The sequence below is a fragment of the Streptomyces sp. SN-593 genome, assembly GCF_016756395.1.
In the GTDB taxonomy this organism is placed as follows: Bacteria; Actinomycetota; Actinomycetes; order Streptomycetales; family Streptomycetaceae; genus Actinacidiphila; species Actinacidiphila reveromycinica.
In genome coordinates, this window is the sequence record NZ_AP018365.1 from 7,352,373 (window position 1) to 7,410,043 (window position 57,671).

A 57,671-nucleotide genomic window follows, 5' to 3' on the forward strand; every position below is an offset into this window, starting at 1 on the left:
CCCGGGCGCCGGCTCTCCCGCTGACTGGTGCCGGGGGACCGCGGTACCGGGACCGGGCGCGGTGTGGTCAGCGTGCATGACACCGATGACCTGAGCGCACAGGCGCCGCCACGGCGGACGGTACCGGCCGGCACAGGCTCACGGCCTTCCCAGAACGCTCATCTCCTTTTTCGCGGGGGACGGATGGACATGCCAGGCGCCGAAGGACTCCCTGCGCAGGATGACGCGATCGCGGTCATCGGCATGTCCTGCCGCCTGCCCAAGGCACCGGACCTCGACGCCTTCTGGCAGCTCCTCCGCAGCGGCGGCGACGCGATCACGCGGGTGCCGGCGGACCGGGAGCGGCTCGGCCGGCCGCGGGCGGGCGAAGCCCTGCCCGGCACCTCCTTCGGCGGCTACCTGGAGGGCGTCGACCGCTTCGACGCCGAGTTCTTCGGCATCTCCCCCCGAGAAGCCACCGCGATGGATCCCCAGCAGCGGCTGGTGCTCGAACTGAGCTGGGAGGCGTTCGAGGACGCCGGCATCGTGCCGGACACCGTCCGCGGCGACCGGATCGGCGTCTTCGTCGGAGCGAACCGCGACGACTACGCCGCACTGCTGCGCGGACGCGGCACGGACGCGGTCACGGCGCACAGCAACACCGGCCTCCAGCGCGGCATGATCGCCAACCGGGTCTCCTACGTCCTCGGACTGAGCGGTCCGAGCATGACCGTGGACACCGCCCAGTCGTCCTCGCTGGTCGCCGTCCACCTGGCGTGTGAGAGCCTGCGCCGCGGGGAGTGCACCAGCGCGCTGGTCGGCGGGGTCAAGCTCAGCATCAGCCAGGAGACGGCAGCCGAGGAAGCGATGTTCGGCGGCCTCTCGCCGGACGGCCGTTGCTTCACGTTCGACGCGCGCGCCAACGGCTACGCCCGCGGCGAGGGCGGCGGCGTACTCGTCCTCAAGCCGCTGTCGAGCGCGCTGGCCGACGGCGATCCCGTCTCCTGCGTGATCCGCGGCAGCGCCGTCAACAGCGACGGCGCCAGCGACGGTCTGACCGTCCCGAGCAGCGCGGCGCAGGAAGAGGTCATCAGGCGCGCCCACCAGCTCGCAGGACTGGAGCCGGCGGACGTGCAGTACGTCGAGTTGCACGGCACCGGGACCCAGGTCGGCGACCCGGTCGAGGCGGCGGCGCTCGGGGCCGCGCTGGGCCGGGGCCGCCGCGAGCACGGCCCGCTCGCCGTCGGCTCGGTCAAGACGAACATCGGCCACCTGGAGTCCGCGGCGGGGATCGCCGGCTTCCTCAAGGTGGCGTTGGCCATCCGTGGGCGCGAGCTCCCGGCCAGCCTGAACTTCGACGAGCCGAACCCGCGGATCCCGCTCGACGAGCTGAACCTGCGGGTCCAGACCCGGACCACGCCCTGGCCGCGGGCCGACCGGCCGCTCGTCGCAGGGGTCAGTTCCTTCGGGATGGGCGGCACCAATTGCCACGTGGTGGTCGGCGAGGCGCCGGTGAGCGAACGGCCGGCGGTATCTGGGGGCGGAGAGGAGCCGGAGTCTGCCTCGGGGTCGGGGTCGGGGTCGGGGTCGGGGTCGGGGTCTGGGGGTTCGGTGGCGTGGGTGGTGTCGGCGCGGTCGGGTGGGGCGTTGGCTGCGCAGGCGGGTCGGTTGGCGGAGTTTGTGGGGGCTCGGCCGGAGCTCGGGGCCAGGGACGTTGCGTTGTCGTTGGCGGTGACGCGGACGACGGGGTTTGCGCATCGTCTGGCGGTGGTGGGTGAGAGTCGTGACCAACTGTTGGCGGGTCTGGTTGCGGCGGGTCGGGGGGAGGTGGTGCCGGGTGTGGTGTCTGGTGTTGCTGCTTCTGCTTCTGCTTCTGCTTCTGTTGGTTCTGGTGTTGGTGGTGGTCGGGTGGGGGTGGTGTTTTCGGGTCAGGGTTCGCAGCGGGTGGGGATGGGTTTGGGGTTGTGTGGGGTGTTTCCGGTGTTTGCTCGGGCGTTTGATGAGGTGTGTGAGTGTTTTGAGGGTTTGTTGCCGGGGTCGTTGCGTGAGGTGATTGGTGTGGGGGGTGGGGAGTTGGATCGGACGGTGTTTGCGCAGGCGGGGTTGTTTGCGGTGCAGGTGGGGTTGTTTCGGTTGTGGTCGTCGTGGGGTGTGGTGCCGGATTGTGTGGCGGGTCATTCGTTGGGTGAGGTGACGGCGGCTTATGTGGCGGGGGTGTGGGGTTTGGAGGATGCGTGTGCGGTGGTGGCGGCGCGGGGTCGTTTGATGGAGGGGTTGGGTGGGGGTGGGGCGATGGTGGTGTTGGATGCGTCGGGTGTGGAGGCGGAGGGGTTGGTGGCGGGGCGTGTGGGGGTGTCGGTGGCGGCGGTGAATGGTCCTCGGCAGTCGGTGATTTCGGGTGTGGGGTCGGTGGTGGAGGAGTTGGCGGGGGTGTGGCGTGCGGGGGGTGGGCGTGTTAGGCGGTTGCGGGTGGGTCATGGGTTTCATTCGCCGTTGATGGATCCGATGTTGGGTGAGTTTCGGGGGGTGTTGGAGGGGGTGTCGTTTGGTGAGCCGGGGTTGGTGTTGGTGTCGGGGGTGGTGGGGGCGGATGTGCGGGATCCGGGGTATTGGGTGGGGCATGTGCGGGGGACGGTGCGTCATCACGATGTGGTGGAGGCGATGCGGGCGCGGGGGGTGGGTGTGTTTGCGGAGTTGGGTCCGGATGGTGCGTTGTCGGCGATGGATGAGTCGGGGGTGTCGTTGTGGGTTCCGGCGTTGCGTGGGGGTGGGGATGAGGCGGAGTCGGTGGTGCGGGCGGTGGCGGGGTTGTATGCGGCGGGTGTGGACGTGGATTGGGCCGCGGTGGCCACCGCCGCCGGTGGGGGTGGTGGGGGTGCGAGGACGGTTGCTCTGCCGACGTATCCGTTCCAGCGCCGGCACTACTGGCCCAAGGCCGTCACCGCCGTCGATCACGACGGCGACCCGACCGACGGCGCGTTCTGGCGGGCGGTCGAGAGCAACGACCCCGAGGCGCTCGCCGGGGTGCTCGGCCTGATCGCCGGCCGATCGGTCGTCGAACCGCTGCTGCCCGCCCTCTCCGGTCTGCGCCAACGTCAGCGCGTTCGTGCGAAGTTCGACGCGCAGCTTTACCGCGTGGCGTGGGAGCCGGTGACCGCGGACGTGCGGCCGGCGGCCGGCGGCGACTGGCTGGTCCTGGTCCCTCCGGGGTTCCCCGATGAGAGGGTGGCCGCCGAGGTACTGGAGGCACTGTCCGCCGGTGGCGACGCGGTCCACCGTCTTGAGGCCGACCCGTCGCAGGTCGACGCCTTGCTGGCTGCGCGTTGCCCCGAGGCCGTCGGCGTGCTCTCCTTCCTGCCCCCGGGAGAGCCGGTCGTCGACGGCGTCCCGCTGTGGAACGCCACGGTCGAGGCAGTACCTGCCGAGTCGACCGACCGGCCCGGCGACCCGCGGCAGTCCGTGATCTGGGACCGGCCGTCGATGGCGGGCGGCCGCGGCGGCCTCCTCGACCTGCCCCGAACCTGGGACGCCACCACCCGGGACCTGCTGCGTGCCGTGCTCGGCGGCCGGTACGGCGAGGACCGGCTGGCCCTGCGCACGGCGGGCGTGCTCGCCAGGAAAGTGCGCGTCGCTCCCGTCGACGCCGACCCGTCGAGGCCGCCGTGGCAGCCGCAGGGCAGGGTTCTGCTGGCCGGCGCCGACAGCGGACCGCTCGCCGAGGTACTCACCCGATGGCTGACCACCGCGGGCGCCGAGGTCGTCCGGGGAACGGACCTGCCGCAGGACGCCAGCGCGGTCGTCTACCTGCCGGACCACCAGGCCGGGACACGCTCCATCGAGGCGCTGCTCCACCTGCACGACCAGAGCGTCGACCGCGAACTGTCGGCGTTCGTCGTGATCTCCTCTGCCGGCGCCCACCTCGGGGTCGAGCAGGACCCGGACACGCGTGCCTACGGTGCCTTCGCCGATGCCCTGGTGCGCCTGCGCCGGGCGGCAGGCTGCGCGGCCACCTCGGTCGCCTGGCACGGTGCCGGCTCCGGAGCCGTCGACGGCCTGCGCCACACCGACCCGGACGACCTGCCCGACGTACTTGCCTGGACCGTGGGACACGACCACGCGTCCGTCGTCATCGCGGACATCACCGAAGAGCTGCGCTCCACCATCCTGAGCGGATCACGTCATGGGGTGACGCCCGATCAGCACGGCGGCGCCCTGGCCACCGGCTGGTCGGGGGCGGACGGCGAACGCCGGCTCGCCCGTCTGGTCCTGACCCTTGCCGCCGAGGTACTCGGTCACGACGGTCCACAGGACGTCGATGCCGACCGGAGCTTCCGCGAGCAGGGCTTCGACTCCTACAGCGCGGTCGACCTCCGCAACCGGTTGAAGAGCGCCACCGCACTGCAACTGCCCGCCACCGTCCTGTTCGACCATCCGACGCCGACAGCACTGGTGGCCTACCTGCGGCCGCGGCTGACCGGTGAGCGCGAGGTCGTGCGGGAAACGCCTGCCGCGGTTGCGCGGATGCAGGAACCGGTAGTGATCGTCGGTATGGGGTGCCGGTTCCCGGGCGGAGTGGAGGACCCGGAGGGCTTCTGGCGGTTGATCGCCGCGGGGACCGACGCGATGGCGGGCTTCCCGACGAACCGCAACTGGGACCTGGAGCACTTGGACGGCGCCGACTCCGATGCCGCGGGCGCGGCCTTCGCCCGGGTGGGCGGGTTCCTGGAGGGTGCCGGCGGCTTCGATGCGGAGTTCTTCGGGATCAGTCCGCGTGAGGCGTTGGGGATGGATCCGCAGCAGCGGTTGCTGTTGGAGACGTGCTGGGAGGCGCTGGAGGACGCGGGCATCACTCCGGGTTCGCTGAAGGGCACCGACACGGGTGTCTACGCAGGGGTCACCGCGCTGGGGTACCGGGTCGGCGAGCAGGACGGGGCCGGCGGCTTCGGGATCACGGGGACGACGGCGAGTGTGGCGTCGGGCCGGGTGGCGTACGCGCTGGGGTTACAGGGCCCTGCGGTGTCGGTGGACACGGCGTGTTCCTCGTCGTTGACGGCGATTCACCTTGCGGCGCAGGCGCTGCGGTCCGGTGAGTGCGGGGTCGCCCTGGCCGGCGGCGTCACGGTGATGCCCAACCCGGACATGTTCACGGAGTTCGCTCGGCAGCGGGGGTTGGCTGCTGATGGGCGGTGCAAGCCGTTCGCGGAGGCGGCTGACGGGACCGGGTGGGGTGAGGGTGTCGGGGTTCTGGTGTTGGAGCGGTTGTCGGATGCGCGGAAGCGTGGGCACCGGGTGTTGGCGGTGGTCTCCGGTAGTGCGGTGAACCAGGACGGGGCCAGCAATGGTTTGTCGGCGCCGAATGGTCCGTCGCAGCAGCGGGTGATCCGGGCGGCGTTGGCGAGTGCGGGGTTGCAGCCTGCTGATGTCGATGTGGTGGAGGCGCATGGTACGGGTACGGCGTTGGGTGATCCGATTGAGGCGCAGGCGCTGTTGGCGACGTACGGACAGGGTCGGCCGGAGGGTCGGCCGTTGTTGTTGGGTTCGGTGAAGTCGAACATCGGTCACACGCAGGCGGCGGCTGGTGTGGCGGGTGTGATCAAGATGGTGCAGGCGATGCGGCACGGGATGGTGCCGCAGACGTTGCATGTGGATGCTCCGTCGTCGCACGTGGACTGGTCGGCGGGGGCGGTGGAGTTGCTGACGGCGCCGCGGGAGTGGCCGTCTCATTCCGGTCCGCGTCGGGCTGGGGTGTCGGCGTTCGGGATCAGCGGCACCAACGTCCACTTGATTCTTGAGCAGCCCGCGCAGGACGTGTCCGCGGGGGATGTCCCTGTCCTGGATGGGGTGGAGTCTGCCTCGGAGTTGGGGTCTGGGTCTGGGGGTTCGGTGGCGTGGGTGGTGTCGGCGCGGTCGGGTGGGGCGTTGGCTGCGCAGGCGGGTCGGTTGGCGGAGTTCGTGGGGGCTCGGCCGGAGCTCGGGGCCAGGGACGTTGCGTTGTCGTTGGCGGTGTCGCGGACGACGGCCTTCTCGCATCGTGTGGTGGTGGTCGGCGAGGACCGTGAGCGGTTGGTGGCGGGTCTGGCTGCTGTTGCGGATGGTCAGGAGGCGCCGGGTGTCGTTACCGGTGTGGTGAGTGGGAGTGCTGGTTCGGTGTCTGGGCCGGTGTTTGTGTTCGCGGGTCAGGGTGCGCAGTGGGTCGGGATGGGGGTGGAACTGTGGGATGGGGAGCCGGTGTTCGCGGCAGCGATGGAGCGCTGCGCGGTGGCGTTGGAGCCGTTCGTGGAGTGGCGGTTGCGTGATGTGCTGGGTGATGCGGGGTTGTTGGGGCGGGTGGATGTGGTGCAGCCGGCGTCGTGGGCGGTGGCGGTGAGTTTGGCGGAGTTGTGGCGTGCGTATGGTGTGGAGCCCGCCGCGGTGGTGGGTCACAGTCAGGGTGAGATCGCTGCGGCGTGTGTCGCGGGCGGCTTGTCCTTGGAGGATGGCGCGCGGGTGGTTGCCCTGCGTAGTCGGGGGTTGGCGGGGCTTGCTGGCTCGGGTGGGATGGTGTCGGTGCCGGCGGGGTTGGGTGAGGTGGGGGAGTGGATCTCCGCGTGGGGTGATGACTTGTCGGTCGCGGCCGTCAACGGCCCCCGCCAGGTCGTGGTGGCGGGTGCCGCGAGGGCGTGCACGGAGTTCGCGGAGGCGTATGCGGATCGGGGTGCGCGGCGGATCGCGGTGGACTACGCCTCCCACACCGCGCATGTCGAGGCCGTCGAGGAGCGTCTTGCCGGGGATCTGGCGGGGGTGTCTCCGGTTTCTGGTTCGGTGCCGTTCTTCTCCACGCTTGAGGCCCGCGTGCTGGATACGGCTGAGTTGGATGGTGGGTACTGGTTCCGGAATCTGCGTCGGACGGTGCGGTTCGGTGAGGTCGTCGCGATGCTGGCGGCGGAGGGTCATCGGGTGTTTGTGGAGGTGAGTCCGCATCCGGTGTTGGGGTTGGCGGTCGCGCAGGCCGGTGAGGATCTGGTCGCTGCGGGCACGTTGCAGCGCGGCGATGGCGGCCGGAGCCGCTGGCTGACCGCACTGGCCGGTGCGTATGCCGCCGGTGTCGAGGTGGACTGGACCGCGGTGACCACCGCCGCCGGCGCCAGCAAGGTGGCTCTGCCGACGTATCCGTTCCAGCGCGAGCACTACTGGCCGAAGGCTGTGGCCGGTCGTGGGGATGTTTCGTCGGTGGGGCAGGAGCGGGTGGGGCATCCGTTGCTGGCGGCGGCGGTGTGGCTGGCCGAGGGTGACGGGTTGGTGTTGACGGGGCGCCTGTCGTTGGGGGCGATCCCGTGGCTGGCCGACCACGCGGTCCACGGCACCGTCCTGCTGCCCGGCACGGCCTTCGTGGACTTGGCGGTCCACGCGGGGGATCTGGCCGGTTGCGGCGTGCTGGAGGAGTTGACGCTCCAGGAGCCCCTGGTCCTGCCGGGCTCCGGTGGCGTGCAGCTTCAGGTCCACGTCGGCGACAGCGACGATGACAGCGGCCGGCGAACGGTCACGGTCTCCTCCCGCGACGGAGACGGCGAGTGGGTCCGGCATGCCGTGGGCGTAATGGCCGCAACTGATGGTGAGCCCGTTCCGGCCCCGCTGGCCGCTTGGCCGCCAGCCGGCGCGGAGCCGGTTCCCGTCGATGACGCCTACGAGAAGCTCGCCCAGCGCGGTTACGGCTATGGTCCGGCCTTCCAGGGCCTGCGCCAGGTCTGGCGCGCCGGGGACACGGTCTACGCCGAGGTGGAGCTGCCCCAGGCCGCGGAAGCCGATGCGACCGGGTTCGGTCTGCACCCTGCTCTGCTCGACGCCGCGCTGCACGGCCTCCTGGCCGTCGGCGCCGGCAGTGGCAGCGGCGGGACGGAACTGCCGTTCGCCTGGTCCGGGGTGCAACTGCTGGCGAGCGGTGCCCGCCAGTTGCGCGTGGCGTTCGCTTCCGAGCCGGGCGGAGTCTCGGTCGCCGCATTCGACGGTGTGGGTGAACCCGTCTTACGGGCACGGTCGTTGGCGCTGCGTGAGGCTTCCGCTGGTCGGCTGACGATCGCCGGTCGGCAGTCGCAGCAGTCACTGTTCACGGTCGACTGGGTGCCATTGACGGTACATCAGGTCTCTGGCGCTGTGCCGGAGTGGGTGCGGCATGGTGAGCCGGTCGGCTCCGCGCCGGTGGTGGTGGCGGTGGTGCCGGCTGCGGAGCCCGGGGTGTCGGCGCCGCAGGCAGCTCAGGTGGCCGCGGCGACGGTGCTGGGTTGGGTGCAGCAGTGGCTGGCCGATCCCGCGACCGATGGTTCGCGGTTGGTGGTCTGGATCCGGGGCGCGGCCTCCGGCCTGGATCTGGCCGGTGCGGCGGTGGTGGGTCTGGTGCGCTCGGCGCAGTCCGAGCACCCGGGCCGCCTGGTCGTGGTCGATGTCGACCCGTCAGCCGGTCTCGACCCGGACCGTGACGCCGACGTGGACACCGTCCTGGCCCTGGCCATGGACGCCGATGAACCCGAGGTCCGCATATCGCCGGCCAGTGATGGTGGGGGAGTCGCGGCGTTCGGCCGGCGGTTGGTCCGGGCCGGGGCGTCCGGGGAGCTGGTGCTGCCGGGGGGTTCGGGTTGGCGGGTGGAGGTGACGCGGCCGGGTGACCTGGGCAGTACCGCTGTCGTCGATGCTCCCGAGGCGGACGCGGCGCTGCTGGAGGGGCAGGTGCGGGTGGGGCTGCGTGCGGCGGGGGTGAACTTCCGAGACGTGGTCGCCGGCCTGGGGATGGTCTTCGACGGCCGGGTCCTTGGCCTGGAGGCCGCTGGGGTCGTGCTGGAGGCCGGCCCAGGGGTGGAGGGTCTGGCCGTCGGTCAGTCGGTGATGGGTCTGGTGCCGGGCTGGGGCCCGGTCGGGGTTGTCGACAGCCGACTGGTGGCCGCCGTCCCGCGGGATTGGTCGTTCCAGCAGGCCGCGGCGGTGCCGGTGACATTTCTGACGGCGTTCTACGGGTTGCGGGATCTGGCCCAGGTCCGTCCCGGTCAGCGGGTCCTCATCCATGCCGGAACCGGTGGTGTCGGCACGGCCGCGGTGCAACTGGCCAAGGAATGGGGGCTGGAGGTCTTTGCGACGGCGAGTCCGGCCAAGCAGCCCGCGTTGCGGGCCATGGGCGTGGACGACAGCCACATCGCCTCGACCCGTGATCTCGCGTTCTGCGACCAGTTCCTTGCCGTGACTGGTGGCGAGGGCATGGACGTGGTGGTGAACGCGCTGGCCGGGGAGTTCACGGACGCGTCGCTGCGGTTGCTGCCGCGGGGCGGCCGGTTTGTCGAGATGGGCAAGACGGACATCCGCGACCCCGAGCAGGTGGCCCAGACCTACCCGGGGGTGGTCTACCGGGCGTTCGACCTGATGGACGCCGGTGTGCCGAGGGTGGCGGAGATGCTGGCCGAGCTGGGAGTGATGTTCGAGGCGGGGACGCTGGTTCCGCCTCCGGTGACGTGCTTCGAGCTGTCGCAGGCGGTGGCGGCACTGCGCCATCTCCAGGCCGCCCGCCATATCGGCAAGGTCGTGCTGAACGTCCCCGCTCGGTGGGATCCGCAGGGGACGGTGCTGGTCACGGGCGGTACCGGGACCCTTGGCGGGGAGTTGGCCCGGCACCTGGTGGACGTGCGTGGCATGCGGCATCTGCTGCTGTTGTCCCGGCGCGGTCCGGCGGCTCCGGGAGCCGCGCGCCTGGTCGCGGAACTCGCCGGATCCGGTGCGGAGGTGCGGGTGCAGGCTGGCGATGCCGCCGACCGCGATGCCCTCGCCTCGGTCCTGGCCAGGGTTGCGGTCGACCGTCCGTTGACGGCGGTGGTGCATGCCGCCGGGGTGATCGACGACGCGACCGTGGAGTCGTTGACGGCTGAGCGCATGGCGCCGGTCCTGGCGGCGAAGGCGGACGCGGCCTGGAACCTGCACGAGTTGACCAAGGGCGCCGGCCTGGCCGGCTTCGTCCTCTACTCCTCTGCCATGGCCGCCCTGGGCAGCCCGGGCCAGGGCAGCTACGCCGCCGCGAACGCGTTCCTGGACGCACTCGCCGCCCACCGCCGCGACCGGCACCTGGCCGGTCAATCGTTGGCGTGGGGGCTGTGGGCCCAGGCGTCGGGGATGACCGGGCACCTGGATGGTGCTGACCTGTCGCGTCTGCGCCGCGGTGGTGTTCAACCGATGGCGACCGAGCGGGGCCTGGCGCTGTTCGAGGCCGCTACCGCGTTGGGCGCGCCGCTGGCCGTCCCGGCCCGACTGGACCTGGCCGCGTGGTCGCGGGCCGGGGGGCCGGTGCCTCCGCTGCTACGCGGTCTGGTCACCGGTGGTGCCTCCGTGCGCCGGTCCGCGGCTGTGGCCGCCGTCGTGGGTGGTCTGGCGGCCCGGTTGGCCGCGCTTCCGCCCGCCGATCGTGAGCAGGAGGTCCTGCAGATCGTCCGGGCCGCCGCAGCCGTCATCCTGGGCCATGCCGGCCCTGGGGAGATCGACTCGCAGCGGGCGTTCCGGGACATGGGCATCGACTCGCTGACCGGGCTGGAGCTGCGCAACCGGCTGGCGAACGAGACGGGCCTGAGCCTGCCCGCCACCCTCGTCTTCGACTACCCCGCCCCGCTGGAGCTCGCCCGGTATCTGGTCGCAAAGGCGTACGGGACCGACGGCGCGGCCTCCGTACCTGCCGTATCGGCGGTCCGCGTCGGTACGGACGAGCCGGTGGCGATCGTCGGTATGGGGTGTCGGTTCCCAGGCGGGGTGGAGGACCCGGAGGGCTTCTGGCGGTTGATCGCCGCGGGGACCGACGCGATGTCGGGCTTCCCGATGGATCGCGGGTGGGAGACGCCGGGCCTGTCCGAGTCCGGTGACGCGTGGCCGGCCTATGCCCGGGTGGGTGGTTTCCTGGACGGTGCGGGTGAGTTCGATGCGGAGTTCTTCGGGATCAGTCCGCGTGAGGCGTTGGGGATGGATCCGCAGCAGCGGTTGCTCTTGGAGACGTGTTGGGAGGCGCTGGAGGACGCGGGCATCACCCCAGGTTCGCTAAAGGGCACCGACACGGGTGTCTACGCCGGAATCATCACGTCGGAGTACCGGGCCGGTGAGCAGGACGGCGCGAGCGGCTACGGCATCACCGGAACCCACGCGAGCGTGGCCACGGGTCGGGTGGCGTACTCGCTGGGGTTGCAGGGGCCTGCCGTCTCGATCGACACGGCGTGTTCCTCGTCGCTGACGGCAATTCACCTTGCGGCGCAGGCGCTGCGGTCCGGGGAGTGCGGGATCGCGCTGGCCGGCGGCGTCATGGTGATGGCCACCCCTGGGACGTTCACGGAGTTCGCGTTGCAGCGGGGGTTGGCTGCTGATGGGCGGTGCAAGCCGTTTGCGGAGGCGGCTGACGGGACCGGTTGGGGCGAGGGCGTCGGTGTTCTGGTGTTGGAGCGGCTGTCCGTGGCCCGTGAGCGTGGGCACCGGGTGTTGGCGGTGGTGGCGGGCAGTGCGGTGAACCAGGATGGCGCGTCCAACGGGTTGTCGGCGCCGAATGGTCCGTCGCAGCAGCGCGTGATCCGCCAGGCGCTGGCCAGCGCGGGGCTTCAGCCCGCTGACGTTGACGTCGTGGAGGCGCACGGTACCGGCACCGCGTTGGGTGACCCGATCGAGGCGCAGGCGCTGCTGGCCACTTACGGTCAGGGCCGGCCGGAGGGTCGGCCTCTGTTGTTGGGTTCGGTGAAGTCGAACATCGGTCACACGCAGGCGGCTGCGGGTGTGGCGGGTGTGATCAAGATGGTGCAGGCGATGCGGCACGGGGTGCTGCCGCAGACCCTGCACGTGGATGCTCCGTCGTCTCACGTGGACTGGTCGGCCGGAGCGGTGGAACTGCTCAGCACGCCGCGGGAGTGGCCGGTGGGGTCTGGTCCGCGGCGGGCGGGTGTGTCGGCGTTCGGGATCAGTGGCACCAACGTCCACCTGATCCTTGAGCAGCCCGCGCAGGAAGCGGCTGCCGTGGAGATTCCCGTCCTGGAGGGGTCGGGGTCGGGGGGTTCGGTGGCGTGGGTGGTGTCGGCGCGGTCGGCTGGGGCGTTGGCTGCGCAGGCGGGTCGGTTGGCGGAGTTCGTGGGGGCTCGGCCGGAGGTCGGGGTCCAGGACATTGCGTTGTCGTTGGCGGTGTCGCGGACGACGGCCTTCTCGCATCGTGGGGTGGTGGTCGGGGAGGACCGTGAGCGGTTGGTGGCGGGTCTGGCTGCTGTTGCGGAGGGTCAGGAGGCGCCGGGTGTCGTGACCGGTGTGGTGCGTGGGAGTGCTGGTTCGGTGTCTGGGCCGGTGTTCGTGTTCGCGGGTCAGGGTGCGCAGTGGGTCGGGATGGGGTTGGAACTGTGGGATGGGGAGCCGGTGTTCGCGGCGGCGATGGAGCGGTGTGCTGCTGCGTTGGAGCCGTTCGTGGAGTGGCGGTTGCGTGATGTGTTGGGTGATGAGGGGTTGTTGGGGCGGGTGGATGTGGTGCAGCCGGCGTCGTGGGCGGTGGCGGTGAGCTTGGCGGAGTTGTGGCGTGCGTATGGCGTGGAGCCGGCGGTGGTGGTGGGTCACAGTCAGGGTGAGATCGCGGCGGCGTGTGTGGCGGGCGGTCTGTCTTTGGAGGATGGTGCGCGGGTGGTGGCGTTGCGTAGTCGGGCGTTGGCGGGTCTTGCTGGCTCGGGCGGGATGGTGTCGGTGCCGGCGGGGTTGGGTGAGGTGGGGGAGTGGATCTCCGCGTGGGGTGATGACCTGTCGGTCGCGGCCGTGAACGGTCCTCGGCAGGTGGTGGTGGCGGGTGCCGCGAGGGCGTGTGTGGAGTTCGCGGAGGCGTACGGAGATCGGGGTGCGCGGCGGATCGCGGTGGACTACGCCTCGCACACCGCGCATGTCGAGGCCGTTGAGGAGCGTCTGGCGGAGGACCTTGCGGGGGTGTCTCCGGTTTCTGGTTCGGTGCCGTTCTACTCCACGCTCGAAGCTCGCCTGGTGGATACGGCTGAGTTGGATGGTGGGTATTGGTTCCGGAATCTGCGTCGGACGGTGCGGTTCGGTGAGGTCGTCGCGACGTTGGCGGCGGAGGGGCATCGGGTGTTCGTGGAGGTGAGTCCGCATCCGGTGTTGGGGTTGGCGGTCGCGCAGGCCGGTGAGGATCCGGTTGCGGCGGGCACGTTGCAGCGCGGCGATGGTGGCCGGAGCCGCTGGCTGACCGCGCTGGCCGGAGCGTATACGGCTGGCGTGGAGGTGGACTGGGCGGCGGTGACCGCTGATGGCGGCCGGGCGGTGAAGGTGGCTCTGCCGACGTATCCGTTCCAGCGGGAGCGTTACTGGCCGAAGGCTGTGGCCGGTCGTGGGGATGCTTCGTCGGCTGGGCAGGAGCGGGTGGGGCATCCGTTGCTGGCGGCGGCGGTGTGGCTGGCTGAGGGCGACGGGCTGGTGCTGACAGGCCGTCTGTCGCTGGCGGCGATGCCGTGGCTGGCCGACCACACCGTCCACGGCACCATCCTGCTCCCGGGCACGGCCTTCGTGGACTTGGCGGTCCACGCCGGTGATCTGGCCGGGTGCGGCACGTTGGAGGAGTTGACGCTCCAGGAGCCCCTGGTTCTGCCGGGCTCCGGTGGCGTGCAGCTTCAGGTCCGTGTCAGCGACGGCGATAGTGGTCGGCACACGGTCACGGTCTCCTCCCGTGACGGCGACGGCGAGTGGGTGCGACACGCGGTCGGTGTGCTGGCCGCAACTGATGGTGAGCCCGTTCCGGCCCCGCTGGCCGCATGGCCTCCGGCAGGTGCGGAGCCGGTTCCGGTCGACGGCGCTTACGAGAGGTTCGCCGAGCGTGGTTACGGCTATGGTCCGGCGTTCCAGGGTCTGCGTCAGGTCTGGCGCGCCGGGGACACCGTCTGTGCCGAGGTCGAGCTGCCCGAGGTCGTCGACTCCGATGTGGCCGGGTTCGGTCTGCATCCGGCTCTCCTTGATGCCGCCCTGCATGGTCTGTTGGTCGCCAGTGACGGCAGCGGTGGGACGGAGTTGCCGTTCGCCTGGTCGGGCGTGCAACTGCTGGCGAGCGGTGCCCGCCAGTTGCGCGTGGTGTTCGCTTCCGAGCCGGGTGGAGTGTCCGTCACGGCGTTCGACGGTGTGGGTGAGCCCGTTTTGCGGGCACGGTCGTTGGCGCTGCGCGAGGCTTCCGTCGGTCAGTTCAGCAGCTCCGGTCGGCAGGTACGGCAGTCGCTGTTCACCGTGGACTGGGTCCCGCTGACCGCGCAGGCTTCGGCCGCCCCGGTGCCGTGGGTGCGGCATGGCGAGTCGCTCGGCACTGCGTCCGTGGTGGTCGCGGCTGTGCCGGCTTCCGAGCCGGGGGTGTCGGCGCCGCGGGCGGCTCAGGTGGCTGCGGCGACGGTGCTGGGTTGGGTGCAGGAGTGGCTGGCTGATCCCGAGACCGACGGTTCGCGGTTGGTGGTCTGGATCCGGGGCGCGGCCTCCGGCCTGGATCTGGCCGGTGCTGCGGTGGTGGGTCTGGTGCGCTCGGCGCAGTCCGAGCACCCGGGCCGTCTCGTGCTGGTCGACGTCGATCCGTCGGCCGGCCTGGACCCGACTCACGACGCTGATGTGGACGCTGTCCTGGCCGTGGCCCCGGACGCTGATGAGCCTGAGGTCCGCATCCGACCCGAGGACGGAGGAGTTGCGGCGTTCGGTCGGCGGTTGGTCCGGGCCGGGGCGTCCGGGGAGCTGGTGCTGCCGGGTGGTGCGGGTTGGCGGGTGGAGGTTGCTCGGCCGGGTGACCTGGGCAGTGTCGCTGTCGTCGATGCTCCGGAGGCGGATGCGGCGCTGTCGGCGGGTCAGGTGCGGGTGGGGCTGCGTGCGGTGGGTGTGAACTTCCATGACGTCGTGGGTGGGCTGGGGATGGTCGTGGATGGCCGGGTCTTGGGGATGGAGGGTGCTGGGGTTGTCCTGGAGATCGGTCCCGGGGTGGATGGTCTGACGGTCGGTCAGTCGGTGATGGGTCTGGTGCAGGGGTGGGGGCCGGTCGGGGTTGTGGATGCCCGAGTGCTGGCTCCGATCCCGCAGGGTTGGTCGTTCCAGCAGGCCGCGTCGGTGTCGGCGGGGTTCCTGACCGCGTTCTACGCGCTGCGGGATCTGGCCCAGGTCCGTCCCGGTCAGCGCGTTCTCATCCATGCCGGTACGGGTGGTGTCGGTACGGCGGCGGTGCAGTTGGCCCGGGTGTGGGGGCTGGAGGTCTTTGCGACGGCGAGTCCGGCCAAGCAGTCCGCGTTGCGGGCGATGGGTGTGGACGAGAGCCACATCGCCTCCACCCGCGACTTGGTCTTCTGCGAGCGGTTCCTGGCTGTGACCGGTGGCGAGGGCATGGACGTGGTCGTGAACGCGCTGGCCGGGGAGTTCACGGACGCCTCCCTTCGCTTGCTGCCGCGCGGTGGCCGGTTTGTCGAAATGGGCAAGACCGACATCCGTGACCCCGAGCGGGTCGCCGAGGCCCACCCCGGGGTCGTCTACCAGGCGTTCGACCTGATGGACGCGGGCGAGCCGCGGGTGGCGGAGATGCTGGCCGAGCTGGGCGCGATGTTCGAGGCGGGTGAGCTGGTTCCGCCTCCGGTGACGTGCTTCGAGCTGTCCCAGGCGGTGGCGGCACTGCGCCACCTCCAGGCCGCCCGCCACATCGGCAAGGTCGTGCTGAACGTCCCGGCCCAGTGGGACCCCGAGGGGACGGTGCTGGTCACGGGCGGCACCGGGACCCTGGGCGGGGCGCTGGCCCGGCACCTGGTGGACGTGCGTGGCATGCACCATCTGGTGCTGTTGTCCCGGCGGGGTCCGGCGGCGCCGGGTGTGGCGCGCCTGGTCGCGGAACTCGCCGGATCGGGTGCTGAGGTGCGGGTGCAGGCCGGCGATGCCGCCGACCGCGACGCCCTCGCCTCGATCCTGGCCAAGGTCGCGCTCGACCGTCCGTTGACGGCGGTGGTGCATGCCGCCGGTGTGATCGACGACGCGACCGTGGAGTCGTTGACGCCCGAGCGGATGGCGCCGGTGCTGGCCGCGAAGGCGGACGCGGCGTGGAACCTGCACGAGTTGACCGAGGGCGCGGGCCTGGCGGGCTTTGTCCTGTACTCCTCGGCCGCAGCCATTGTGGGCAATCCGGGACAGGCCGGCTACGCCGCCGCGAACGCGTTCCTGGACGCGCTGGCTGCCTACCGCCGCGACCGGCACCTGGCCGGCCAGTCGTTGGCCTGGGGACTGTGGGCCCACGCCTCGGAGATGACCGGGCACCTGGAGGGCACTGGCCTGTCCCGCCTGCGTCGTGGCGGCATCCAGCCGATGTCGACAGGGCAGGGCCTGGCGCTGTTCGAGGCCGCTACCGCGTTGGGTTCCGCCTTGGTGGTCCCGGCCCGACTGGACTTGGCCGCGCCGTCTCGTGCTGGCGGGCCGGTCCCTGCGCTGCTGCGGAGTCTGGCAGTCGGCGCTCCTGTCCGTCCGTCCGCGTCCGCGGCTGCGATCGTGGGCGGTCTGGCGGCGCGGTTGGCCGGGCTCGGCCCCGTCGAGCGTGAGCAGGAGGTTCTGGAGATCGTCCGGGCGGCTGCGGCGGTGGTTCTGGGCCATGCCCGGCCCGAGGACATTGATCCGCAGCGGGCCTTCCGGGACATGGGCATCGATTCCCTGACCGGGCTGGAGCTGCGCAACCGGCTCGCGAACGAGACCGGACTCACCCTGCCCGCCACCCTCGTCTTCGACCAGCCGACACCACTGGAGGTCGCCCGGTTCCTGGTGGCAGAGATGTGCGGGGCCGACGCAGTCGTCGGGGGGACCGCTCTTCCGGTGGTCCGTGTCGGGACGGACGAGCCGGTGGCGATCGTCGGTATGGGGTGCCGGTTCCCGGGCGGGGTCGAGGACCCGGAGGGCTTCTGGCAGCTTGTTGCTACGGGGACCGATGCGATGTCGGGCTTCCCGGTGAACCGCGGCTGGGAGGTAGACGGCCTGACCGTCTCGGATCCGGGTGACGAGGGCGCCGCTTTCGCCCCGGTGGGTGGATTCCTGTATGGCGCTGGTGAGTTCGATGCGGAGTTCTTCGGGATCAGTCCGCGTGAGGCGTTGGGGATGGATCCGCAGCAGCGGTTGCTGTTGGAGACGTGCTGGGAGGCGCTGGAGGACGCGGGGATCGAGCCGGGTTCGCTGAAGGGCACCGACACGGGTGTCTACGCAGGGGTCATCGCGTCGGGTTACCAGCTCGGTGAGCAGGATGGTGCCGGGGGTTTCGGCCTGACCGGGACGACGGCGAGTGTGGCGTCTGGTCGGGTGGCGTACTCGCTGGGGTTGCAGGGTCCCGCCGTCTCGATCGACACGGCGTGTTCCTCGTCGCTGACGGCCATCCACCTCGCGGCGCAGGCGCTCCGCGCGGGTGAGTGCGGGATGGCGCTGGCCGGCGGGGTCATGGTGATGGCCACCCCTGGGACGTACAGGGAGTTCGCGCGGCAGCGGGGGTTGGCTGCTGACGGGCGGTGCAAGCCGTTCGCGGAGGCGGCTGACGGGACCGGGTGGGGTGAGGGCGTCGGGATGGTCGTCCTGGAGCGGCTGTCGGATGCGCGGGAGCGTGGGCACCGGGTGTTGGCGGTCGTGGCGGGCAGCGCGATCAACCAGGACGGTGCGTCCAATGGTTTGTCGGCGCCGAATGGTCCGTCGCAGCAGCGGGTGATCCGGGCGGCGTTGGCGAGTGCGGGGTTGCAGCCTGCTGATGTTGACGTGGTGGAGGCGCATGGCACGGGTACGGCCCTGGGTGACCCGATCGAGGCGCAGGCGCTGTTGGCGACCTACGGGCAGGACCGGCCGGAGGGTCGGCCGCTTCTGCTGGGTTCGGTGAAGTCGAACATCGGTCATACGCAGGCGGCTGCGGGTGTGGCGGGTGTGATCAAGATGGTGCAGGCGATGCGGTACGGGACGCTGCCGCAGACGTTGCACGTGGACGCTCCGTCGTCGCACGTGGACTGGTCGGCCGGAGCGGTGGAGTTGCTCACCCGGGCACGCCCGTGGGAGGCCGGCCCCCGCCCGCGGCGTGCGGGTGTGTCGGCGTTCGGGATCAGCGGCACCAACGTCCACCTGATCCTTGAAGAGCCGGCTCAGGATGCCTCTGTCCATGAGGAGTTGGAGCCGGAGTCTGCCTCGGGATCTGGGTCTGGGGGTTCGGTGGCGTGGGTGGTGTCGGCGCGGTCGGGTGGGGCGTTGGCTGCGCAGGCGGGTCGGTTGGCGGAGTTCGTGGGGGCTCGGCCGGAGATTTCGGTTCGGGATGTGGCGTTGTCGTTGGCGGTGTCGCGGACGACGGGGTTTGCGCATCGTGGGGTGGTGGTTGGTGAGGACCGTGACCAACTGCTGGCGGGTCTGGGGGCGGTCGCGGAGGGCCGGGAGGCGCCGGGTGTGGTGTCCGGGGTTGTTGGTTCGGTGTCGGTGTCTGGGCCGGTGTTCGTGTTCGCGGGTCAGGGTGCGCAGTGGGTCGGGATGGGCCTGGAACTGTGGGATGAGGAGCCGGTGTTCGCGGCGGCGATGGAGCGCTGCGCGGTGGCGTTGGAGCCGTTCGTGGAGTGGCGGCTTCGTGATGCGTTGGGTGATGCGGGGTTGTTGGGGCGGGTGGATGTGGTGCAGCCGGCGTCGTGGGCGGTGGCGGTGAGTTTGGCGGAGTTGTGGCGGGCCTACGGTGTGGAGCCCGCCGCGGTGGTGGGTCACAGTCAGGGTGAGATCGCTGCGGCGTGTGTCGCGGGCGGCTTGTCCTTGGAGGACGGTGCGCGGGTGGTTGCCCTGCGTAGTCGGGCGTTGGCGGGGCTTGCGGGTACCGGTGGGATGGTGTCGGTGCCGGCGGGGCTGGATGAGGTGGGGGAGTGGATCTCCGCGTGGGGTGAGGACTTGTCGGTCGCGGCCGTCAATGGTCCTCGCCAGGTCGTGGTGGCGGGTGCCGCACAGGCCTGCACGGAGTTCGCGGAGGCGTACGGAGATCGGGGTGCGCGGCGGATCGCGGTGGACTACGCCTCCCACACCGCGCATGTCGAGGCCGTCAAGGAGCGTCTGGCCGCGGACCTGGCGGGAGTGTCTCCGGTTTCTGGTTCGGTGCCGTTCTTCTCCACGCTTGAGGCTCGCCCGGTGGATACGGCTGAGTTGGATGGCGGGTATTGGTTCCGGAATCTGCGTCGGACGGTGCGGTTCGGTGAGGTTGTCGCGACGTTGGCGGCGGAGGGGCACCGGGTGTTTGTGGAGGTGAGTCCGCATCCGGTGTTGGGGTTGGCGGTCGCGCAGGCCGGTGAGGATCTGGTTGCGGCGGGCACGTTGCAGCGCGGCGATGGCGGCCGGAGCCGCTGGCTGACCGCACTGGCCGGTGCTTACGCCGCCGGTGTGGAGGTGGACTGGGCGGCGGTGACCGCTGACGGGGGTCGGGCGGTGAAGGTCGCGCTCCCGACGTATCCGTTCCAGCGCGAGCACTACTGGCCCAAGGCTGTAGCCGGTCACGGGGATGCTCCGTCGATTGGTTTGGAGCGGGCTGGACATCCGTTGCTGGCGGCGGCAGTGTGGTTGGCCGAGGGCGACGGGCTGGTGCTGACGGGGCGCCTGTCGCTGGGGGTGATGCCGTGGCTGGCCGACCACGCGGTCCACGGCACGGTGCTGCTGCCCGGCACCGCGTTCGTGGACTTGGCGGTCCACGCGGGGGATCTGGCCGGGTGCGGGGTGTTGGAGGAGTTGACGCTCCAGGAGCCGCTGGTTCTGCCCGCCTTGGGTGGTGTGCAGCTCCAGGTCCATGTCGGTGACAGCGAGGGCGACAGCGGTCGTCGAACGGTCACGGTGTCCTCCCGTGACGGAGACGGCGAGTGGGTGCGGCACGCGGTCGGCGTGCTGACCCCGGTCGGCGGTGAGCCGTCCCCTGCTCCGCTTCCGGTCTGGCCGCCCGCGGGTGCGGAGCCGGTTCCGGTCGACGATGCCTACGAGAAGCTCGCCCAGCGTGGTTACGGCTACGGTCCGGCGTTCCAGGGTCTTGGTCAGGTCTGGCAGGCCGGGGACACCGTCTACGCCGAGGCCGAGTTGCCGCAGGCCGCGGAGGCAGATGCAGCCGGGTTCGGTCTGCACCCCGCTCTCCTTGATGCCGCGCTGCACGGTCTGTTGGTCGCCAGTGACGGCAGTGGTGGGACGGGGCTGCCGTTCGCGTGGTCGGGGGTGCGGCTGCTGGCCGGCGGTGCCCGCCACCTGCGGGTGGTCCTGGCCCGCGAGACGGGCGGCGTCTCGGTGACGGCGTTCGACGCTGTCGGTCAGCCGGTGTTGCAGGCACGGTCGTTGGCGTTGCGTGAGGTCCCGGCTGGTCAGTTCAGCGGCTCGGGGCGGCAGGTGCGGCAGTCGCTGTTCACTGTGGACTGGGTTGCGCTTCCGGCGATCTCGGCCGCCTCGGTGCCGTGGGTGCGGCATGGTGAGTCGGTCGGCTCCGCGCCGGTGGTGGTGGCGGTGGTTCCGGTTGCCGAGCCGGGGGTGTCGGCGCCGCGGGCGGCTCAGGTGGCTGTGGGGACGGTGCTGGGTTGGGTGCAGGAGTGGCTGGCTGATCCCGCGACGGACACCGCGCGGTTGGTGGTCTGGAGCCGGGGCGCGGCTGCCGGTCATGACCTGGCCGCCGCGGCGGTTATGGGCCTGCTCCGCTCGGCCCAGTCGGAGCACCCCGGCCGCCTGGTCCTGGTCGACGTCGATCCGTCAGCCGGCCTCGATCCGACTCACGACGCCGACGTGGACACCGTCCTGGCCGTGGCCCTGGGAACCGACGAGCCCGAGATCCGTATCCGTCCCGCTTCTGACGGCGGGGGAGTTGCGGCGTTCGGCCGGCGGCTGGTCAGGGCGGGCACGGAGGAGCCCGGGGCCGCGCCCGCCGAGTGGGATGCGCAGCGCACGGTGCTGATCACGGGCGGAACGGGGGCGCTGGGCGGGGAGTTGGCCCGACACCTGGTGGACGCCCGTGGCATGCGGCACCTGGTGCTGATGTCGCGGCGCGGCCCGGCCGCGCCGGGGGCGGCCGGCCTGGCCGCCGAGTTGGCGCGGTCGGGAGCAGAGGTGCGGGTCCAGGCCGGCGACGCCGCCGACCGGGACGCTCTCGCCTCGGCGTTGGCCAGGATCTCGACGGATCGTCCGTTGGCGGCGGTGGTGCATGCCGCCGGGGTGATCGACGACGCGACCGTGGAGTCGTTGACGCCCGAGCGGATGGCGCCGGTCCTGGCAGCCAAGGCCGATGCGGCCTGGAACCTGCACGAGCTGACCGAGGGCGCGGGCTTGGCCGGCTTCGTGCTCTACTCCTCGGCAGCTTCCATCCTGGGGAGCCCCGGCCAGGGAAGTTACTCCGCCGCGAACGCCTTCCTGGACGCGCTGGCCACCCAGCGCCGCGACCGGCACCTGGCCGGCCAGTCTCTTGCCTGGGGGCTGTGGGCCCAGGCGTCGGAGATGACCGGGCATCTCGACGGGACCGGTCAGTCCCGCCTGCGTCGGGGCGGCATCCAGCCGATGACGACGGAGCAGGGCCTGGCCCTGTTCGAGACCGCCGCCGTGCTGGGCACCCCCTTGGCGGTCCCGGCCCGACTGGACCTGGCCGCGCTGTCGCGTGCCGGAGGGCCGGTGCCTCCGCTGCTGCGCGGCCTGGTCGCCGGTGTCTCCGCACGTCCGACCGCAGCCGTGGCCGCGGCTGCGGCCGGCTTGGCGGCCAGGTGGGCGGCCCGGTTGGCGGCGCTCGGTCCCGCGGAGCGTGAGCAGGAGGTCCTGCGGATCGTCCGGTCCGCTGTCGCCGTCGTCATGGGCCATGCCAGCCCCGGGGACGTCGATCCGCAGCGTGCCTTCCGCGAGATGGGCATCGACTCCCTGACCGCCCTGGAGCTCCGCAACCGGCTGTCGGCCGAGACGGGCCTGAGCCTGCCCGCCACCCTGGTCTTCGACTACCCGACACCGGGCGCGGTCGCCGAGTACCTGCGGCCGCGAATGGTCGCCGACGGCGAGGCGGGAATGGCGCCGGTGATCGCCGAGCTCAACCAGCTCGAATCCCGTCTCCTGAATCTGGCGGGCACGTGCGAGGAGCCCGACGGAATCACGAATATCCTGCGCGGAATGCTGTCCACATGGATGAACGCACAGGGGGAGGCCCCATCGGCGGCCGAGCCCGATGGCGCTTCCATAGCGTTCGATTCGGCTACTCCTGATGAAGTATTTGATTTCCTTGACAAAGAATTCCGATTGCATGAGTCGGAACCGGATGACTTTGATCGACGAGTCGATGAGGAAGCCCTTTAATGGAGAATCAGGAAAAGCTCTTCGACTACCTGAAGAAGACGTCGGCTGAACTCGTCCAGATGCGCACGCGCCTCCGGCACATGGAAGCGCGTGAGCATGAGCCGGTGGCGATCGTGGGTATGGGGTGCCGGTTCCCGGGCGGGGTCGAGGGCCCGGAGGGCTTCTGGCGGCTGATCGCCGCAGGAATCGACGCGATGTCGGGCTTCCCGGTCGACCGCGACTGGAACCTGGAACGCCTGGACGCCTCCGACCCCGGCGATGCCAGCACCTCCTTCGCCCGGGTGGGCGGGTTCCTGGAGGGTGCCGGCGGCTTCGACGCGGAGTTCTTCGGGATCAGTCCGCGTGAGGCGTTGGGGATGGATCCGCAGCAGCGGTTGCTGCTGGAGACGTGCTGGGAAGCGCTGGAGGACGCGGGGATCGAGCCGGGTTCGCTGCGTGGCTCCGACACGGGTGTCTACGCCGGCATCATCGCCTCGGGCTATCAGGCCGGGGAACAGGCTGGCGCCGACGGTTATGTGATGACCGGGACCGCCGCGAGTGTGGCGTCGGGTCGGGTGGCGTACGCGCTGGGGTTGCAGGGTCCCGCGGTGTCGGTCGACACCGCGTGTTCGTCGTCGCTGACGGCGATTCACCTGGCGGTGCAGGCGCTGCGGTCCGGCGAGTGCGGGATGGCGCTCGCGGGTGGCGTCACGGTGATGGCCACCCCGGAGACCTTCGTGGAGTTCGCGCGGCAGCGGGGGTTGGCTGCTGATGGGCGGTGCAAGCCGTTCGCGGAGGCGGCTGACGGGACCGGGTGGGGTGAGGGTGTCGGGGTCCTGGTGTTGGAGCGGCTGTCCGTGGCCCGTGAGCGTGGGCACCGGGTGTTGGCGGTGGTCTCCGGTAGTGCGGTGAACCAGGACGGTGCGTCCAATGGTTTGTCGGCGCCGAATGGTCCGTCGCAGCAGCGGGTCATCCGCCAGGCGTTGGCCAGTGCGGGGTTGCAGCCTGCTGATGTTGACGTGGTGGAGGCGCATGGCACGGGTACGGCGTTGGGTGATCCGATCGAGGCGCAGGCGTTGCTGGCGACCTACGGGCAGGGCCGGCCGGAGGGTCGGCCGTTGTTGTTGGGTTCGGTGAAGTCGAACATCGGTCACACGCAGGCGGCGGCGGGTGTGGCGGGTGTGATCAAGATGGTGCAGGCGATGCGGTACGGGGTGCTGCCGCAGACGTTGCACGTGGACGCCCCGTCGTCGCATGTGGACTGGTCGGCCGGAGCGGTGGAACTGCTCAGCACGGCGCGGGAGTGGCCGGTGGGGTCTGGTCCGCGGCGTGCGGGTGTGTCGGCGTTCGGGATCAGTGGCACCAACGTCCACCTGATCCTTGAGCAGCCCGCGCAGGATGCGGCTGTCCAGGTTGAGCCGGAGCCGGAGTCTGTCTCGGGGTCGGGGTCGGGGTCGGGGTCTGGGGGTTCGGTGGCGTGGGTGGTGTCGGCGCGGTCGGCTTCGGCGTTGGCTGCGCAGGCGGGTCGGTTGGCGGAGTTTGTGGGGGCTCGGCCGGAGGTGGGGGTTCGGGATGTGGCGTTGTCGTTGGCGGTGACGCGGACGACGGGGTTTGCGCATCGTTTGGCGGTGGTGGGTGAGAGTCGTGACCAACTGTTGGCGGGTTTGGGGGCGGTTGCGGCGGGCCGGGGGGAGGTGGTGCCGGGTGTGGTGTCGGGGGTTGTTGGTGGTGTGTCTGGTGTGGCTGGTGCGGGTTCTGGTGTGGGTTCTGTTGGTTCTGGTGGCGGTGTTGCTGGTGTTGGTGGTGGTCGGGTGGGGGTGGTGTTTTCGGGTCAGGGTTCGCAGCGGGTGGGGATGGGGTTGGGGTTGTGTGGGGTGTTTCCGGTGTTTGCTCGGGCGTTTGATGAGGTGTGTGAGTGTTTTGAGGGTTTGTTGCCGGGGTCGTTGCGTGAGGTGATTGGTGTGGGGGGTGGGGAGTTGGATCGGACGGTGTTTGCGCAGGCGGGGTTGTTTGCGGTGCAGGTGGGGTTGTTTCGGTTGTGGTCGTCGTGGGGTGTGGTGCCGGATTGTGTGGCGGGTCATTCGTTGGGTGAGGTGACGGCGGCTTATGTGGCGGGGGTGTGGGGTTTGGAGGATGCGTGTGCGGTGGTGGCGGCGCGGGGTCGTTTGATGGAGGGGTTGGGTGGGGGTGGGGCGATGGTGGTGTTGGATGCGTCGGGTGTGGAGGCGGAGGGGTTGGTGGCGGGGCGTGTGGGGGTGTCGGTGGCGGCGGTGAATGGTCCTCGGCAGTCGGTGATTTCGGGTGTGGGGTCGGTGGTGGAGGAGTTGGCGGGGGTGTGGCGTGCGGGGGGTGGGCGTGTTAGGCGGTTGCGGGTGGGTCATGGGTTTCATTCGCCGTTGATGGATCCGATGTTGGGTGAGTTTCGGGGGGTGTTGGAGGGGGTGTCGTTTGGTGAGCCGGGGTTGGTGTTGGTGTCGGGGGTGGTGGGGGCGGATGTGCGGGATCCGGGGTATTGGGTGGGGCATGTGCGGGGGACGGTGCGTCATCACGATGTGGTGGAGGCGATGCGGGCGCGGGGGGTGGGTGTGTTTGCGGAGTTGGGTCCGGATGGTGCGTTGTCGGCGATGGATGAGTCGGGGGTGTCGTTGTGGGTGCCGGCGTTGCGTGGGGGTGGGGATGAGGCGGAGTCGGTGGTGCGGGCGGTGGCGGGGTTGTATGCGGCGGGTGTGGACGTGGATTGGGCCGCGGTAGCCACCGCGGCCGGCGGGGGTGGGGGTGCGAGGACGGTTGCTCTGCCGACGTATCCGTTCCAGCGCCGGCACTACTGGCCGAAGGCTGCGGCCGGTCGTGGGGATGTTTCGTCGGTGGGGCAGGAGCGGGTGGGGCATCCGCTGCTGGGTGCGGCGGTGTGGCTGGCCGAGGGCGACGGGCTGGTGTTGACGGGGCGCCTGTCGTTGGGGGCGATGCCGTGGCTGGCCGACCACACCGTCCACGGCACCGTCCTCCTGCCCGGCACCGCGTTCGTGGATCTCGCGGTCCATGCCGGGGATCTGGCCGGGTGCGGCGTGTTGGAGGAGTTGACGCTCCAGGAGCCGCTGGTTCTGCCCGCCTGGGGTGGTGTGCAGCTTCAGGTCCACGTCGGTGACAGCGAAGGCGACAGCGGCCGGCGGACCGTCACGGTCTCCTCCCGTGAGGGGGAGGGCGAGTGGGTGCGGCACGCGGTCGGCGTGCTCACCCCGGTCGGCAGTGAGCCCGTTCCGGCCCCGCTGGCCGCCTGGCCACCGGCCGGCGCGGAGCCGGTTCCGGTCGACGGCGCCTATGAGAGGTTCGCTGAGCGTGGCTACGGCTATGGTCCGGCGTTCCAGGGTCTGCGTCAGGTCTGGCGCGCCGGGGACACCGTCTACGCCGAGGTCGAGCTGCCGGAGGTCGTCGACTCCGATGTGGCCGGGTTCGGTCTGCACCCGGCGCTGCTCGATGCCGCTTTGCACGGTCTGCTGGCCGCCAGTGAAGGTGGTACTGGGACGGGGTTGCCGTTCGCGTGGTCGGGGGTGAAACTGCTGGCCGGCGGTGCCCGCCACCTTCGGGTGGTCCTGGCCCGTGAGTCGGGCGGCGTTTCGGTCACCGCGTTCGACGGTGTGGGTGCGCCGGTCCTGCGGGCGCGGTCGTTGGCGTTGCGTGAGGTCCCGGCTGGTCAGTTCAGCGGCTCGGGTCGGCAGGTGCGGCAGTCGCTGTTCACCGTGGACTGGGTCCCGCTGACCGCGCAGGCTTCGGCCGCCCCGGTGCCGTGGGTGCGGCACGGCGAGTCGGTCGGGTTCGAGGTGGCGCCGGTGGTGGTGGCGGTGGTGCCGCCTGCCGAGCCGGGGGTGTCGGCTCCGCGAGCGGCCCAGTCGGCTGCCGCGACGGTGCTGGGTTGGGTGCAGCAGTGGCTGGCCGATCCCGCCACCGATGATGCGCGGTTGGTGGTCTGGACCCAGGGTGCGGCCGCCGGCCAGGACCTGGCCGCCGCGGCGGTGACGGGTCTGGTGCGCTCGGCCCAGTCCGAGCACCCCGGCCGCCTCGTGCTGGTCGACGTCGACCCGTCGGCCGGCCTGGACCCGGACCTTGACCGTGATGTGGACACCGTCCTGGCCGCGGCACTGGGCACTGACGAGCCTGAGATCTGTGTCCGTCCCGCTACGGACGGCCGGACCGTGGCTGCTTATGGTCGGCGGCTGGTCCGGGGCGGTGCCTCTGGGGAGTTGACACTTCCAAGCGGTGCGGGTTGGCGGGTGGAGGTGGCTCGGCCGGGTGACCTGGGCAGTGCCGCTGTCGTCGATGCTCCCGAGTCGGGCGTGGCGCTGTCGGCGGGCCAGGTGCGGGTGGGCCTGCGCGCGATGGGAGTGAACTTCCGCGACGTGGTGACCGGCCTCGGGATGGTCGCGGACAACCGCGGCCTCGGAGGGGAAGGTGCGGGTACCGTCCTGGAGACCGGTCCCGGGGTGACCGGCCTGACGGTCGGTCAGTCGGTGATGGGCCTGGTTCCGGGCTGGGGCCCGGTCGGGATCGTGGACAGCCGGGTGCTGGCCCCGGTACCGCAGGGTTGGTCGTTCGAACAGGCCGCAGCGGTGCCGGTCGGGTTCCTGACCGCGTTCTACGGATTGCGGGATCTGGGCCAGGTCCAGTCCGGTCAGCGGGTGCTGATTCACGCCGGTACGGGTGGTGTGGGTACGGCGGCGGTGCAGCTTGCCCGGGCGTGGGGGCTGGAGGTGTTCGCGACGGCGAGCCCGGCCAAGCAGTCCGCGTTGCGGGCCATGGGCCTGGACGAGAGCCACATCGCCTCGACCCGTGATCTCGCGTTCTGCGACCAGTTCCTTGCTGTGACCGGTGGCGAGGGTATGGACGTGGTGGTGAACGCCCTGGCCGGGGAGTTCACGGACGCCTCCCTGCGGTTGCTTCCGCGCGGTGGCCGGTTCGTGGAGATGGGCAAGACCGATATCCGCGACTCCGAGCAGGTGGCCCAGACCTATCCGGGCGTGGTGTATCAGGCGTTCGACCTGATGGACGCCGGTGCCCCGCGGGTCGCGGAGATGCTGGCCGAGCTGGGAGTGATGTTCGAGGCGGGCACGCTGGTTCCGCCGCCGGTGACGTGCTTCGAGCTGTCCCAGGCGGTGGCGGCACTGCGCCACCTCCAGGCTGCCCGGCACATCGGCAAGGTCGTCGTGAACGTCCCCGCTGAATGGGACCCCCAGGGCACGGTGCTGGTGACCGGTGGGACCGGAACGTTGGGTGGGGAGTTGGCCCGGCACCTGGTGAAGGTCCGGGACATGCGGCATCTGCTGCTGGTGTCCCGGCGCGGCCCGGCGGCGCCGGGCGTGGCGCGCCTGGTCGCCGAGTTGGCTGAGCTTGGTGCGGAGGTGCGGGTGCAGGCCGGCGACGCCGCCGACCGCGACGCCCTCGCCTCGATCCTGCACCGGGATACAGCACTCCGCCCGTTGACGGCGGTGGTGCACGCCGCCGGGGTGATCGACGACGCCACCGTGGAGTCGCTGACGCCCGAGCGCATGGCGCCGGTCCTGGCGGCGAAGGCGGACGCGGCCTGGAACCTGCACGAATTGACCGAGGGCGCGGGCCTGGCCGGCTTCGTCCTGTACTCCTCGGCCGCGGCGGTCATGGGCAGCCCCGGGCAGGGCAGCTACGCCGCCGCGAACGCGTTCCTCGACGCACTCGCCGCCCACCGCCGCGACCGCCACCTGGCCGGCCAGTCGCTGGCATGGGGATTGTGGGCCCAAGCCTCGGAGATGACCGGCCACCTCGACGGCACGGGTCTGTCCCGTCTGCGCCGTGGCGGCGTCCAGCCGCTGTCGACGGAGCAGGGCATGGCGCTGTTCGAGGCCGCTACCGCGTTGGGCGCGCCGCTGGCCGTCCCGGCCCGACTCGACGTGGCCGCGCTGTCGCGTGCTCGCGGGCCGGTGCCCGCGCTGCTGCGGGAGCTGGCCGCCGGCGGTGTCCCGGCGCGTCCGACGGCGGCCGTTGCTGCGGATACCGATTCGGGTGGGTTGGCGGCCCGCTTGGTCGCGCTCGGTGCGGCTGAACGTGAGCAGGAGGTCCTGCAGATCGTCCGGGCCGCTGCCGCCGTGGTCCTGGGTCACAGTCGCCCTGGCGACATTGATCCCCAGCGGGCGTTCCAGGACATGGGCATCGACTCCCTGACCGGGCTGGAGCTGCGCAACCGGCTGTCCGCCGAGACCTCCCTGAGCCTGCCCGCCACCCTGGTCTTCGACCACCCGACACCAGTCGACCTCGCCCGGCATCTGGTGGCGGAGGCGTGCGGGACCGACGGCGATACCGCTGTCCCTGTCGTCCGCGTCGGCATGGACGAGCCGGTGGCGATCGTGGGCATGGGGTGCCGGTTCCCGGGCGGGGTCGAGGACCCGGAGGGCTTCTGGCAGATGGTCGTCGGCGGGTCCGACGCGATGTCGGGCTTCCCGATGGACCGCGGCTGGGACATGGTGGCCGCCCTGCCTGACCCGGGCTCCGATGACGGGGGCGAGGATTACGCCCGAGTGGGTGGTTTCCTGGACGGCGCTGGTGAGTTCGATGCGGAGTTCTTCGGGATCAGTCCGCGTGAGGCGTTGGGGATGGATCCGCAGCAGCGGTTGCTGCTGGAGACGTGCTGGGAGGCGCTGGAGGACGCGGGCATCACCCCGGCTTCACTGTACGGATCCGATACCGGGGTCTATGCCGGCATCATCGCGTCGGGTTACCAGCTCGGTGAGCAGGACGGGGCCGGCGGCTTCGGGATAACGGGGACGACGGCGAGTGTGGCGTCGGGTCGGGTGGCGTACTCGCTGGGGTTGCAGGGGCCTGCCGTCTCGATCGACACGGCGTGTTCCTCGTCGCTGACGGCCATCCACCTGGCCGCGCAAGCGCTCCGCGCGGGTGAGTGCGGGATCGCGCTGGCGGGTGGCGTCACGGTCATGGCCACTCCGGGTGCGTTCACGGAGTTCGCGCGGCAGCGGGGGTTGGCTGCTGATGGGCGGTGCAAGCCGTTCGCGGAGGCGGCTGACGGGACCGGGTGGGGTGAGGGTGTCGGGGTTCTGGTGTTGGAGCGGTTGTCGGATGCGCGGGAGCGTGGGCACCGGGTGTTGGCGGTGATCTCCGGTAGTGCGGTGAACCAGGACGGAGCCAGCAATGGGTTGTCGGCGCCGAATGGTCCGTCGCAGCAGCGGGTGATTCGGGCGGCGTTGGCGAGTGCGGGGTTGCAGCCTGCTGACGTTGATGTGGTGGAGGCGCATGGCACGGGTACGGCGTTGGGTGATCCGATCGAGGCGCAGGCGCTGTTGGCGACCTACGGTCAGGACCGACCGGAGGGCCGGCCGCTTCTGCTGGGCTCGGTGAAGTCGAACATCGGTCACACGCAGGCGGCGGCGGGTGTGGCGGGTGTGATCAAGATGGTGCAGGCGATGCGGCACGGGATGCTGCCCGAGTCCCTGCATGTGGATGCTCCGTCGTCGCATGTGGACTGGTCGGCGGGGGCGGTGGAGTTGCTGACGGCGCCGCGGGAGTGGCCGTCTCATTCCGGTCCGCGTCGGGCTGGGGTGTCGGCGTTCGGGATCAGCGGCACCAACGTCCACCTGATCCTTGAGCAGCCCGCGCAGGACGTGTCCGCGGTGGATGTCCCTGTCCTGGATGGGGTGGAGTCTGCCTCCGAGTTGGGGTCTGGGTCTGGGGGTTCGGTGGCGTGGGTGGTGTCGGCGCGGTCGGGTGGGGCGTTGGCTGCGCAGGCGGGTCGGTTGGCGGAGTTCGTGGGGGCTCGGCCGGAGGTCCGGGTCCAGGACGTTGCGTTGTCGTTGGCGGTGTCGCGGACGACGACGTTCTCGCATCGTGGGGTGGTGGTTGGTGAGGACCGGGACCAACTGCTGGCGGGTCTGGGGGCGGTCGCGTCGGGCCGGGAGGCGCCGGGCGCTGTGACCGGGGTTGTTGGTTCGGTGTCGGTGTCTGGGCCGGTGTTCGTGTTCGCGGGTCAGGGTGCGCAGTGGGTCGGGATGGGGTTGGAACTGTGGGATGGGGAGCCGGTGTTCGCGGCGGCGATGGAGCGCTGCGCGGTGGCGTTGGAGCCGTTCGTGGAGTGGCGGCTGCGTGATGTGCTCGCGGATGCGGGGTTGTTGGGGCGGGTGGATGTGGTGCAGCCGGCGTCGTGGGCGGTGGCGGTCAGTTTGGCCGAACTGTGGCGTGCCTACGGTGTGGAGCCCGCCGCGGTGGTGGGTCACAGTCAGGGTGAGATCGCGGCGGCGTGTGTCGCGGGCGGTCTGTCTTTGGAGGATGGCGCGCGGGTGGTTGCCCTGCGTAGTCGGGCGTTGGCGGGTCTTGCGGGTACCGGTGGGATGGTGTCGGTGCCGGCGGGGTTGGGTGAGGTGGGGGAGTGGATTTCCGCCTGGGGTGAGGACTTGTCGGTGGCGGCGGTGAATGGTCCTCGGCAGGTGGTGGTGGCGGGTGCCGCGAGGGCGTGCACGGAGTTCGCGGAGGCGTATGCGGATCGGGGTGCGCGGCGGATCGCGGTGGACTACGCCTCCCACACCGCGCATGTCGAGGCCGTCGAGGAGCGTCTGGCGGAGGACCTGGCGGGGGTGGTTCCTGAAAGCAGCCCGGTGCCGTTCTTCTCCACGCTTGAGGCTCGTGTGCTGGATACGGCTGAGTTGGATGGCGGGTACTGGTTCCGGAATCTGCGTCGGACGGTGCGGTTCGGTGAGGTCGTCGCGATGCTGGCGGCGGAGGGTCATCGGGTGTTTGTGGAGGTGAGTCCGCATCCGGTGCTGGGGTTGGCGGTCGTGCAGGCCGGTGAGGAACTGGTCGCGGCGGGCACGTTGCAGCGCGGCGATGGCGGCCGGAGCCGCTGGCTGACCGCGCTGGCTGGTGCGTATGCGGCTGGTGTGGAGGTGGACTGGGCGGCGGTGACCGCTGATGGCGGCCGGGCGGTGAAGGTGGCTCTGCCGACGTATCCGTTCCAGCGGGAGCGTTACTGGCCGAAGGCTGTGGCCGGTCACGGGGATGCTCCGTCGGCCGGGCAGGAGCGGGTGGGGCATCCGTTGCTGGCGGCGGCCGTGTGGCTGGCCGAGGGCGACGGGCTGGTGCTGACGGGGCGCCTGTCGCTGGCGGTGATGCCGTGGCTGGCCGACCATGCGGTCCATGGCACCGTCTTGCTGCCGGGTACCGCGTTCGTGGACCTGGCGATCCACGCCGGTGATCTGGCCGGGTGCGGCGTGTTGGAGGAGTTGACGCTCCAGGAGCCGCTGGTTCTGCCGGGCTCGGGTGGTGTGCAGCTTCAGGTCCATGTCGGTGACAGCGACGGGGACAGCGGTCGCCGAACGGTCACGGTCTCTTCCCGCGGAGGCGAGGGCGAATGGCTCCGGCATGCGGTCGGTGTGCTGGTCGCGACTGATGGTGAGCCCGGTCCGGCGTCGCTGGCTGTCTGGCCTCCGGCGGGTGCGGAGTCCCTTCAGATGGATGGCGCTTACGAGAGGTTCGCTGGGCGGGGTTATGGCTATGGTCCGGCGTTCCAGGGTCTGCGTCAGGTCTGGCGCGCCGGGGACACTGTCTACGCCGAGGTCGAGCTGCCGGAGGTCGTCGACTCCGATGCGACCGGGTTCGGTCTGCACCCTGCTCTGCTCGATGCCGCTTTGCACGGTCTCCTGGCCGTCGGCAGCAGCAACAGCAGTGGTGGGACGGGGTTGCCGTTCGCGTGGTCGGGGGTGCGGCTGCTGGCGAGCGGCGCTCGCCACTTGCGGGTTGTTCTGGCCCCGGCGCAGGGGGGTGTCTCGGTCACCGCGTTCGACGGTGTGGGTGAACCGGTGCTGCACGCGCGGTCGTTGGTGCTGAGGGACTCCTCGGCCGGTCAGCTCGCTGGGCCGGGTCGGCAGGTGCGGCAGTCGCTGTTCACCGTGGACTGGGTCCCGCTGCCGGTGCCGCCTGAGACGGTTGACACCGCGGTGCGGTGGGTGCGGCACGGCGAAACTGAGTTGGCGCCCGTTGTTGTTGCTGCGGTGCCGGCTGCCGAGCCGGGGGTGTCGGCGCCGCGGGCGGCTCAGGTGGCTGCGGCGACGGTGCTGGGTTGGGTGCAGGAGTGGCTGGCCGATCCCGCGACCGATGATGCGCGGTTGGTGGTCTGGACCCGGGGTGCGGCCGCTGGTCAGGATCTCGCTGCCGCGGCGGTGGTGGGTCTGGTGCGCTCGGCGCAGTCCGAGCACCCGGGCCGTCTCCTGTTGCTCGACGTCGATCCGTCGGTCGGCCTGGACCCGACTCATGACGCTGATGTGGACACCGTCCTGGCTGTGGCATTGGGTGCTGACGAGCCCGAGGTCCGTATCTCGTCGGCCAGTGATGGTGGGGGAGCCGCGGCGTTCGGTCGGCGGTTGGTCCGCGCCGGGGCGTCCGGGGAGCTGGTGTTGCCGGGTGGTTCGGGTTGGCGGGTGGAGGTGGCTCGGCCGGGTGACCTGGGCAGTGTCGCTGTCGTCGATGCTCCGGAGGCGGATGCGGCGCTGTCGGCGGGCCAGGTGCGGGTGGGACTGCGTGCGGTGGGTGTGAACTTCCATGACGTCGTGGGTGGGCTGGGGATGGTCGTGGATGGCCGGGTCCTGGGGATGGAGGGTGCCGGGGTTGTCCTGGAGATCGGTCCCGGGGTGACTGGCCTGACGGTCGGTCAGTCGGTGATGGGTCTGGTGCAGGGGTGGGGGCCGGTCGGGGTCGTGGATGCCCGGCTGCTGGCCCCGGTTCCGCAGGGTTGGTCGTTCCAGCAGGCCGCGTCGGTGTCGGCGGGGTTCCTGACCGCGTTCTACGCGCTGCGGGATCTGGCCCAGGTCCGTCCCGGTCAGCGCGTTCTCATCCATGCGGGTACGGGTGGTGTCGGTACGGCGGCGGTGCAGTTGGCCCGGGCGTGGGGGTTGGAGGTCTTTGCGACGGCGAGTCCGGCCAAGCAGTCCGCGTTGCGGGCGATGGGCGTGGAGGAGAGCCACATCGCCTCGACCCGCGACTTGGTCTTCTGTGAGCGGTTCCTGGCTGTGACCGGTGGCGAGGGCATGGACGTGGTGGTGAACGCGCTGGCCGGGGAGTTCACGGACGCGTCACTGCGGTTGCTGCCGCGCGGTGGTCGGTTCGTGGAGATGGGCAAGACCGATATCCGCGATGCGGTGCAGGTCGCTGCGTCCCACCCGGGGGTGATCTACCGGGCGTTCGACCTGATGGACGCGGGCGAGCCGCGGGTGGCGGAGATGCTGGCCGAGCTGGGCGCGATGTTCGAGGCGGGTGAGCTGGTTCCGCCTCCGGTGACGTGCTTCGAGCTGTCCCAGGCGGTGGCGGCACTGCGCCACCTCCAGGCCGCCCGCCACATCGGCAAGGTCGTGCTGAACGTCCCGGCCCAGTGGGACCCCGAGGGGACGGTGCTGGTCACGGGCGGCACCGGGACCCTGGGCGGGGCGCTGGCCCGGCACCTGGTGAAGGCCCGCGGCATGCGGCATCTGGTGCTGATGTCCCGCCGGGGCCCGGCGGCGCCGGGCGTGGCGCAACTCGTCGGCGAGTTGGCGGCCACGGGAGCAAGTGTGCGGGTGCAGGCCGGCGATGCCGCCGACCGCGACGCCCTCGCCTCGGTCCTGGCCAGGGTCGCTGCTGACCGGCCCCTCACGGCGGTGGTGCATGCCGCCGGGGTGATCGATGACGCGACCGTGGAGTCGCTGACACCCGAGCGCATGGCGCCGGTGCTGGCCGCGAAGGCCGACGCAGCCTGGAACCTGCACGAGCTGACCGAGACCGCGGGCCTGTCCGGCTTCGTCCTCTACTCCTCGGCCGCGGCGGTCATGGGCAGCCCCGGGCAGGGCAGCTACGCCGCCGCGAATGCGTTCCTGGACGCACTCGCCACCTACCGCCGCGACCGCCACCGGACCGGCCAGTCGTTGGCCTGGGGACTGTGGGCCCAAGCCTCGGAGATGACCGGCCACCTGGCGGGTGCTGACCTGTCCCGTGCGCGCCGTGGCGGCATCCAGCCGTTGACGACGGAGCAGGGCATGGCGCTGTTCGAGGCCGCTACCGTGTTGGGCGCGCCCTTGGCGGTCCCGGCCCGGCTGGATCTGACGGGACTGTCTCGCGGCGGAAGGCCGGTGCCCGCGCTGCTGCGGGGTCTGACCACCGGTGATGTCTCCGCTCGCCCGACCGCGGCCATGGCAACGGTTGCACCTGCGGGTGGCCTGGCGGCGCGTCTGGTCGCGCTCGGTCCTACCGAGCGTGAGCAGGAGGTTCTGCAGATCGTCCGGGCCGGCACCGCCGTCGTCCTGGGCCATGCCGGCCCTGGGGAGATCGACTCCCAGCGGGCGTTCCGGGACATGGGCATCGACTCGCTGACCGGGTTGGAGCTGCGTAACCGGCTCGCGAACGAGACCGGCCTCACCCTGCCCGCCACCCTGGTCTTCGACCAGCCGACACCGCTGGAGGTCGCCCGGTTCCTGGTGGCCGAGGTGTGCGGGACGGAGCTGGTCGTCGATGCGGCGGCTGTGCCGGCGGTCCGTGTCGCTACGGATGAGCCGGTGGCGATCGTCGGTATGGGGTGCCGGTTCCCAGGCGGGGTCGAGGACCCGGACGGCTTCTGGCAGCTTGTTGCTACGGGGACCGACGCGATGTCGGGCTTCCCGGAGAACCGGGGCTGGGAGACGCCCGACCTGTCCGATTCCGCTGACGGGAGTACCGCTTTCGCCCCGGTGGGCGGGTTCCTGGACGGCGCTGGTGAGTTCGATGCGGAGTTCTTCGGGATCAGTCCGCGTGAGGCGTTGGGGATGGATCCCCAGCAGCGGCTGCTGTTGGAGACCTGCTGGGAGGCGCTGGAGGACGCGGGCATCACCCCGGGTTCGCTGAAGGGGACCGACACAGGTGTCTACGCCGGCATCATCACATCGGGATACCGGATCACTGAGCAGGACGGTGCTGGTGGTTTCGGCCTGACCGGGACGACGGCAAGTGTGGCGTCGGGTCGGGTGGCGTACTCGCTGGGGTTGCAGGGTCCTGCCGTCTCGATCGACACGGCGTGTTCCTCGTCGCTGACGGCCATTCACCTTGCGGCGCAGGCGCTCCGCGCGGGTGAGTGCGGGATCGCGCTGGCGGGCGGCGTCACCGTCATGGCCACCCCTGGGACGTACAGGGAGTTCGCGCGGCAGCGGGGGTTGGCTGCTGATGGGCGGTGTAAGCCGTTCGCGGAGGCGGCTGACGGGACCGGGTGGGGTGAGGGTGTCGGGGTTCTGGTGTTGGAGCGGTTGTCGGATGCGCGGGAGCGTGGGCACCGGGTGTTGGCGGTGGTGGCGGGCAGTGCGGTGAACCAGGATGGCGCGTCCAACGGGTTGTCGGCGCCGAATGGTCCGTCGCAGCAGCGGGTGATTCGGGCGGCGTTGGCGAGTGCGGGGTTGCAGCCTGCTGATGTCGATGTGGTGGAGGCGCATGGCACGGGTACGGCCCTGGGTGATCCGATCGAGGCGCAGGCCCTGCTGGCGACCTATGGTCAGGGCCGGCCGGAGGGTCGGCCGCTTCTGTTGGGTTCGGTGAAGTCGAACATCGGTCACACGCAAGCGGCTGCGGGTGTGGCGGGTGTGATCAAGATGGTGCAGGCGATGCGGCACGGGATGCTGCCCCAGACCCTGCACGTCGACGCCCCATCGTCGCACGTGGATTGGTCGGCCGGAGCGGTGGAACTGCTCAGCACGCCGCGGGAGTGGCCGGTGGGGTCCGGTCCGCGGCGTGCGGGTGTGTCGGCGTTCGGGATCAGTGGCACCAACGTCCACCTGATCCTTGAGCAGCCCGCGCAGGATGCGGCTGCCGTGGAGATTCCTGTCCTGGAGGGGTCGGGGTCCGGGGGTTCGGTGGTGTGGGTGGTGTCGGCGCGGTCGGGTGGGGCGTTGGCTGCGCAGGCGGGTCGGTTGGCGGAGTTCGTGGGGGCTCGTCCGGGGGTTTCGGTTCGGGATGTGGCGTTGTCGTTGGCGGTGTCGCGGACGACGGCCTTCTCGCATCGTGTGGTGGTCGTCGGGGAGGACCGTGAGCGGTTGGTGGCGGGTCTGGGGGCGGTCGCGGCGGGCCGGGAGGCGCCGGGTGTCGTGACCGGTGTGGTGTCCGGGGTTGCTGGTTCGGTGTCTGGGCCGGTGTTCGTGTTCGCGGGTCAGGGTGCGCAGTGGGTCGGGATGGGGTTGGAACTGTGGGATGGGGAGCCGGTGTTCGCGGCGGCGATGGAGCGGTGTGCTGCTGCGTTGGAGCCGTTCGTGGAGTGGCGGTTGCGTGATGTGCTCGCGGATGCGGGGTTGTTGGGGCGGGTGGATGTGGTGCAGCCGGCGTCGTGGGCGGTAGCGGTGAGCTTGGCGGAGTTGTGGCGGGCCTACGGTGTAGAGCCCGTCGCGGTGGTGGGTCACAGTCAGGGTGAGATCGCGGCGGCGTGTGTCGCGGGCGGTTTGTCCTTGGAGGATGGCGCGCGGGTGGTGGCGTTGCGTAGTCGGGCGTTGGCGGGGCTTGCTGGCTCGGGTGGGATGGTGTCGGTGCCGGCGGGGTTGGGTGAGGTGGGGGAGTGGATCTCCGCGTGGGGTGAGGACTTGTCGGTCGCGGCGGTGAACGGCCCCCGCCAGGTCGTGGTGGCCGGTGCCGCGAGGGCGTGCACGGAGTTCGCGGAGGCGTATGCGGATCGGGGTGCGCGGCGGATCGCGGTGGACTACGCCTCGCACACCGCGCATGTCGAGGCCGTTGAGGAGCGTCTGGCCGGGGATCTGGCGGGGGTGTCCCCGGTTTCTGGTGCGGTGCCGTTCTTCTCCACGCTTGAGGCCCGTGTGCTGGATACGGCTGAGTTGGATGGTGGGTATTGGTTCCGGAATCTGCGTCGGACGGTGCGGTTCGGTGAGGTCGTCGCGATGCTGGCGGCGGAGGGTCATCGGGTGTTCGTGGAGGTGAGTCCGCATCCGGTGTTGGGGTTGGCGGTCGCGCAGGCCGGTGAGGACCTGGTCGCTGCGGGCACGTTGCAGCGCGGCGATGGCGGCCGTAACCGCTGGCTGACCGCACTGGCCGGAGCGTACGCCGCCGGTGTTGAAGTGGACTGGGCGGCGGTGACCACCGCCGCCGGCGCCAGCAAGGTGACTCTGCCGACGTATCCGTTCCAGCGCGAGCACTACTGGCCCAAGGCTGTAGCCGGTCACGGGGACGCTCCGTCGATCGGTTTGGAGCGGGCTGGACATCCGTTGCTGGCGGCGGCCGTGTGGTTGGCCGAGGGCGACGGGCTGGTGCTGACGGGGCGCCTGTCGCTGGGGGCGATGCCGTGGCTGGCCGACCACACCGTCCACGGCACCGTCCTGCTCCCGGGCACGGCCTTCGTGGACCTGGCGGTCCACGCCGGGGACCTGGCTGGGTGCGGCACGTTGGAGGAGTTGACGCTCCAGGAGCCGCTGGTTCTGCCGGGCCAGGGTGGCGTGCAGCTTCAGGTCCACGTCGGTGACAGCGAAGGCGACAGCGGCCGGCGGACCGTCACGGTCTCCTCCCGTGACGGCGACGGCGAGTGGGTGCGGCACGCGGTCGGCGTGCTGACCCCGGTCGGCGGTGAGCCGACCCCTGCTCCGCTTCCGGTCTGGCCGCCCGCGGGTGCGGAGCCGGTTCCCGTCGACGATGCCTACGAGAAGCTCGCGCAGCGTGGTTACGGCTACGGTCCGGCGTTCCAGGGTCTGCGTCAGGTTTGGCAGGCCGGGGACACGGTCTACGCCGAGGTGGAGCTGCCGCAGGCCGCGGAGGCCGATGCAGCCGGGTTCGGTCTGCACCCCGCTCTCCTCGATGCGGCCCTGCACGGTCTCCTGGCCGTCGGCAGCAGCAACGGCAGTGGCGGAACAGGGTTGCCGTTCGCGTGGTCGGGGGTGCGGCTGCTGGCGAGCGGTGCCCGCCACCTGCGGGTCACCCTCGTCCGTGGAGCGGGTGACGTCTCGGTCACGGCGTTCGACGGTGTAGGTGAACCGGTTCTTCAGGCACGGTCGTTGGCGATGCGTGAGGCATCGGCCGGTCAGCTCGCCGGGCCGGAGCGGCAGGTGCGGCAGTCGCTGTTCACCGTGGACTGGGTCCCGCTGCCGGCACCTCAGCCCGTTGGCATCACGGTGCCGTGGGTGCGGCACGGTGAGTCGCTCGGCTCCGCGCCGGTGGTGGTGGCGGTGGTTCCGGCTGCCGAGCCGGGGGTGTCGGCGCCGCGGGCGGCTCAGTCGGCTGCCGCGACGGTGCTGGGTTGGGTGCAGCAGTGGCTGGCTGATCCCGAGACGGACACCGCGCGGCTGGTGGTCTGGACCCAGGGAGCAGCCGCCGGCCAGAACCTGGCCGCCGCAGCGGTGACGGGCCTGCTCCGCTCGGCCCAGTCCGAGCACCCCGGCCGCCTGGTCCTGGTGGACGTCGACCCGTCAGCCGCTCTCGACCCGACTCACGACGCCGACGTGGACACCCTCCTGGCCGTGGCCCTGGGAACCGACGAGCCCGAGATCCGCATCCGACCCGAGACCGGAGGAGTCGCGGCGTTCGGTCGGCGGTTGGTCCGGGCCGGGGCGTCCGGGGAGCTGGTGCTGCCGGGTGGTGCGGGTTGGCGGGTGGAGGTTGCTCGGCCGGGTGACCTGGGCAGTGTCGCCGTCGTCGACGCTCCGGAGGCGGATGCGGCGCTGTCGGCGGGTCAGGTGCGGGTGGGGCTGCGTGCGGTGGGCGTGAACTTCCATGACGTCGTGGGTGGTCTGGGGATGGTCGTGGATGGCCGGGTCCTGGGGATGGAGGGTGCCGGGGTCGTGCTGGAAACCGGCGCCGCAGTCGACGGACTTACGGTGGGCCAGCCGGTGATGGGTCTGCTGCCGGGTTGGGGCCCGGTCGGGGTCGTGGACAGCCGGCTTCTCGCACCCATCCCGCACGGTTGGTCGTTCCAGCAGGCCGCGGCGGTACCGGCGGGGTTCCTGACCGCGTTCTACGCGCTGCGGGATCTGGCCCAGGCCCAGCCCGGTCAGCGGGTCCTCATCCACGCCGGTACGGGTGGTGTCGGCACCGCTGCTGTGCAACTGGCGAAGATGTGGGGTTTGGAGGTGTTCGCGACGGCGAGCCCGGCCAAGCAGCCCGCGCTGCGGGCGATGGGTGTGGCCGACACCCACATCGCCTCGACCCGCGACTTGGTCTTCTGCGAGCGGTTCCTTGCCGTGACCGGTGGCGAGGGCATGGACGTGGTCGTCAACGCCCTGGCCGGGGAGTTCACGGACGCGTCGCTGCGGCTGCTTCCGCGGGGCGGCCGGTTCGTGGAGATGGGCAAGACCGATATCCGCGATGCGGCGCAGGTCGCTGCGTCCCACCCGGGCGTGATCTACCGGGCGTTCGACCTGATGGACGCCGGTGTGCCGAGGGTGGCGGAGATGCTGGCCGAGCTGGGAGTGATGTTCGAGGCGGGGACGCTGGTTCCGCCGCCGGTGACGTGCTTCGAGCTGTCGCAGGCGGTGGCGGCGCTGCGCCATCTCCAGGCCGCCCGGCATGTGGGCAAGGTCGTGCTGAACGTTCCGGCCCAGTGGGACCCCGAGGGCACGGTGCTGGTGACCGGTGGGACCGGGACGTTGGGTGGGGAGTTGGCCCGGCATCTGGTGGACGTGCGTGGCATGCGGCATCTGCTGCTGTTGTCCCGGCGGGGTCCGGCGGCGCGGGGGGTGGCGCGCCTGGTCGCGGAACTCGCCGGATCGGGTGCGGAGGTGCGGGTGCAGGCCGGCGACGCCGCCGACCGCGACGCCCTCGCCTCGGTCCTGGCCAGGGTCGCTGCTGACCGGCCTCTCACGGCGGTGGTGCATGCCGCCGGGGTGATCGACGACGCCACCGTGGAGTCGCTGACGCCCGAGCGCATGGCGCCGGTGCTGGCCGCGAAGGCGGACGCGGCCTGGAACCTGCACGAGTTGACGGAGGGCGCGGGCCTGGCGGGCTTCGTGTTGTACTCCTCGGCTGCGGCGGTCATGGGTAGTGCGGGGCAGGGGAGTTACGCCGCCGCGAACGCGTTCCTGGACGCGCTGGTCGCCTACCGCAGGGAACGGCACCTGGCCGGCCAATCGTTGGCGTGGGGGCTGTGGGCCCAGGCGTCGGGGATGACCGGTCACCTGGAAGGTGCGGGTCTGTCCCGCCTGCGTCGCGGTGGTGTTCAGCCGCTGTCGACGGAGCAGGGTTTGGCGCTGTTCGAGGCGGCCGCCGCGCTGGGTGCGCCGCTGGCCGTCCCGGCCCGGCTGGACCTGAGCGGGCTGTCCCGCGGCGGAAGGCCGGTGCCCGCGCTGTTGCGGCGGCTGACTGCTGGTGATGTCTCCGCACGCCCGACGGCGGCCGCTGCTGCGGATGCCGGTGGCCTGGCGGCCCGGTTGGCCGCGCTTCCGCCCGCTGATCGCGAGCAGGAGGTCGTGGAGGTCGTTCGGGCCTCTGCGGCGGTGGTTCTGGGTCACAGTCGCCCTGAGGACATTGATCCTCAGCGGGCGTTCCGGGACATGGGCATCGACTCGCTGACCGGGTTGGAGCTGCGTAACCGGTTGGCGAACGAGACGGGCCTCACCCTGCCCGCCACCCTGGTCTTCGATCAGCCGACGCCGTTGGAGGTCGCCCGGTTCCTGGTGGCCGAGGCATGCGGGGCCGGCGGGGTCGTCGGGGAGACCGCTCTTCCGGTGGTCCGTGTCGGCACGGACGAGCCGGTGGCGATCGTGGGCATGGGGTGCCGGTTCCCGGGCGGGGTCGAGGACCCGGAGGGCTTCTGGCAGCTTGTTGCTACGGGGACCGATGCGATGTCGGGCTTCCCGGTGAACCGTGGCTGGGAGACGCCCGACCTGTCCGAGCCTGCCGACGGGGGCGCCGCTTTCGCCCCGGTGGGTGGATTCCTGTATGGCGCTGGTGAGTTCGATGCGGAGTTCTTCGGGATCAGTCCGCGTGAGGCGTTGGGGATGGATCCGCAGCAGCGGCTGCTGTTGGAGACCTGCTGGGAGGCGCTGGAGGACGCGGGCATCACCCCGGGTTCGCTGCGTGGCTCCGACACGGGTGTCTACGCCGGGATCGTCGCCTCGGGATACCGGATCAGTGAGCAGGACGGGGCCGGCGGCTTCGGGATGACCGGGACGACGGCGAGTGTCGCGTCGGGTCGGGTGGCTTACTCGCTGGGGCTCCAGGGTCCTGCCGTCTCGATCGACACGGCGTGCTCGTCGTCATTGACGGCGATTCACCTGGCCGCGCAGGCGCTGCGGTCCGGGGAGTGCGGGATGGCGCTCGCGGGCGGCGTCACCGTCATGGCCACCCCTGGGACGTACAGGGAGTTCGCTCGGCAGCGGGGGTTGGCTGCTGACGGGCGGTGCAAGCCGTTCGCGGAGGCGGCTGACGGGACCGGGTGGGGCGAGGGCGTCGGGATGGTCGTCCTGGAGCGGCTGTCGGATGCCCGTGAGCGTGGGCACCGGGTCTTGGCGGTCGTGGCGGGCAGCGCGATCAACCAGGACGGTGCGTCCAATGGGTTGTCGGCGCCGAATGGTCCTTCGCAGCAGCGGGTGATTCGGGCGGCGTTGGCGAGTGCGGGGTTGCAGCCGGCTGATGTTGATGTGGTGGAGGCGCATGGCACTGGTACGGCCCTGGGTGACCCGATCGAGGCGCAGGCCCTGCTGGCGACGTACGGTCAGGGTCGGCCGGAGGGCCGGCCGCTTCTGTTGGGCTCGGTGAAGTCGAACATCGGTCACACGCAGGCGGCGGCTGGTGTGGCGGGTGTGATCAAGATGGTGCAGGCGATGCGGCACGGGATGGTGCCGCAGACGTTGCACGTGGATGCTCCGTCGTCGCATGTGGATTGGTCGGCGGGGGCGGTGGAGTTGCTGACGGCGCCGCGGGAGTGGCCGGTGGGATCCGGCCCGCGGCGGGCTGGGGTGTCGGCGTTCGGGATCAGCGGCACCAATGTGCACCTGATCCTTGAAGAGCCCACCGTGAACGGATCTGCGCTGGAGGGGTCTGACGGCGGTGGACGCCTCGTGGATGCCTCGATTCCGGATGCCGCTGTCCTGGAAGGGCCAGAATCCGGGGGTTCGGTGGCGTGGGTGGTGTCGGCGCGGTCGGCTGGGGCGTTGGCTGCGCAGGCGGGTCGGTTGGCGGAGTTTGTGGGGGCTCGGCCGGAGGTGGGGGTTCGGGATGTGGCGTTGTCGTTGGCGGTGACGCGGACGACGGGGTTTGCGCATCGTTTGGCGGTGGTGGGTGAGGACCGTGACCAACTGTTGGCGGGTCTGGTTGCGGCGGGTCGGGGGGAGGTGGTGCCGGGTGTGGTGTCTGGTGTTGCTGCTTCTGCTTCTGCTTCTGGTTCTGGTTCTGGTGTTGGTGGTGGTCGGGTGGGGGTGGTGTTTTCGGGTCAGGGTTCGCAGCGGGTGGGGATGGGTTTGGGTTTGTGTGGGGTGTTTCCGGTGTTTGCTCGGGCGTTTGATGAGGTGTGTGAGTGTTTTGAGGGTTTGTTGCCGGGGTCGTTGCGTGAGGTGATTGGTGTGGGGGGTGGGGAGTTGGATCGGACGGTGTTTGCGCAGGCGGGGTTGTTTGCGGTGCAGGTGGGGTTGTTTCGGTTGTGGTCGTCGTGGGGTGTGGTGCCGGATTGTGTGGCGGGTCATTCGTTGGGTGAGGTGACGGCGGCTTATGTGGCGGGGGTGTGGGGTTTGGAGGATGCGTGTGCGGTGGTGGCGGCGCGGGGTCGTTTGATGGAGGGGTTGGGTGGGGGTGGGGCGATGGTGGTGTTGGATGCGTCGGGTGTGGAGGCGGAGGGGTTGGTGGCGGGGCGTGTGGGGGTGTCGGTGGCGGCGGTGAATGGTCCTCGGCAGTCGGTGATTTCGGGTGTGGGGTCGGTGGTGGAGGAGTTGGCGGGGGTGTGGCGTGCGGGGGGTGGGCGTGTTAGGCGGTTGCGGGTGGGTCATGGGTTTCATTCGCCGTTGATGGATCCGATGTTGGGGGAGTTTCGGGGGGTGTTGGAGGGGGTGTCGTTTGGTGAGCCGGGGTTGGTGTTGGTGTCGGGGGTGGTGGGGGCGGATGTGCGGGATCCGGGGTATTGGGTGGGGCATGTGCGGGGGACGGTGCGTCATCACGATGTGGTGGAGGCGATGCGGGCGCGGGGGGTGGGTGTGTTTGCGGAGTTGGGTCCGGATGGTGCGTTGTCGGCGATGGATGAGTCGGGGGTGTCGTTGTGGGTTCCGGCGTTGCGTGGGGGTGGGGATGAGGCGGAGTCGGTGGTGCGGGCGGTGGCGGGGTTGTATGCGGCGGGTGTGGATGTGGATTGGGCCGCGGTGGCCACCGCAGCCGGCGGGGGTGGGGGTGCGAGGACGGTTGCTCTGCCGACGTATCCGTTCCAGCGCCGGCACTACTGGCCCAAGGCCGTCAGCGCGCGTGGGGATGTTTCGTCGGTGGGGCAGGAGCGGGTGGGGCATCCGTTGCTGGGTGCAGCGGTGTGGTTGGCCGAGGGCGACGGGTTGGTGTTGACGGGGCGCCTGTCGTTGGGGGCGATGCCGTGGCTGGCCGACCACACCGTCCACGGCACCGTCCTGCTCCCGGGTACGGCCTTCGTGGACCTCGCAGTCCACGCCGGTGATCTGGCCGGGTGCGGCGTGCTGGAGGAGTTGACGCTCCAGGAGCCCCTGGTCCTGCCGGGCCAAGGTGGTGTGCAGCTTCAGGTCCACGTCGGTGACAGCGACGACGGCAGCGGTCGCCGAACGGTCACGGTCTCTTCCCGTGAAGGGGAGGGCGAGTGGGTCCGGCATGCCGTGGGCGTACTGGTCCCGGGCGGTAGTGAGCCCGTCCCGGCCCCGCTTGACGCCTGGCCTCCGGCGGGTGCGGAGCCCGTTCAGATGGATGGCGCTTACGAGAACTTCGCCGAGCGTGGTTATGGCTACGGCCCGGCGTTCCAGGGCATGCGTCAGGTCTGGCGCTCCGGGGACACCGTCTATGCCGAGGTGGAACTGCCTGAGGTCGTCGACTCCGATGTGGCCGGGTTCGGTCTGCACCCGGCGCTGCTCGATGCCGCTTTGCACGGTCTCCTGGCCGTCGGTAGCAGCAACAGTAGTGGCGGGGCGGGGTTGCCGTTTGCGTGGTCGGGGGTGCGGCTGTTGGCCGGTGGTGCCCGCCATCTGCGGGTTGTTCTGGCCCCGGCGCAGGGGGGTGTCTCGGTCACCGCGTTCGACGGTGTGGGTGCACCGGTGTTGGAGGCGCGGTCGTTGGCGCTGCGTGAGGCATCGGCCGGTCAGCTCGCCGGGCCGGGGCGGCAGGTGCGGCAGTCGCTGTTCACCGTGGACTGGGTCCCGCTGCCGGCATCTCAGGCCGTTGGCACTGCGGTGCAATGGGTGCGGCACGGCGGGGCTGAGCTGGCGCCCGTTGTTGTTGCCACGGTTCCGGCCGCGGAATCCGGGGTGTCGGCTCCGCGAGCGGCCCAGTCGGCTGCCGCGACGGTGCTGGGTTGGGTGCAGCAGTGGCTGGCCGATCCCGCCACCGATGATGCGCGGTTGGTGATCTGGACCCAGGGCGCGGCTGCCGGCCAGGACCTGGCCGCCGCGGCGGTGACGGGTCTGCTCCGCTCGGCCCAGTCCGAGCACCCCGGCTGCCTGGTCCTGGTCGACGTCGACCCGTCAGCCGGTCTCGACCCGACCCACGACGCCGACGTGGACACCGTCCTGGCCGTGGCCCTGGACGCCGACGAGCCCGAGGTCCGCATCCGTCCCGCTACTGACGGCGGGAACGTCGCGGCGTTCGGCCGGCGGCTGGCCCGGGCGGGGGCGGCCGGCGAACTGGAGCTCCCCCGTGGTTCGGGTTGGCGGGTGGAGATTGCTCGGCCGGGTGACCTGGGCAGTGCCGCTGTCGTCGACGCTCCCGACGCGGGCGTGGCGCTGTCGGCGGGCCAGGTGCGGGTGGGCCTGCGTGCGGTGGGCGTGAACTTCCGCGACGTGGTGACCGGGCTGGGGATGGTCTCCGACGGCCGGATCCTCGGCGGGGAAGGTGCGGGTACCGTCCTGGAGATCGGTCCCGGGGTGACCGGCCTGACGGTTGGTCAGTCGGTGATGGGTCTGGTTCCGGGCTGGGGCCCGGTCGGGATCGTGGACAGCCGGGTGCTGGCCCCGATCCCGCAGGGTTGGTCGTTCGAACAGGCTGCGGCGGTGCCGGTCGGGTTCCTGACCGCGTTCTACGGGTTGCGGGATCTGGGCCAAGTCCAGTCCGGTCAGCGGGTGCTGATTCACGCCGGTACGGGTGGTGTGGGTACGGCGGCGGTGCAGCTTGCCCAGGCGTGGGGGCTGGAGGTCTTTGCGACGGCGAGTCCGGCCAAGCAGTCCGCTTTGCGGGCCATGGGCGTGGAGGAGAGCCATATCGCCTCGACCCGTGATCTCGCGTTCCGCGACCGGTTCCTGGCTGTGACCGGTGGCGAGGGCATGGACGTGGTCCTCAACGCGCTGGCCGGGGAGTTCACGGACGCGTCGCTGCGGTTGCTGCCGCGCGGTGGCCGGTTCGTGGAGATGGGCAAGACTGATATCCGCGACCCCGAGGAGGTGGCCCAGACCTATCCGGGCGTGGTGTATCAGGCGTTCGACCTGATGGACGCGGGCGAGCCGCGGGTGGCGGAGATGCTGGCCGAGCTCGGTGCGATGTTCGAGGCGGGCACGCTGGTGCCGCCGCCGGTGACGTGCTTCGAGTTGTCGCAGGCGGTGGCGGCACTGCGCCACCTCCAGGCCGCCCGCCATATCGGCAAGGTCGTCGTGAACGTCCCGGCCCAGTGGGACCCCGAGGGCACGGTGCTGATCACGGGCGGCACCGGGACCCTGGGCGGGGAGTTGGCCCGGCACCTGGCCGGCTCCCGGGGCATGCGGCACCTGCTGCTGTTGTCCCGGCGGGGTCCGGCGGCGCCGGGTGTGGCGCGCCTGGTCGCGGAACTCGCCGGATCGGGTGCTGAGGTGCGGGTGCAGGCCGGCGATGCCGCCGACCGCGACGCCCTCGCCTCGGTCCTGGCCAAGAACGCGGTCGATCGTCCGTTGACGGCGGTGGTGCATGCCGCTGGAGTGATCGACGACGCGACCGTGGAGTCGTTGACGCCCGAGCGTATGGCGCCGGTGCTGGCGGCGAAGGCGGACGCAGCGTGGAACCTGCACGAGTTGACCGAGGGCGCGGGCCTGGCCGGCTTCGTCCTGTATTCCTCGGCCGCAGCCAGCGTGGGCAGCCCCGGGCAGGGCAGTTACGCCGCCGCGAACGCGTTCCTGGACGCGCTGGCCGCCTACCGCCGGGAACGGCACCTGGCCGGCCAGTCGCTGGCGTGGGGGTTGTGGGCCCAGACCTCCGAGATCACCGGGCAGTTGGCCGGTGCCGACCTCTCCCGTCTGCGCCGTGGCGGCATCCAGCCGCTGGCGACGGAGCAGGGGCTGGCGCTGTTCGAGGCGGCCGCCGCGCTGGGCGCGCCGCTGGCGGTCCCGGCCCGGCTGGACCTGGCGGCGTTCACTCGCGGCGGAAGGCCGGTGCCCGCGCTACTGCGGGGGCTGGTCGCTGGTGGCGTCGCCGCACGCCCGACCGCGGCCGTTGCCGCGGATGCCGGTGGCCTGGCGGCGCGGCTGGCCGTGCTCGGCCCTGCCGAGCGTGAGCAGGAAGTCCTGGAGATCGTCCGGGCCTCTGTCGCCGTCGTGCTGGGCCACGCACACCCCGGGGACATCGATCCCCAGGGGGCCTTCCGGGACATGGGCATCGACTCCCTCACCGGGCTGGAACTGCGCAACCGGCTTGCGAACGAGACCGGCCTCACCCTCCCCGCCACCCTGGTCTTCGACCAGCCGACACCACTGGAGGTCGCCCGGTTCCTGTGCCCGGAGATCGTTGCGGACACGGTGGTGGAACCGGCGGTCCTCACCCAACTCGCCCAGCTTGAATCAATCCTCTCCGAGATACCCGCGGACAGCGAAATGCGCTCCGACATCACGGCCCGGCTGCGGACCGTGCTGTTGAAATGGATGCGCAACCAGGAGCCGACCGCGGAGAACACCGCGGCGCAGAAACTCGAGTCGGCCTCGGCTGATGAAGTCTTTGACTTTATTGCTAAAGAGCTAGGAGTTTCCTGATCCCATGACTGAGATGACAGAGCACGAGAAGCTCCTCAGCTATCTGAAGAAGGTCACGGCCGACTCCTACGAGACCAAGGAACGCCTGCGGAAGATCGAGGCACGCGAAAAGGAACCGGTGGCGATCGTCGGTATGGGGTGCCGGTTCCCGGGCGGGGTCGAGGACCCGGAGGGCTTCTGGCGAATGGTCGCTGCCGGGACCGACGCGATGTCGGGCTTTCCGGCGAACCGTGGGTGGGAGACGCCGGGCCTGTCCGATCCCCGTGACGAGGGCGCTGCCTACACTCCTGTGGGTGGTTTCCTCGATGGTGCCGGTGAGTTCGATGCGGAGTTCTTCGGGATCAGTCCGCGTGAGGCGTTGGGGATGGATCCCCAGCAGCGGCTGCTGTTGGAGACGTGCTGGGAGGCGCTGGAGGACGCGGGCATCACTCCGGGTTCGCTGAAGGGCACCGACACGGGTGTCTACGCCGGGATCATCGCCTCGGGCTACCGGGTCGGTGAGCAGGATGGTGCCGGGGGTTTCGGCCTGACCGGGACGACGGCGAGTGTGGCGTCGGGTCGGGTGGCGTACGCGCTGGGGTTACAGGGTCCCGCGGTGTCGGTGGACACGGCTTGCTCCTCGTCGCTGATGGCGATTCACCTGGCTGCGCAGGCGCTCCGCGCGGGTGAGTGCGGGATGGCGCTGGCCGGCGGTGTGACGGTGATGGCCTCGCCCGGGACGTTCACGGAGTTCGCTCGGCAGCGAGGGTTGGCTGCTGATGGCCGGTGCAAGCCGTTCGCGGAGGCGGCTGACGGGACCGGGTGGGGTGAGGGTGTCGGGGTCCTGGTGTTGGAGCGGCTGTCCGTGGCCCGTGAGCGTGGGCACCGGGTGTTGGCGGTGATCTCCGGTAGTGCGGTGAACCAGGATGGCGCGTCCAACGGGTTGTCGGCGCCGAATGGTCCGTCGCAGCAGCGGGTGATCCGGGCGGCGTTGGCGGGTGCGGGGCTTCAGCCGGGTGATGTCGATGTGGTGGAGGCGCACGGAACTGGTACGGCCCTGGGTGATCCGATCGAGGCGCAGGCGCTGTTGGCGACCTACGGTCAGGGTCGACCGGAGGGTCGGCCGCTTCTGTTGGGTTCGGTGAAGTCGAACATCGGTCATACCCAGGCGGCTGCGGGTGTGGCGGGTGTGATCAAGATGGTGCAGGCGATGCGGTACGGGACGCTGCCGCAGACGTTGCACGTGGACGCCCCGTCCTCGCACGTGGACTGGTCGGCGGGGGCGGTGGAGTTGTTGACGGCGCCGCGGGAGTGGCCGGTGGGGTCCGGTCCGCGGCGGGCTGGTGTGTCGGCGTTCGGGATCAGCGGCACCAATGTGCACCTGATCCTTGAGCAGCCCGCGCAGGACGTGTCCGCGGGGGATGTCCCTGTCCTGGATGGGGTGGAGTCTGCCTCGGGGTCGGGGTCGGGGTCTGGGGGTTCGGTGGCGTGGGTGGTGTCGGCGCGGTCGGCTGGGGCGTTGGCTGCGCAGGCGGGTCGGTTGGCGGAGTTTGTGGGGGCTCGGCCGGAGGTGGGGGTTCGGGATGTGGCGTTGTCGTTGGCGGTGACGCGGACGACGGGGTTTGCGCATCGTGTGGCGGTGGTGGGTGAGGACCGTGACCAACTGTTGGCGGGTCTGGGGGCGGTTGCGGCGGGCCGGGGGGAGGTGGTGCCGGGTGTGGTGTCGGGGGTTGTTGGTGGTGTGTCTGGTGTGGCTGGTGCGGGTTCTGGTGTGGGTTCTGTTGGTTCTGGTGGCGGTGTTGCTGGTGTTGGTGGTGGTCGGGTGGGGGTGGTGTTTTCGGGTCAGGGTTCGCAGCGGGTGGGGATGGGGTTGGGGTTGTGTGGGGTGTTTCCGGTGTTTGCTCGGGCGTTTGATGAGGTGTGTGAGTGTTTTGAGGGTTTGTTGCCGGGGTCGTTGCGTGAGGTGATTGGTGTGGGGGGTGGGGAGTTGGATCGGACGGTGTTTGCGCAGGCGGGGTTGTTTGCGGTGCAGGTGGGGTTGTTTCGGTTGTGGTCGTCGTGGGGTGTGGTGCCGGATTGTGTGGCGGGTCATTCGTTGGGTGAGGTGACGGCGGCTTATGTGGCGGGGGTGTGGGGTTTGGAGGATGCGTGTGCGGTGGTGGCGGCGCGGGGTCGTTTGATGGAGGGGTTGGGTGGGGGTGGGGCGATGGTGGTGTTGGATGCGTCGGGTGTGGAGGCGGAGGGGTTGGTGGCGGGGCGTGTGGGGGTGTCGGTGGCGGCGGTGAATGGTCCTCGGCAGTCGGTGATTTCGGGTGTGGGGTCGGTGGTGGAGGAGTTGGCGGGGGTGTGGCGTGCGGGGGGTGGGCGTGTTAGGCGGTTGCGGGTGGGTCATGGGTTTCATTCGCCGTTGATGGATCCGATGTTGGGTGAGTTTCGGGGGGTGTTGGAGGGGGTGTCGTTTGGTGAGCCGGGGTTGGTGTTGGTGTCGGGGGTGGTGGGGGCGGATGTGCGGGATCCGGGGTATTGGGTGGGGCATGTGCGGGGGACGGTGCGTCATCACGATGTGGTGGAGGCGATGCGGGCGCGGGGGGTGGGTGTGTTTGCGGAGTTGGGTCCGGATGGTGCGTTGTCGGCGATGGATGAGTCGGGGGTGTCGTTGTGGGTTCCGGCGTTGCGTGGGGGTGGGGATGAGGCGGAGTCGGTGGTGCGGGCGGTGGCGGGGTTGTATGCGGCGGGTGTGGATGTGGATTGGGCCGCGGTGGCCACCGCAGCCGGCGGGGGTGGGGGTGCGAGGAGGGTTGCTCTGCCGACGTATCCGTTCCAGCGCCGGCACTACTGGCCCAAGGCCGTCAGCGCGCGTGGGGATGTTTCGTCGGTGGGGCAGGAGCGGGTGGGGCATCCGTTGCTGGGTGCTGCGGTGTGGCTGGCCGAGGGCGACGGGTTGGTGTTGACGGGGCGCCTGTCGTTGGGGGTGATGCCGTGGCTGGCCGACCACACCGTCCACGGCACCGTCCTGCTCCCGGGTACGGCCTTCGTGGACCTCGCAGTCCACGCCGGGGACCTGGCCGGGTGCGGCATGCTGGAGGAGCTGACGCTCCAGGAACCCCTGGTCCTGCCCGCCTCGGGTGGTGTGCAGCTTCAGGTCCACGTCGGTGACAGCGACGACGACAGCGGCCGCCGAACGGTCACGGTCTCCTCCCGTGAAGGGGACGGCGAGTGGGTGCGACACGCGGTCGGCGTGCTCACCCCGGTCGGCAGTGAGCCCGTCCCGGCCCCGCTGGACGCCTGGCCACCGGCCGACGCGGAGCCGGTTCCGGTCGACGGTGCCTACGAGAACTTCGCCGAGCGGGGCTACGGCTATGGTCCGGCGTTCCAGGGTCTGCGTCAGGTCTGGCGCGCCGGGGACACCGTCTACGCCGAGGTCGAGCTGCCGGAGGTCGTCGACTCCGATGTGGCCGGGTTCGGTCTGCATCCGGCTCTGCTTGATGCCGCTTTGCACGGTCTGCTGGCCGTCGGTAGCAGCCACAGTAGTGGCGGGGCGGGGTTGCCGTTCGCGTGGTCGGGGGTGCGGCTGTTGGCCGGTGGTGCCCGCCACTTGCGGGTTGTTCTGGCCCCGGCGCAGGGGGGTGTCTCGGTCACCGCGTTCGACGGTGTGGGTGCACCGGTTCTGCACGCGCGGTCGTTGGCGCTGCGTGAGGCATCGGCCGGGCAGCTCAGCGGCTCGGGGCGGCAGGTGCGGCAGTCGCTGTTCACCGTGGACTGGGTCCCGCTGACCGCGCAGGCTTCGGCCGCCCCGGTGCCGTGGGTGCGGCATGGCGAGTCGCTCGGCACTGCGTCCGTGGTGGTCGCGGCTGTTCCGACTGCCGAGCCGGGGGTGTCTGCGCCGCGGGCGGCTCAGGTGGCTGCGGCGACGGTGCTGGGTTGGGTGCAGCAGTGGCTGGCCGATCCCGCCACCGATGATGCGCGGCTGGTGGTCTGGACCCGGGGCGCGGCCTCCGGCCAGGACCTGGCCGCCGCGGCGGTGGTGGGCCTGGTGCGCTCGGCTCAGTCCGAGCATCCCGGCCGTCTCGTGCTGGTCGATGTCGACCCGTCAGCCGGTCTCGACCCGACCCACGACGGCGATGTGGACACCGCCCTGGCCGTGGTCCTGGAAGCTGACGAGCCCGAGGTTCGTATCTCTTCGGCTGCTGACGGCGGGGGCGTGGTTGCCCTTGGTCGGCGCTTAACACGCGCCAGTGAGCTGGCGTTGCCGGGTGGTGCGGGTTGGCGGGTGGAGGTGGCTCGGCCGGGTGACCTGGGCAGTGCCGTTGTCATCGACGCTCCCGAGGCGGGCGTGGCGCTGTCGGCGGGCCAGGTGCGGGTGGGCCTGCGCGCGGTGGGCGTGAACTTCCGCGACGTGGTGACCGGCCTCGGGATGGTCGCGGACAACCGCGGCCTCGGCGGGGAAGGCGCCGGGATCATCCTGGAGATCGGTCCCGGGGTGGATGGTCTGGCCGTCGGTCAGTCGGTGATGGGGCTGGTGCCGGGTTGGGGGCCGGTCGGGGTCGTGGACAGCCGGTTGGTGGCTGCTGTCCCGCGGGGTTGGTCGTTCCAGCAGGCCGCGGCGGTGTCGGTCGGGTTCCTGACGGCGTTCTACGGGTTGCGGGATCTGGCCCAGGTCCGTCCCGGTCAGCGGGTCCTCATCCATGCCGGGACTGGTGGTGTCGGTACGGCGGCGGTGCAGCTTGCCCGGGCGTGGGGCCTGGAGGTCTTTGCGACGGCGAGTCCGGCCAAGCAGTCCGCGTTGCGGGCGATGGGGGTGGAGGAGAGCCATATCGCCTCGACCCGTGATCTGGCGTTCTGCGAGCGGTTCCTGGCTGTGACCGGTGGCGAGGGTATGGACGTGGTCGTCAATGCGCTGGCCGGGGAGTTCACGGACGCGTCGCTGCGGTTGCTGCCGCGCGGTGGTCGGTTCGTGGAGATGGGCAAGACCGATATCCGCGACCCCGAGCAGGTGGCCCAGACCTATCCGGGCGTGGTGTATCAGGCGTTCGACCTGATGGACGCGGGCGAGCCGCGGGTGGCGGAGATGCTGGCCGAGCTGGGCGCGATGTTCGAGGCGGGTGAGCTGGTTCCGCCTCCGGTGACGTGCTTCGAGCTGTCGCAGGCGGTGGCGGCGCTGCGCCATCTCCAGGCCGCCCGGCACGTGGGCAAGGTCGTGCTGAACCTTCCGGCCCAGTGGGACCCCGAGGGCACGGTGCTGGTGACCGGTGGGACCGGGACGCTGGGTGGGGAGTTGGCCCGGCACCTGGTGGACGTGCGTGGCATGCGGCATCTGCTGCTGTTGTCCCGGCGCGGCCCGGCGGCGCCGGGGGTGGCGCGCCTGGTCGCGGAACTCGCCGGATCGGGTGCGGAGGTGCGGGTGCAGGCCGGCGATGCCGCCGATCGCGACGCTCTCGCCTCGGTCCTGGCCAAGGTCGCGGTCGATCGTCCGTTGGCGGCGGTGGTGCATGCCGCCGGGGTGATCGACGACGCGACCGTGGAGTCGTTGACGCCCGAGCGGATGGCGCCGGTGCTGGCGGCGAAGGCCGATGCGGCGTGGAACCTGCACGAGTTGACGGAGGGCGCGGGCCTGGCGGGCTTCGTGCTGTACTCCTCGGCCGCGGCGGTCATGGGCAGCCCCGGGCAGGGCAGTTACGCCGCCGCGAACGCGTTCCTCGACGCACTTGCCACCCACCGCCGCACTCGCCACCTGACCGGTCAGTCGCTGGCGTGGGGCTTGTGGGGCCAGACCTCGGAGATGACCGGCCACCTCCACGGCACGGGTCTGTCCCGTCTGCGCCGTGGCGGCGTCCAGCCGTTGACGACGGAGCAGGGGCTGGCGCTGTTCGAGGCCGCTACCGCGTTGGGCGCGCCGCTGGCCGTCCCGGCCCGGCTGGAACTGACGGGTCTGTCCCGCGGCGGTCGCCCGGTGCCCGCGCTGCTGCGCGGGTTGGCCGTTGGCGCTGCGGCCCGCCCGACGGCGGCCGTTGCTGCGGATGCCGGCGGTCTGGCGGCGCGGTTGGCCGCGCTCGGCCCCGTCGAGCGTGAGCAGGAGGTTCTGGAGATCGTCCGGGCGGCTGCGGCGGTTGTGCTGGGCCATGCCCGGCCCGAGGACATTGATCCGCAGCGGGCGTTCCGGGACATGGGCATCGATTCCCTGACCGGGCTGGAGCTGCGCAACCGGCTCGCGAACGAGACCGGCCTCACCCTCCCCGCCACCCTGGTCTTCGACCAGCCGACACCACTGGAGGTCGCCCGGTTCCTGGTGGGCGAGGTGTGCGAGGCCGACGGGGTCGTCGGGGGGACCGCTCTTCCGGTGGTCCGTGTCGGCACGGACGAGCCGGTGGCGATCGTCGGTATGGGGTGCCGGTTCCCGGGCGGGGTCGAGGACCCGGAGGGTTTCTGGCAGATGGTCGCTGCCGGGACCGATGCGATGTCGGGCTTCCCGGCGAACCGTGGGTGGGAGACGCCGGGCCTGTCCGATTCCGGTGACGAGGGCGCTGCCTACACTCCGGTGGGTGGTTTCCTCGATGGTGCCGGTGAGTTCGATGCGGAGTTCTTCGGGATCAGTCCGCGTGAGGCGTTGGGGATGGATCCCCAGCAGCGGCTGCTGTTGGAGACGTGCTGGGAGGCGCTGGAGGACGCGGGCATCACCCCGGGTTCGCTGAAGGGCACTGATACCGGGGTTTATGCCGGCATCATCGCGTTGGGGTACCGGGTCGGTGAGCAGGACGGGGCTGGCGGCTTCGGGATGACCGGGACGACGGCGAGTGTCGCGTCGGGTCGGGTGGCGTATGCGCTCGGGCTTCAGGGGCCTGCCGTCTCGATCGACACGGCGTGCTCGTCGTCGCTGACGGCCATCCACCTCGCGGCGCAGGCGCTCCGCGCGGGTGAGTGCGGGATGGCGCTCGCGGGCGGCGTCACCGTCATGCCGACTCCTGGGACGTTCACGGAGTTCGCTCGGCAGCGAGGACTTGCTGCCGATGGCCGGTGCAAGCCGTTCGCGGAGGCGGCTGACGGGACCGGGTGGGGTGAGGGTGTCGGGGTCCTGGTGTTGGAGCGGCTGTCCGTGGCCCGTGAGCGTGGGCACCGGGTGTTGGCGGTGATCTCCGGTAGTGCGGTGAACCAGGATGGCGCGTCCAATGGGTTGTCGGCGCCGAATGGTCCGTCGCAGCAGCGGGTGATTCGGGCGGCGTTGGCGAGTGCGGGGTTGCAGCCGGCTGATGTTGATGTGGTGGAGGCGCATGGTACGGGTACGGCCCTGGGTGACCCGATCGAGGCGCAGGCGCTGCTGGCGACGTACGGTCAGGGTCGGCCGGAGGGCCGGCCGTTGTTGTTGGGTTCGGTGAAGTCGAACATCGGTCACACGCAGGCGGCGGCTGGTGTGGCGGGTGTGATCAAGATGGTGCAGGCGATGCGGCACGGGATGCTGCCCGAGTCCCTGCATGTGGATGCTCCGTCGTCGCATGTGGATTGGTCGGCGGGGGCGGTGGAGTTGCTGACGGCGCCGCGGGAATGGCCGGCGGGGTCTGGTCCGCGGCGGGCTGGGGTGTCGGCGTTCGGGATCAGCGGCACCAATGTGCACCTGATCCTTGAGCAGCCCGCGCAGGATGCGGCTGTCCAGGTTGAGCCGGAGCAGGAGTCTGCCTTGGGGTCGGGGTCGGGGTCGGGGTCGGGGGGTTCGGTGGCGTGGGTGGTGTCGGCGCGGTCGGCTGGGGCGTTGGCTGCGCAGGCGGGTCGGTTGGCGGAGTTTGTGGGGGCTCGGCCGGAGGTGGGGGTTCGGGATGTGGCGTTGTCGTTGGCGGTGACGCGGACGACGGGGTTTGCGCATCGTCTGGCGGTGGTGGGTGGGGGTCGTGAGGAGTTGTTGGCGGGTCTGGGGGCGGTTGCGGCGGGCCGGGAGGGGCCGGGTGTGGTGTCTGGTGTTGCTGGTGGTGGTCGGGTGGGGGTGGTGTTTTCGGGTCAGGGTTCGCAGCGGGTGGGGATGGGGTTGGGGTTGTGTGGGGTGTTTCCGGTGTTTGCTCGGGCGTTTGATGAGGTGTGTGAGTGTTTTGAGGGTTTGTTGCCGGGGTCGTTGCGTGAGGTGATTGGTGTGGGGGGTGGGGAGTTGGATCGGACGGTGTTTGCGCAGGCGGGGTTGTTTGCGGTGCAGGTGGGGTTGTTTCGGTTGTGGTCGTCGTGGGGTGTGGTGCCGGATTGTGTGGCGGGTCATTCGTTGGGTGAGGTGACGGCGGCTTATGTGGCGGGGGTGTGGGGTTTGGAGGATGCGTGTGCGGTGGTGGCGGCGCGGGGTCGTTTGATGGAGGGGTTGGGTGGGGGTGGGGCGATGGTGGTGTTGGATGCGTCGGGTGTGGAGGCGGAGGGGTTGGTGGCGGGGCGTGTGGGGGTGTCGGTGGCGGCGGTGAATGGTCCTCGGCAGTCGGTGATTTCGGGTGTGGGGTCGGTGGTGGAGGAGTTGGCGGGGGTGTGGCGTGCGGGGGGTGGGCGTGTTAGGCGGTTGCGGGTGGGTCATGGGTTTCATTCGCCGTTGATGGATCCGATGTTGGGTGAGTTTCGGGGGGTGTTGGAGGGGGTGTCGTTTGGTGAGCCGGGGTTGGTGTTGGTGTCGGGGGTGGTGGGGGCGGATGTGCGGGATCCGGGGTATTGGGTGGGGCATGTGCGGGGGACGGTGCGTCATCACGATGTGGTGGAGGCGATGCGGGCGCGGGGGGTGGGTGTGTTTGCGGAGTTGGGTCCGGATGGTGCGTTGTCGGCGATGGATGAGTCGGGGGTGTCGTTGTGGGTGCCGGCGTTGCGTGGGGGTGGGGATGAGGCGGAGTCGGTGGTGCGGGCGGTGGCGGGGTTGTATGCGGCGGGTGTGGACGTTGATTGGGCCGCGGTGGCCACCGCCGCCGGTGGGAGTGCGAGGACGGTTGCTCTGCCGACGTATCCGTTCCAGCGCCGGCACTACTGGCCGAAGGCTGCGGCCGGTCGTGGGGATGTTTCGTCGGTGGGGCAGGAGCGGGTGGGGCATCCGCTGCTGGGTGCGGCGGTGTGGCTGGCCGAGGGCGACGGGCTGGTGTTGACGGGGCGCCTGTCGTTGGGGGCGATGCCGTGGCTGGCCGACCACACCGTCCACGGCACCGTCCTGCTCCCGGGCACCGCGTTCGTGGATCTCGCGGTCCATGCGGGGGATCTGGCGGGGTGCGGTGTGTTGGAGGAGTTGACGCTCCGGGAACCCCTGGTTCTGCCGGGCTCGGGTGGTGTGCAGCTTCAGGTCCACGTCGGTGACAGCGAAGGCGACAGCGGTCGCCGAACCGTCACGGTGTCCTCCCGTGACGGCGGCGGCGACGGCGAGTGGGTCCGGCATGCCGTGGGCGTACTGGTCCCGGTCGGCAGTGAGCCCGTCCCGGCCCCGCTTGACGCCTGGCCACCGGCCGACGCGGAGCCGGTTCCGGTCGACGGCGCCTACGAGAACTTCGCCGAGCGTGGTTATGGCTACGGTCCGGCGTTCCAGGGTCTGCGTCAGGTCTGGCGCTCCGGGGACACCGTCTATGCCGAGGTCGAGCTGCCTGAGGTCGTCGACTCCGACGTGGCCGGGTTCGGTCTGCATCCGGCACTGCTCGATGCCGCGCTGCACGGTCTCCTGGCCGCCAGTGAAGGTGGTCCTGGGACGGGGTTGCCGTTCGCGTGGTCGGGGGTGCGGCTGCTGGCGAGCGGCGCTCGCCACTTGCGGGTGGTCCTGGCCCGTGAGTCGGGCGGCGTTTCGGTGACGGCGTTCGACGGTGTGGGTGCGCCGGTTCTGCGGGCGCGGTCGTTGGCGTTGCGTGAGGTCCCGGCTGGTCAGTTCAGCGGCTCGGGTCGGCAGGTGCGGCAGTCGCTGTTCACCGTGGACTGGGTCCCGCTGCCGGCATCTCAGGCCGTTGGCACTGCGGTGCAATGGGTGCGGCACGGCGGGGCTGAGCTGGCGCCCGTTGTTGTTGCCACGGTTCCGGCCGCGGAATCCGGGGTGTCGGCTCCGCGAGCGGCCCAGTCGGCTGCCGCGACGGTGCTGGGTTGGGTGCAGCAGTGGCTGGCCGATCCCGCGACCGATGGTTCGCGGTTGGTGGTCTGGACCCAGGGTGCGGCTGCCGGTCAGGACCTGGCTGCCGCGGCGGTGACGGGTCTGCTCCGCTCGGCCCAGTCCGAGCATCCCGGCCGTCTCCTGCTGGTCGATGTCGACCCGTCGGCCGGCCTGGACTCTGACCGTGACGGTGATGTGGACACCGTCCTGGCCCTGGCCCTGGACGCCGACGAGCCCGAGGTCCGCATATCGCCGGCCAGTGATGGTGGGGGCGTCGCGGCGTTCGGCCGGCGGCTGGCCCGCGCCAG

Annotated in this window: 3 protein-coding genes (1 of these 3 only partly in view); all 3 read left to right on the forward strand. The window is 70.9% G+C overall.

Annotated elements, in window-relative coordinates; translation table 11 throughout:
* Positions 1-189 precede the first annotated feature (189 nt).
* Tightly spaced (at most 13 nt apart), the 3 genes in view from RVR_RS38755 to RVR_RS38080 form a layout consistent with a single transcriptional unit that may run on beyond the window.
* The gene (locus RVR_RS38755; protein WP_202237299.1) at positions 190-22,260 is read left to right on the forward strand and encodes a type I polyketide synthase; all 22,071 of its coding nucleotides are present in this window, start codon (positions 190-192) and stop codon (positions 22,258-22,260) included.
* Complete coding sequence (locus RVR_RS31495; RefSeq protein ID WP_202237300.1) at positions 22,260-47,321, forward strand: type I polyketide synthase; 25,062 nt, start codon at positions 22,260-22,262, stop codon at positions 47,319-47,321. Before RVR_RS38755 ends, RVR_RS31495 begins: the two co-directional genes overlap by 1 nt.
* A gap of 13 nt (positions 47,322-47,334) precedes the next feature.
* Positions 47,335-57,671: the 5' portion of an SDR family NAD(P)-dependent oxidoreductase gene (locus RVR_RS38080; RefSeq protein ID WP_430393252.1), read on the forward strand. 13,720 nt of this gene lie beyond the right edge of the window; 10,337 of the gene's 24,057 nt are visible here — the first part of the coding sequence; its start codon is at positions 47,335-47,337; the stop codon falls past the right edge of the window.

Bases quoted from the DNA above. Each gene is read 5' to 3' on its own strand.
- RVR_RS38755 (WP_202237299.1), top strand. From the start codon at position 190: ATGCCAGGCGCCGAAGGACTCCCTGCGCAGGATGACGCGATCGCGGTC.
- RVR_RS31495 (WP_202237300.1), top strand. From the start codon at position 22,260: ATGGAGAATCAGGAAAAGCTCTTCGACTACCTGAAGAAGACGTCGGCT.